Here is a 57,671-nt window from a genome sequence, read left to right on the forward strand (position 1 = left end):
TTGGGTGTTAAATTGATATCTAGCCAACAATTACCCTAACAAGAAAATCAACAAGGACTAAAAACAGCGGGCTGTTCGCTTCGCTCCATTTTAGCCCACTATTTGTAGCCTGTTATTTAGGCGTTAGCTATTCAATCAAGGAATCGATGTGACATCTAAAATTATTACTGTAATCTGTTTGTTTTTTTCATTATCTTCATTTGCAGAAGTAGCGTTTACTACAGCAAGTAATGATGCTGATGAAATTAAAATAAAAGACGGGCTAACTGATTTACATTCGAGTTATGATATCAAACGTTGGACATATACTAACGAAGTAGAAATAGATAAAAACGCTAGAACTCCTCATAGTCATCCAATTTTGACTATGAATACTAGCCCTAAATACCTAAAAGATAGCTCATTGTTGTTAGCCACTTATCTGCATGAGCAGTTTCATTGGCATATTGTTAAAAATAGAGTGGGTAGCTTTGACGATTTTACTGATGATATAAAAGTGAACTTTCCAAATGTAAGAGCTGAAAGGCCATACGGAAGTGGATCTGAATCAGGTACATTATCGCATATAATCACGTGTTATCTTGAATTTAAGGCTGTTTCTATTTTACTAGGTGCGGAGCAAGCTAAGAAGATATTAAGCAGTAAGGGCTATTATACATGGGTATATCAAACAGTATTAAACCCTAACAATAAAGCAAAGCTAGAAGCACTGCTAACCAAATATGCATTACAGATCGGTGTTCAAAATAGCTAACAAGCACTTCAAACGGAACAAAAACAGTTGGTTAGGTTCCGCTTCGCTTCACATTATAACCAACAATTTTTGTCCGCTTAAGTGGGCGTTAGTTGCCCGATTTCAATCTAAGGATGGAGTTTTTATGTTCATTGGTGAAGCCTCAAAATCATCAGGAGCCACGCAAAGAGCTATACGATTATATGAATCATTGGGCTTGTTGGAAATTTCAAGAAAAGGGATGTATCGAGTTTACACTAAGAAAAACATTGCGCTCATTAAGATAATTAAAGAAGCACAAACCTTGGGAATCAATCTTTCTGAAATGGTAATTCTAATGAGTGAACAAGAGGAATTTGATTGGAAGTTAGTAAGTGACTTTCTCAATCAAAAATATAGCATGATAGAGAATGAAATACGGGAATTAGAAATCAAAAAAATGAATATTAAAACTTATCAAGTTTCAATAGCTATGTGCTTGAAAGAGCTTGACTCTAACCCATAGGTGAGAGTTTAAACTACCGTTCTTGTTACTTAATACAGTATAAATTATGAAAAGAATTCTTGTTATCAATGCTAATCCAAAATCACATAGTATGTGTAAATCTATCGCGGAACATTATTCGCGTGTTGCTGGGCTTAAACATGATCTAAAAAGCATAGAGATTGCAGATATGAATTTTGAACTAAACTTAAATGAAGGATACGATAAAGTGCTTCCTTTAGAGCCTGATTTGTTGAAGTTTCAACAGATGCTCCAATGGTGTGATCATGTTGTCATTATTAGTCCTGTTTGGTGGGGTAACATACCTGCAAAATTTAAAGGGGTTATCGATAGAACTTTTCTACCTGGCTTTGCGTTTAAGTACAAAGACGAAAAAGGAGGGATAGAAAAGCTATTAATAGGGCGTACTTCGGAGTTAATTATTACTCTAGATACCCCTCCATTTTGGTATAAATATGTACAAGGAAACCTAATATATAAACAGTTAAAAAATGCCGTATTAGGTTTCTCAGGTATTAAGAATGTAACTTCAACATATTTTGGACCAGTAGTAAGTTCGACTGAACATATGAGAGAAAAATGGTTGCAAAAAGTACAAAAGTTGGCAAACAACATATAGTTGTTCGTTGCATTGGAATATAGCAACTAACAAGTTGCTTAAACGGAAAAATAACAGTTGGCCATCGCTTCGCGATTATAGCCAACCATTATTTTCCGCTTAGCAAGGCGTTGGTATGACTCCCCACGTCAAGTTAAATACACTGATCCTTGCCCATTAATTTAATAGCCCTTCGGTCACTTCTCTAATTAAGTTGAGTTAACGCATAGAATGAAGCAAGTAATTTCGTCGGTTATCATGCTGATATTCGTGGATTATTAACCTATTGGTTAACAGCGCCTACCTTACTTAGTTCGTCGTGGCACCTGTCTTCAGTCTATGTTCGTGGTTCAATAGCCTAAACTATTGCCATCCTAACGCCGTCGGTGGTTGTGCCACAGCCGATGCTTGATCCCATGCGCTAACTCAAAACCTATTTTTAATAAATGACTCATGCGGGCATCCTTGCTAAACGTAACTTCACGTCAACCACAGGCAATACTACTTCACGAGATATCGCCCAAATATACGCGATCATTTCTCTGGCAATGGCGGTGACGACAACATTACGATGTTTACCTTTTTGCATTAGCCTGTTGTATCGACGACATAACCTTAATTGCGCTTGCCATGCCATATCGACAATTTCTTTCGGTAATCCCTCCTGCCTGAGTTGCATTTCTTTTGATATTTTGGCGTTGTGTTTATACGCGTGTGCACCTTCGACCAGTAGTCTTCTTGCACGGCTATTGCCACATTTGGTAATAGCACCTAAGTGGCGTTTACCACCACTTGAATGTTCACTTGGCACCAGGCCTAAGTAACTCATTAATTTTCTTGGATGATCGAATCTGGTTAAATCACCCAGCTCTGCAATAACCCCCGTTGCGACTAATAACCTGACACCTCGCATCGCCTGTACGGCTTTTACTACGGGATAATAGCGCCATTTTTTGACTTGGTGGGCTAGTTCGTTATCGAGTCTTTTTAAACGTTTTAATCGCTCTGTGATGGTAGATACCGCTTCTTGCAAAACGATTTGCTGACAAGGATGAGGCAATATCAATTCAGCGAGCCAGCGCAGATGTTGTAGTGACCAATTGTCATTCACTTTACTGGTAATGTTGTTACGGAGGAACATGGCTTTGAGTTGATATTTAGCATCTTTGAGGTCTTTCATCGCAGTTTCACGGGCGCGTGATAAATCACGTACCGCTTCATCTTCAGGCTCAGGGACATAAATCGGGGTTAAGTCTTCAGACTTAAGTAGTTTGGCTAATTTGAGGGCATCACGTTTATCTGTTTTTATACGCTCGCCCGGTTTTTTAGGAATAAGGGAAGGGGCAATCACGTAACAGCAATGGTTAAGGCTGGTGAGTAAACGGTAAATCCAGTAGCCACAAGGGCCCGCTTCGTAGACAAAATGTAAGGTAGCATGCGGATATTTTGATTGTAGCTGCCGAGCAAGTTTTTTAAAGGCGGCTTTATTGCTGAGTATTTTACCGAGGTGAATCGCTTTTACTCCACGTTGGTCTTCAATGTAAGCGACTTCAGTAAATGTTTTGTGTGTATCTAAGCCAATGAAAAGTATGTTATGTTTAGTCATGCTAGCCTCTGCTTTATATTGTTGATAAATATAGTATGTCTCTGGTTTGTAAAACTAACCCACGTTAGAGGCTAGCACCTTGTGGGGAGTCATTATGTCTATATGCCTAAGAGATATTTGTGTTGAAATCTATTCCTGAGTTAAAAACTGAAAATATGATTATTTCTGTTTTAAATCCTATCGACTTTGAGTTGTTAGTAAAATATGAAAATGAAAATCGCATTTATTTATCTCAATGGGAGCCTACAAGATCACCAACGTATTTTAGTTTGGAATACACTCAAAAACGCGTAGAAAGCAACTTTAAAAAATTCAAATCTGGCTCTTCTATTTCTCTTGTCGGTTTTGACAAAGAACAATCAAAAATAATTTGTCTGTGTACCTTTTCAAACATTGTTCATGGCCCCTTTCAAGCGTGTAGTCTGGGATATTCAATCAGCGAAAAAGAACAAGGTAAAGGTCTAATGTTTGAAATGCTTCAAACATCAATTCAATACGTCTTTGATGAATATCAATTACACAGAATTATGGCTAACTTTATTCCATCAAATATACGGTCAAAGAAACTATTAAATAGATTGGGATTTCAAAAAGAAGGATTTGCTAAGTCTTATTTAAAAATAGCTGGCTCATGGCAAGATCATGTTTTAACATCCAAATTAAATCCGAGTTAAGTCGGCATATAACAAGCAAATTAATCAGGACAAAAAACAGTTGGTTAGGTTCCGCTTCACATTTTAACCAACAATTTTTGTCCGCTTAAGTGGGCGTTATATTTTTATGATTGCCTCAATGCTACAGTACTCAATTCTGTAAATATTAACTCATAATGTATATTTCTTACGTTTTCTTACATATAAAAGACATAATTTAGACATTTTTAAGTATCGGTCATCGCTACAATCAAATATATAACAATGACATATCAATTTAAAGGACTTAAAATGAAAAAAATATTACCCTTAACTTTTACTATTCTAGTATCAGCTTATGCATCTTCAGTGTGTGCTGAAGATAGTTGGTATTTCGGTGCCTTATATAATGCACAAGAGTCATCGCGAGACTTTAACACTGCAGGAGTGATTGTAGGTTTTCAATATAATAATTACCTTGCTCTAGAAACTAGATTTTCTACTGGCACATCAGGTTATTCAAGTTTTTATGGCACTCCAGAAGATCCATGGGGTAATTATAGTGAAGACATTGATACACAGGCGGCAATATTACTTAAGGCATCTTATCCAATATTTGACTCATTTAAACTTTATGGTTTAGCTGGTTACACGAAGACAAAGTTAGAAACAAATGGTTTAGGGCAAACAAATGATTCAAATGGTAATATCACCGGAAATTACCCGTTTAAACATACAGAATCGGAAAATGGATTTAGTTATGGCCTTGGTCTTAATTATGAAATCAATGCGCAATTTAGTATTTTTATAGACTATCAAGTTCTTCCCGATTTTGAACCTAACTCAAGTTTTTCTAAAAGTTGGAAAAGCACAACAATTGGTGCTAATTACTCTTTTTAATGTATTTTAATATAACAAGTTGCTTAAACGGAAAAATAACAGTTGGCCATCGCTTCGCGATTATAGCCAACTGTTATTTTTCCGTTTAGCAAGGCTTTAGGCAACCCGTCAATTTTATAGTTAGGAGTATATTAAATGGACTTTATAATACCGTACAATGTCACAGTTCTAGTATTGGGATTAACCGGTTTTTTGTTTTGGGTTCAACTTGCCATCGTTGATGTAGTTGCGATTAGAGTTAAACACGTTCCAGGTTTTTCTATTGAACAAAATCATAGTAACTTTCTGTTTCGTTCACATCGAGTGCTAGCCAATAGTAATGAGAGTGTGGGGATATTAATTTTATTTGCCTTATTTTCTATTTTATCAACAGCTAACCCTGCATGGTTAAATGGTTCAGCACTATTGTATTTTGCCGGTCGTATAGCGCATATGCTTTTTTATTACTTAGATTTAAAGGTGCTTCGTAGCATCGCATTTGCAATAAGCTTTATCGGTTTACTTGGCATGTTTGGGGCTGGATTATTTCGTTGGTTGTAATCGTTGCCTAACAAATAAGAAAACAAATAAGAATAGGTGTCGCGCAGCCGACACCTTATTCGGGTGTTGGACAAGCCCGATGTCTGCTTTATATAGTAAATAATGATTTTTTTGTTGAAGGGATTGCGCTCATTTACCTGAGCGCAAGACGCACAAAGTTAACGCGGAAAATAAAACACTTTTTCGTCGGTTTTTTCTTTACTGTTTCATGTGTTATTTTTTCTCCTCATGTTTAGTTCTTTTGCCATTATCCTTATTATATTCGCCTCTCGGCTAGGGCGTTCGTGTGACGCCTGTGCAATGCATTTCATGTTGGCAGCAAGGACAGATCCGACTTGCCCGTATTGTCGTTGTTTCTTTCGTGAATTTAAGCCAGTCGTGCACAGGTAATAAGAGCAATTGAATAATTACCCGAAGCTTTTTAGCACCCGAAGATAACAGCCCCATAATCACGCACCCGCTGTAATCCTTTGGGTAACACATGTTGCATACCCAAAGAGATTGCCGCTGTTGTACTGTTTTACACAGTAGCATGGCATAAATAGCTTTACGCATGTCATGTGATAATTTAGCGCTATACTGAATTTCAAGGGCTTGATGATGTTGTCGTAGTAAATCGATAAAGGTACTCATTTTACAGACCATGTGATGTCGAGTTTATCTGTTAATTTGTTTACGGCGCGTAACATATCACGTTGTTTAACTTGAGTGAGTTGTGTGTAGCGTGCAGTGGTGTTGAGACTGGCGTGTCCAAGTAATTGCTGTAAAGATCGCAAATCAAGCCCTTGCTCCAGTAAATGGGTAGCAAAACAATGACGAAGCGAATGCGGACTGATGAGTTTTTTAATACGACAATCTGTTAACACGCGTTTTAATGATTTTTGAACGCTACCTTTATCCATCGGTGTATTAGTTTTTGTATGAGTCCCAGGGAAAATCAAACGCTCATGACGATGGGTTTTCCAGTAATCTCTAAGCGCCAATAGCGAGTGGACAATTACATCAGTTTAGCCACCCAATTACATAAGAACTGCCAGTCATTATCATCCCAGGCTGCCATTAAATATCACTTACTGCGACCATTGAATTACATTAGGTTTTCCACGAGTAAACTAGGATCACTTTGTGCGCACAGCGGACATTACAGTTATAAATTTTGCGATATATTTTCTAATGAATTATTCCTGTCATATCACTAAGGAGTCTCAGTAATAATCCTAAAACCACCTACGTCAAATGTAATTCATTGATAACATTTCCAATTGTATTAAATCCTATATTGGATATTACTGAGAAGCATCAGTAATATCCAAGTATTTACAAAAACCAAACATTTTTAGTGTCTAATGCATTGAAATTGTGGGATATTAATTCGAATTAAATTAAGGTTATGGAGCTGACATTACTGAGAAGTATCCATAATAAGCTGTTGACCACGAAATCACTGCCATTTGGAGATGGGATGAAAAAATTTAGACTGATTGTATTGTGTTTACCGATTGTTCTATTAGCGTATTCTACGCTATCAGGAATGCTAATGAACTACTTATTTGTATTCCTGCTCTTATCTGCAATAACCATGATAGTGACGTTTATAGTTTCTCTTGTAAAAAAACAGGTCTATTGGGGTTTTTCATATAGAGGGCAAGGATCGGGCATTTACCTTCGTCAGGGTTTTCTAAGGAATGCGACTTGGATTATTATTGGCTATTGTATTTACACAGCAGTTATACCGATTCAATTTTCGTCTACTGATTTTACTGGCATCACAGTCATGATATGGGGTTCAGTGGTTACACTCTGTCTTTTGGATTGGGTGCCTCGGAAACAAATAGGTAAGTCGCTCAATGTTACCCTTTCCATATTTTTGATTTTTTTAACTTATCAGCTCGCCATAATATATTTTCCGGTAAAACCTACTAATAGTATTGTACTGATTCCTCCATTCGAAGGCGATTGGTATGTTTTTCATGGTGGAAATAGTGCGTTAATAAACCATCACCATTTTGCAGGGTCGCAAAAATACGCTATGGATATTTTGGCTCCTGAAGATGGAAAGCTACCATTTGAAAAAATAACTGACTTACAGAAATATAAGACTTTTGGTAAATCTCTTTTTTCTCCCGTCGATGGAGTGATCGTATCAATTGAAAATTCACTTCCAGATCAAAAGATAGGTGAGACCGATCGACAAAATATTGCGGGTAATCATGTGGTCATAAAAACAGAAACTGATATATTTATACTAATGGCGCATCTTCAATATAACAGCTTATTAGTAGCTGAAGGAGATAGCGTTAAAATCGGGCAAGAAATCGCAAAGATAGGCAATTCGGGGAACACCTCTCAGCCTCATTTACACATACAAGCAATGACAGCCATAAATTTTATGGACCCGAAAACCAAACCTATCCCCATATCTTTCAAAATAAGTAAACAAAAACCAGTGTTTTATAAAAGAAATGATATTTTTTAAGTCTATCGGGCTAACAAGTCGTGCAACGCAGACGATTTTGAACGTTGCTTGAAAAACAGCAACGCTCAAAATCGCAGGTTCACTCGGAGTTACCAATACAATATCTAATCCAAATCAACCTTAAACCCTCACTAGTTAAAGTCCGCAATGTGGTATAAGTGATCATTAGCGGTTTGCAACATAGTCCAAGTAAGGGCGAATTAATTACATGTTTTATGTGGCAGCGTTGAATGTAATTGGATGGTAAGGGTGAATGTTATTAGGTGGCTCCGTTGCTAGTTATTTTCCAGCGAGCGCCATCCGGTCTTTCCCTCCTTTGCCGTCTCGAATATGCACTAGCATGGTTGCGCTATCAATATCATGAACAGTTAAGTTAAGCCCTTCACTTAAGCGTAATCCCATAGAGTAGATCGTCATAAAAAACACTTGATAGCGTAATTGCTTGGTTTGATTGATGACATTTCTGATTTGGATGGCCGTTAAAATATCGGGTATACGTCTTACTCGCGGGGGTTTGACGATAGAGAGCCATTCCCACTGCTTATTGAGGGTGTAACGGTAAAAGAACTGCAATCCGTTACGGTCAATTTTAACGGTACTCCAGGAATGGGTTTGAATAAGGCTGTTAAAATACAACTTCAAGTTGGCGGTGGTTAAGGTATCAGGTGCTTGGTCGAAATACTCAGTAACACGACGTACAGCCCGCGAATAAGCATCGATAGTGGCTGGGCGTTTACCCTTGCAAGGATAGGTTGATAAGATGTTGTTCATAAAGATAATTATAGCGTTGTGCTTGTGACGTATTCATGGGTATACTCCAATAACGCATCATCGATGTGACGATGCTGTTATTGAGTATGGAGGGTGGTTTAAAACACCTCTGCCGCAGAGCGGCTTCGTTCAACAAGTTGCTCAAACGGAAAAAATACAGTTGGCTTTTTACGCTACCCTACAAATTTTAGTCAACTGCATTTTTCCGCTTAAGCGGGCGTTGAGGCTGTAGAATAACTAATTCAGCCAAAACAACTAGTTTTTTGTGCTTCTGTATCGCACAGTAGAAGATTAACTCGATATAGGTAATGCATTTAGTACCCCGATTTCAGGGGTGATTTACAATGAACGAGTTATTCTACAAGCTCGTTATGTGCTTAGTCACTGCCAACTCTAATATCATGAAAAGGAAGTCAAATGTTTATAGTTTCACTTAATTATACGTCTACTCTTGAAGAGATAGATAAGCATATAGCAGAGCATCTCATACATCTTGATAAGCAATACTCACTTGGTAATTTTATAGCATCTGGCAGGAAAGAGCCGAGAACAGGTGGTTTCATTCTGGCAACAGTTGCGTCTAAAGTAGAATTGGAAAGTATTTTAGCTAGCGACCCTTTTCATCGAGAAAAATTAGCTGAGTTTGTTGTAACCGAATTTATCCCTACTAAAACATCTCCAGAGTTGAGTTTTTTACTTCGTACTTAAAAGCACCTAGTATCAAGAACTTCAAACGGAAAAAATACAGTTGGCTGTTTTCGTTCCTCAAAATTTTAGCCAACTATTTTTGTCCGCTTAAGTGGGCGTTAGGTTTTAAAAAGTTTATCAACAACAAGGAGAGTCCAACGATGGATTATTTTATAGGCGCACTGAAAAAATATGCTGACTTTACTGGTCGAGCACGTAGGAAAGAGTACTGGATGTTCATGCTTATTTATCTGATTATCCAAGTCGTTTTATCAGTACTTGGTTTGGACCTGGTTCTTATGGTATTGGGTCTTGGACTTCTAGTTCCAAGTCTTAGTATTGGAGCTAGAAGGTTGCATGATACAGGGCGCTCTGGATGGTGGCAGTTAATTTATTTAGTTCCACTTATCGGTATAATAGTCATGATTGTCTTTTTAGCTCAAGATAGCCATGATGAAAATGACTATGGCGTTAACCCTAAAGCTGGTGTTCCTGCATAAAACTTAACAATGCACTCAAACGGAAAAATTACAGTTGGCTCGCGCTTCGCGCAGTTTAGCCTAACTGTATTTTTCCGCTTAGTTTAGCGTTATATTTTTATCAAATTAGGGAGTTTAAATTATGGAAGATTCGAATAATGAGAATATTTATTGGAGATTTATAAAGTTTTTAACTTCAACGGCTTTGACAATAGCATTACTTGACCTTTCTGGTGTCGATTTGACAAAAGTAAGTATTTTCTCATCCGATACTTTTTCATTTGCAATAGCCGGTCTATTTGTAGTTTGCTTCCTTACTTTTGATAATATGCTCATAAGTATTGCTAAATGGTTAAAAAGAAAAGAAAAATAGGCTTGGAGTAACTATAAGGTTTTCAAGCGGACAATTAACAGCGGGCTGTTGTTCGTATCACACACATTTTAGCCCACTATTAATTGCCGCTTAAAATGGCGATAGGTAAATACAAAGGGGTATTAGCAATGCAATGGTTGTGGACATGGAAAGGAAAGTTTTTTGGCTTTCGAAATAATGATGAATTAAGGTTGCAAGATGGTACTCATGTAGCCACTTTTCGTGGAGATGAAGTTTTTGATTTTCAAGGAAACTATCTTGGAGAAATTCGTAGCGAAAATCGCCTAATTACTAAAAAATCATCTAAACGCAAAAAACGATCTCGTAGCTCTAAAAAAATGAAAATGGTAGGTCGTGTTGGCAGAGTTAACTATGTGGGTAATGTAAATATTATTGGCCATGAAAATTTTCCAGACAAAGATAGCTTTGGTACATAAATTCACCTACAAGAACATCAAATGGAAAATTTACAGTGGGCTGTTTTTTGTTCCTCAAACATTATAGCCAACTATATTTTTCCGCTTAAGTAGGCGTTGGTATGCCCACTACGGTGAATAATTTACCGTAGTGGTATTTCAAATAGCATTAAAGGATTATTTAAGATGATTGTTAGTGATGTAGTCATAAAGGAAATTCATATAAGATGGCCATCTATTCCACAAATTTTTAAACTCATCATAATACTTGCCGTTATATTATTTGGTTATTTTAAATTTCATTCATACCAAAAAGACAAAATTCAAACGTTTAAAATAATTTCCCAACCAAAAGTGAATGATATATATTTTTTAGATTTTAGATTGTTAAGCGGTAAATTAAGGCCTCAAGAAAAATATAGAATAGCTAAGGTTGTCGATATTACAGGTGACATTATTACTTTAATTTATGGAGGGTTTTATTATTTAAGGCAACATGCCGTAGAAAACAGCATTCGCTATGGGCATTTAAGCTTTAAAGATTACTTTGAAGCTAAAAGATACGACTTGCCAATCAAAGTAATAAAAGAAATGCATCAATCTGGCGCTATTTACTTAGCTAAAAGACCAATAAGAAATAAGCTTTTTGGTCATTTAGTTGGTCCAGAAAAAGTAACTCATGGTCAAGGTCTTTTTCTCCCAGGGAAAAAAGAAAATTTCTATGGTGAAGCTTCCCTTATGCAACTATATAGTGAAACTAACTTAAATGAAGCTTTTGAGCTTTTTCAACGCTCAGCTAATTATGGATATTCACTTGGACAAGTAAACCTTGCAGAAATGTACATAAATGGGCAGCATGTCAAAAAAGATTTTAATCAAGCACTTTATTGGCTTAAAAAAGCATCGTTACAAAGTCATAAACCTGCAATTTTAAAATATGGAATAATTTGTAAGCAAATTAAATCATGCAATATCGTCGGTTTTTATCAAGAACTAACGGCTTTTGGTGTTAATATCAAAGTCAGAAATTTAGATTTTAAACTGAGTAAATAAAATATAATCGGGTAGCTGGAGGTCTATGACCACCAGCCACACACCACCCTGCATGCGGCTCCGCCCAGGGCGGTTCATCTAGAACCCCCATTTCTTAGTGAATAAAAATCCGCTTTAGCCAGGTAGCCATTGTTCAAGGCTTGTTGAGTGCCCGGTGTTTTCGAGCTTCACCAAGGCCCTTTGTGGGTGATACCAAAAGCAACTGCCGCTTGGAAACTGTTCACTGAGAAGAATGAATAAATCAATGGCGTTAACACTTGGGCTATTACTTGCTGAATAATACAGTCAAGCACGGTGGGTATGCCCAGTTGAATCTATTTTTGAATTACCGCAATTACCATTTATGTTTAATTTCGCGGGAGTGGTAGATGCATTTTATTGTATTCTAGCCTTAGGTTAAAAGCATACGGAAAAAACCTTCAAGGTAAAGCTGGCTCATATCAATTATCAATATAGCCTTTTAAATTGGTCAAACTTAAAACAAGCAATTAATCTTGCTAAAAGCTGGATAAACGCATAACAAATAAAAATAGGTGTCGCACAGCAGCCACCTTCAGCGTTAAGCCATGACGGTGGATCTATTTTATAAAGAGGAGAAAAAAATGTTCAGTCATATTATGATTGGTGCAAATGATGTACAAAAATCGAAAATATTTTATGATGCAATTTTAGCCGCTATGGGTTATGACGCAGGAGTAATTGATGAAAAAGGACGTTGCTTTTATTTTACTAAAAGTGGTGTTTTTGCCCTCAGTAAACCTATAAATGGCGAGCCTGCTTGTCATGGTAATGGCTCTACTATTGGTTTTTCAGCAAAGACCGCAGATATAGTTGATGCTTGGCATGCCGCTGGTATCGCGCATGGCGGCACTGCTTGTGAGGATCTTCCAGGGGTACGTGAGGGAACTATTGGAAAATTATATTTAGCGTATTTACGTGATCCGTCCAATAATAAAATTTGTGCACTTCATCGGTTAGGTTGATGTTGAATTAATCTAAAAATGGCGATAAGTTGTTACTCGGTGCAACATGTTAACCAACTATGAGCTACTTAAGCGGACGCTTGTTTCCCCCCGTTTTAACGGACAGCAGTATCATTATTTATTGCGAGCCAGATACCTTGGTAGGATATTGATATAAACGTTATTTACACGTTAAATAAATACTAATTTACCAAAGTGCTCAGGTCGATGATAATCCGGCTCTGGCACATCGATATTATGCCATACCGCGTATTGTGGCTCAGTCCTGCCGCCACATCGGTAGAAGTTGCCAAACCATTTATCTTTATTCACTTTTTCGCCAGTGAGTTGCTCGATAGCGGTAAAGGGCAGGGCAATATCAACCGTCCATTCATTATCGTGGTCAGTTTCGAATTTTACCGGACTAGTAATACTTGTGTTACGTTGTATTAAGCTGGCCGCTTCGAGGCTGATAAATTGACGTTTATCCCGGCCAGTGCCGTAAGCTAGGTGCAGCGTGCCACAACAATTAACTTCTAAATTGACATAACTGCTGCCCAATACACCCGAAGGGCTAAAGAAGAATTCCACACAAGAATCTTGACAAACTAACATATGATTGAGTTCAGTTTGCTTGGCATAGCTGTAGTTGTCTTGGGCGATAATTTGTATAAATAAGGTATCGTTATTGGCGCTTAGCTTTATTTGTGTATCTTGTTTAGCACCGGCTTGATACCAGGGGTAGGTGTCAATGGTTAGGGCATCTATTGCTTGCCAATCGGGGCTGAAACTAGTTGCGTTGTTACTTGTCGCTATTTTCTTAATAGTATATTGGCTCATGGCTGTCTCTTTAAAGTAAGTCTTTAAGTTAACTCTTTACCTTAGCTTACTTATTTTCTGGTTTTTAGTAATGTTTAACACTAATACGGTATGCAAAGCGGTTAATTGCCATTGGATGTTTAAATCATACAAACTCATGCCATAAACTTTATCATCAGTTTTACCTTGTTTATAGGCAGGTCGGGGATCTTGTGCCAGCACTTGTTCGATCAATAAGGCTAACTCACTATACTTTTCTTCAGGTCTTGCTTGGTATTGTGCAAGATCAGCTCGTGATTGCTCACTAAATACCACGCTTAAGCCGGCATCAGGGGGCTGCTGGGCAAAACCAGCGTTGGCATCAATAATCGCATCGGAATAAGGTAAATAAGGCTTTATATCAATAATAGGTGTGCCGTTAAGTAAATCTAAGCCTGAAATATGTAAAATGGTTTGTTTGTTGTCAACGGTGACTTTATCCAGTTTCACTACCGACATGCCGATAGGGTTTGGCCTAAAGGTAGAGCGAGTTGCTAAAACACCCGTTTTTTTGTTGCCGCCAAGGCGCGGTGGTCGAACCAATGGTTTCCAACCTTGTGCTTGCGTACCATGAAAAACAAATAGCAGCCATAAATGACTAAATTGCTCAATATCTCGGACTAATTCACTATTATTGGCAGCTCCAAGGAGTACAACCTTGCCTTTTGCCGCACTCACTAAGTTTGGCTGACGTGGTATGGCAAATTTTTCTTGATAAGGTGATTCTATTGTCGCTATGGCCTCAAATTTAAAGCTTTGTACTTGATGAGTGCTATCACACGTTTTTGACATTTTATTGCTCCATTTCCTTATAAGGAGCGCCTAGTCGATAGGATTTACCGTAACAAACCACTTGCGCGATACAGTGCTTAGTTTCTATATCGACACAGCTGGTGAAAATAACAGCGTTTGCTTGTTGTAAAAAAGCGGCTTGTCTTGCTTGTGTTCGAGCATTAATGGCATCAGGTGGCGCTAGATGCGACTTCTTTTGACAATCATCACCTTCAACTAGGCCAATATATTGAAAGGCGGAGTTAAACTCACTTTCATCCTTAAAAATTTTAACTTTACTGGCACTAAAGTATTGCTCGGCATTGTCAGGTGTAACATTACTTTCAAAAGTGTAGTTACCACTACAACTGGCCAGCAATGGTAGTGTGATTAAAAGAGAGAACATCTTTTTAGAGGGTATTTTAGGTATGTGTGTAGTTATTTTCTTAGTCATGGCTACTTTCCTTGCTATCGCTCCAATTGCCGATGAAAATTTTCAAGGCATGGTTTAAAGTCATTATGCTGTCTGACAAAAAAGAAAAGGTATCATTATTATTGATACCTTTGCTAATCGTTCACGCTGAGGGGTTAAATAACGGCTTGCGTTATTTAACCCGCATACCCGCTTTAGCACCATCATCTGGATTTAATATCCATAGGTCTTTACCGCCGGGACCTGCAGCGAGCACCATGCCTTCAGACATGCCAAAGCGCATTTTACGTGGCGCTAAGTTGGCGACCATGACCGTATGTTTACCAATAAGGTCTTCCGGTTGATAAGCTGATTTAATGCCGGCAAAAACTTGACGAGTTTCACAGCCCTCTTCATTTTCATCACCAAGCGCTAGGGTTAATTTAAGTAATTTATCGGCTTTATCAACATGCTCAGCATTGATGATTTTGACAATGCGTAAATCAATTTTGGCAAAGTCCTCAAACTGAATTTCTTCAGAGAGTGGGTCAGCAGCTAACGGATCAGCTAAAGCAGTACTATTATCAACAACTTTAGCTGGCTTGGCTTTCTTCGGTTTTTTCTTTTCATCTTTCGGCGCTAAGCTGTCTTTTGATGCTTCAGTCATGGCATTGACTTTATCCATATCAACACGTTGTAATAACGCTTTAAATTTATTAATTTTATGATCGGTTAATAAAGTTTTATGGCCTTCCCACGTTAGTTCATCATTTAAGAAAGCAGCGGTACTATCGGCAAGTACTGGCAATACCGGTTTTAAGTAAATCATGAGCGTGCGGAACATATTAATGCCCAGCGAGCAAATATCTTGTACTTCTTGTTGCTTACTGTCGTCTTTAATTAACTGCCATGGTTCTTTTATGGCGATATATTCATTCACTTTATCCGCTAGCGCCATGATTTCGCGCATACCACGACTAAATTCACGTGACTCATAATGGGCGGCAATACTATCACCCGCTGCCATTACTTCATCGGCCAGTGCTTGATCATCAATGTTAGTTGATAACATGCCATCAAAGCGTTTATAAATAAAGCTGGCACAGCGTGAGGCGATATTAACCACTTTACCGACCAAGTCTGAATTAACCCGTTGAGCAAAATCTTCAAGGTTAAGATCTAAATCATCAATGCGATTGGTTAATTTAGCCGCGTAGTAATAACGTAAATACTCTGGGTTTAAATGATCTAGGTAGGTACGACCTTTGATGAAAGTCCCTTTTGATTTAGACATTTTAGCGCCGTTAACGGTAACAAAACCATGAGCGAATACTGCCGTTGGTTTACGGTAACCAGCACCTTCAAGTACGGCCGGCCAAAATAAACTATGGAAATAAATGATATCTTTACCAATAAAGTGATAAAGCTCAGCATCAGAGTCTTCCTTCCAGAAGCTATCAAAATCTATGCTGCTATCTTTATTACATAAGTTTTTAAAACTGCCCATATAGCCAATCGGTGCGTCTAACCACACATAGAAGAACTTGCCTGGTGCATTTGGAATTTCAAAACCAAAATAAGGTGCATCGCGACTGATATCCCACTGTCTTAAACCTTGATCGAACCATTCGGATAATTTATTGGCCATTTCTTCTTGCAAAGCGCCAGAGCGAATCCACTCTTGTAACATGCCTTCAAAAGCGGGTAAGTCAAAGAAATAATGTTCAGAGTCTTTTAATATCGGTGTTGCGCCTGAAATAACCGAACGTGGGTTTAATACTTCGGTGGGTGAATAGGTAGCACCACAATTATCACAGCTATCACCGTTTTCATCTTCGCTTTTACATTTAGGGCAAGTGCCTTTAATAAAACGGTCTGGCAGGAACATGCCTTTTTCTGGATCATAAAGCTGAGAGATAGTACGGGTTTTAATATGGCCTTTAGCGTGTAATTTATTATAAATTTCATTGGCTAAGATTTTATTTTCTTCAGAATGGGTCGAGTGATAGTTATCAAAGCTGATATGAAAATCAGCAAAATCCGCCATATGCTCTTCACGTACGCCATTGATCATTTCTTCAGGGGTAATACCAAGCTCTTGTGCTTTAAGCATAATCGGTGTGCCGTGCGCATCATCCGCACAAACAAAATAGATTTCATGACCACGCATGCGTTGAAAGCGTACCCAAATATCCGTTTGAATATGTTCAAGTAAGTGGCCTAAATGAATAGAACCGTTGGCATAGGGTAGGGCACAAGTAACTAAAATTTTACGTTTTTGTAGTGAAGAGTTTGCTGTAGCTTCAGATAAAGTAGTGTCAGACATGAAAAATAGTTGTTTTTTGATGGTAATAATGTCGGCAATAGTACAGAATTTAGTAATGATTTTCATTAGTTGAATGCAACTAATTTCGTAATTTCTCTTATTAAGGTCTGCAAGTCACTATGTTTAGTAAAAAGTTTGGTAAATTTTTCTCGAAACTAACCGCAAAAACGGACGTAAAATCAAAAGACGAAACACTTAACGCGATTGAGATAGAACAACTGATTAAAGAGTCCTTAACGCATTATATTTCTGATAACTTTCCACAAGGTGTGCTCTCGGTTTGTCTACAGTTTAGCGTTACTCAAAGTCAAAAGCCGAAGCATAAAAATATTATCATCGAGCTCATCATGCCCTTTGTCTGCCAAGGTGAGTTAGATCTAATCGCACAATCGTTAAGTGATAATTTGGCTCGCGCAGTGACGGTTAAGGTAGAATTAGCGATAAAGCCTGTGCGCCAATTTTCTCTGGGTACCGATAAAAACAAAGCCGAGCAAGGCCACACGTCACAAGGTAACATTGCCAATATTATTGCCATCGCATCAGGCAAGGGTGGGGTAGGGAAATCGACCACTACGGTTAATCTTGCTTATGCCTTAATGGCCGAAGGCGCCAAGGTGGGCATTTTAGATGCTGATATATACGGCCCGTCAATACCCACTATGCTTGGCCTTAAAAATGAAAAACCTACCTCGAGTGATGGCAAACTTATGATGCCACTTAATGCCAATGGCATAAGTGCCATGTCGATTGGTTTTTTAGTCGATGAGGCTGATGCCACCGTTTGGCGTGGCCCAATGGCCAGCACTGCGTTTAATCAGCTATTGAATGAAACCGATTGGCCAGAGCTTGATTACTTATTAATTGATATGCCACCAGGTACTGGGGATATTCAATTAACGCTAGCGCAAAAAGTGCCGGTAGCCGCTGCGGTGATAGTGACAACACCACAAGATATAGCCTTAATTGATGCGGTAAAAGGCATTGCCATGTTTGATAAGGTTAAAGTACCGGTATTAGGCATTATTGAGAACATGAGCTACCACATCTGTGAACACTGCGGTCATCAAAGTTATATTTTTGGTGAAGCCGGTGCTGAGCAGATGGCAAAAGATCAGCAAAGCAAATTATTAGGGCAAATACCTTTAGATATTGCCATTCGACAGGACGCTGATTTTGGTGAATCAGACGTTTTTGAACATAGCACGGGTGAAATCGCCAGTTATTACCGTAAAATAGCGCGTAATATTTCGGCGCAGTTATTTTTACAGTGTGATAATGCCAGCCCATTAACCGCAACAGTAACCACAAAAGCAATATAAGCTTCAGTGTAATAAGGTAAATAAAAGCCATTATGAGATTAAGTGATAAAGATATAGAACAATGCCTTGATGAGGGAAAAATCATTATTGAGCCAAGACCTGACCCTTCGATGATCTCTGGCGTCAGTGTTGATATTCGCTTAGGCAATGAATTTAGAGTTTTTCAAGATCATACCGCGCCTTATATTGATTTGAGTGCACCAAAAGCCGAAGTGCAAAAAGCGCTGGACGCGGTTATGAGTGATGAAATTTATATTGCCGATGGCGATGCGTTCTTTTTACACCCTGGTGAGTTGGCCTTAGCCGTGACTTATGAATCAGTAACCCTACCGGATAATATTGTTGGTTGGCTGGACGGTCGTTCATCATTAGCACGTTTAGGGCTGATGGTGCACGTGACAGCGCATCGCATCGATCCCGGTTGGTCTGGTCAAATCGTGCTAGAGTTTTATAACAGTGGTAAATTACCGCTAGCGTTGCGCCCAAAAATGACGATAGCCGCATTAAACTTTGAGACCATGTCATCCAGTGCTGCCCGTCCCTATAACAAACGTACAGATGCAAAATATAAAAACCAAAAAGGAGCTGTGGCCAGCCGTATCAGTGAAGATGATGTCGTTTAGGGCGCTTAAAAGCACCTAAACGCCAGCATAAGAATAAGAAACAGCGAGTTATTAACTCTCTGTTTCTATTTTAGCCGCACTAGTAAATTGTTTTACGCATGTTTCTAGGGCGTGAATCAGCTTTTCATTGTCATGGTGATGGGCCACTTTATTGTGGGCTAAATCTTGGCAAATCACATTGACCTTGTCTGAATGTATACGCTCATCTTGACAAATGACACTGTCAATTGGCAAACAGCCAATATTATGTTCAATCCAGCTAAGTCTTTCATCTAAAGTTAATTTAGCGGCTGGGCTTTGCTCAGCGACTATATTATCAATAAAAACACAATGTCCTTTACGCTTATCTAATGCTTTGGCGATATCTCTGACTAACAGCGGTGGCACAATACTGGTCAAGAAGCTACCTGGGCCTAAAATGATCAGGTCGGCATTAGCAATGGCCTCAATACAGGGCGTAACTGACTTAACTAAGGGTGCTAGCATTAAGTCTGTTGGCATTATAGGCATTTCATCAACAGAAAGCTCACCGAGACGACAGCGCCCCTCAGGATAGAAAGCCATTAAATCTGTTGGCGTTTCAGACATAGGTAATACTTGTGTTTTTACCCGCAAAATACGGCGCACTAATTTGATAGAGTCCATCGGGCTTGATTGTACTTTACCTAGCCCGTACAGAATTAAGTTACCTAGGTTATGACCACCTAACTCATCATTACCGTCAAAGCGAAAATTGAATAGTTGACTACCAATAGAGTTATCATCGACTAGCTCGGTTAAACAGTTACGTAAGTCACCCCAAGCAATAGTGCTACTTCTTTTTCTTAATCGGCCAGTTGAGCCGCCATTATCTGTGGTGGTGACAATCCCAGTGAGTTTATGGCCCATAAAGGATAGGGTGGATAGTACACGACCTAAACCGTGTCCGCCGCCAATAGCGACTATGTTAAGTTTTTTGAGCTGCATACGGTTTTCGTTATGGTATGGCTAAGTTATATAAACCATACCGCTAAATAACAAAAAAATAAAGTAACTAAAGCTAGGTTATATAATCTCTCTATATCAGATGATGGCCTAGGGTGAACTAACTTGAAAAAGTAACGGCAGTAATGTTTAATACCGCTAAGGCTTTTTATGTGGTTAATAATTATACCGTCATTACAGAGAGTTAGTTGAAATAAGGCAATAAATAAGCAGCTTGCTCATTATGCGATCAGTTTAGGCCTTTCTTACTAAATAAATGCTATTTTTTACAAATAAGTGTTGACAGTTTCTTAGCTGCTGCTCATAATGCGCCTCGTTTTCAGCAAGTGTTAGGTCCACTGGTTGAGAACATAATTTAATGGCTATTAGGCCAGTTATTAAATTGCTCGAATATTTCGGGGCTATAGCTCAGCTGGGAGAGCGCTTCGCTGGCAGCGAAGAGGTCTGCGGTTCGATCCCGCATAGCTCCACCATATTAGGTTTTTTGTTAAGGTTAACTCTCGAGTTATCACTAGCAAAAAATAGATAGTTTAATTGGTTTGTTAATATTATTTATAATGTAAACACTAATTTATGTCCCTATCGTCTAGAGGCCTAGGACACTGCCCTTTCACGGCGGTAACAGGGGTTCGAATCCCCTTAGGGATACCACTATTTTCTTTATCTCTTGGTTTGTTATATAAATCAAGGGTAAAGGCAATTAAGTTTGCTTACACTTATAAAACATTAAGCGTTGTTCTGAAATAGCAGCACGAAGTATACTTCGCAAAGCTAGTTCTTTGTCCCTATCGTCTAGAGGCCTAGGACACTGCCCTTTCACGGCGGTAACAGGGGTTCGAATCCCCTTAGGGATACCACTTTTATTCATAGCTGTTAAAGGCATGATGAAAGAGAGCATAAATAAGTTGCTTACACTTATAAAACATTAAGCGTTGTTCTGAAATAGCAGCACGAAGTTTACTTCGGGAAGCTAGTTCTTTGTCCCTATCGTCTAGAGGCCTAGGACACTGCCCTTTCACGGCGGTAACAGGGGTTCGAATCCCCTTAGGGATACCACTTTTATTCATAGCTGTTAAAGGCATGATGAAAGAGAGCATAAATAAGTTGCTTACACTTATAAAACATTAAGCGTTGTTCTGAAATAGCAGCACGAAGTTTACTTCGGGAAGCTAGTTCTTTGTCCCTATCGTCTAGAGGCCTAGGACACTGCCCTTTCACGGCGGTAACAGGGGTTCGAATCCCCTTAGGGATACCACTTTTATTCATACCTGATAAAGGCGTGATGAAAGAGAGCATGCAGTTATCTTATTACTGTGAGTCTTGTTTATATAAGGCACTTTAAATAAGAATTTAGAGTTTTAGTTTTTCCAATTTTACTTCTATGATAAAAGTTCTATTATTGAAGTCTTGGTCTAATTAACTCAGCGGAGAAATCTGCTAGATAGTTTGAAATTATTTTTTATTACTCGTAAAAGTAATAGTTAAATAAATCATTGTCCCTATCGTCTAGAGGCCTAGGACACTGCCCTTTCACGGCGGTAACAGGGGTTCGAATCCCCTTAGGGATACCACTTCCTTTTAATGTACTAAAAGAACAGTGAACTATATGAGAAAACCCACGCAATATGTAAATATTGCGTGGGTTTTTTTTTGCTTAAAATTTAGTAATTGATCGCAGCTTGTCGTTGTCGTCAATGTCAAAAATTATCAACCAATGCTTTTAGCATTACCGGAGAGGTTAAAATTACAGATATTGAATTTACCGGTAAAAGGTAAGAGTGGCGCCGTTTAGCGGATAATAGTAATACTAACGGGGCAACGTTCTGCCCGTTGTGTTAATCGTATCTATCATTTTAACCTGTAGGAGCCTGATACCATCAAGCTAAAACCAGCCCTTTGGGAGCATTTTGAGGTATTCCTCATTTTTAGCTCATCTTCGCTCATAAAAGTTTACAGTTAAGTACAACTTAATAGTAAAATTGTCGACAATTATACTTTAGTCTACTTGAATGTTCCGCCATTTGAGATAGTATTGATTGATATTATGAAGTTTGTCGACAATGGTTACGTTTCGACAATATATCTTAGCTATTATACCTAGGCTTTAAAGACAGATTATGCTTTTACAAAATCCAACAAAACAAGCGGCGGTGACCACAGCGGATAAAGTTTTTGAACAGCTACAACATGCCATTGTTGAAGGTGATATTGCCGCCGGTAGCAAAATAAGTGAGCCTGAGCTTGCGAAGCACTATAAAATTAGTCGCTCAACTTTGCGTGAAGCATTAAATCGTCTGGAAAAATGTCACTTAATAGAGCGCAAGGCCAATATAGGCTCACGCGTAGTGGCTTGCACCATAGAGGGTTTACTTGAGTTATATATCACGCGAGAAGCGCTTGAAGGCATGGCGTGCCGACAAGCTGCGTTGAATATGACCGATGAAGAAATAGCGCATATGCAAAATATGCTCACTCAACATGCCACAGATAAAGCCCTGCAAGAGGGGGTGTCTTACTACCAAGAAGAAGGGGATGTTGATTTTCACTATAAAGTTATACTTGGCAGTCATAATCAGCAGCTAATCAATCTTATTTGTGGCCAGTTATATCATTTAGTTCGTATGTATCGTTGTCAATTTGGTATGCATAGCCCAAGAGCTACCCGTGCATTTACCGAGCACTCAAATATAATTCAAGCAATCAGTGATAGAGATGGTGAGCTTGCCGAGTTATTAATGCGCCGTCATATTGCGGCTTCACGTAAAAATATTGAAAATAAAATTGCCCTGCAAAAAGCCGAGCAAGAATCACAGGAGACCTAAGATGTCAGAAAGTCTATCAACAAAAACTGTTTCACCGGGTAAAAAATTTCGTCTTGCTCTAGAAAATAATAAACCATTACAAGTCGTTGGTACCATAAACGCCTATTGCGCCATGATGGCTGAGCAACTTGGTCACCAGGCTATTTATTTATCGGGTGGCGGCGTTGCCAATGCGTCTTACGGTTTACCTGATCTAGGTATGACATCATTGAATGATGTTATTGCGGATGTACAAAGAATTACTAGTGCCTCGAGCTTACCTCTATTGGTGGATATTGATACCGGCTGGGGTGGTGCATTTAATATTGCTAAAACGATTCGTGATATGGAAAAAGCCGGTGCTGCTGCGGTGCACATTGAAGATCAAGTTGCGCAAAAACGCTGTGGTCACCGACCAAATAAAGAAATTGTCTCAACCCAAGAAATGGTTGACCGTATTAAAGCTGCGGTAGATGCTCGTATAGACAGTGATTTTTTTATCATGGCGAGAACTGACTCATTTGCTAAGGAAGGCTTAGAAGCTGCCATTGAACGTGCGAAAGCATATGTTGCTGCCGGTGCAGATGGTATTTTTGCTGAAGCGATAAAAACCGAAGCGCATTACCGTGCTTTTACTGAAGCCCTTGATGTACCTGTACTGGCTAATATCACTGAATTTGGTCAAACCGAGTTATGGAATAAAGCACAACTAGGTGAGTGGGGCTGTGCCATGGTGCTTTATCCACTTTCAGCCTTTCGTGCGATGAACAAAGCGGCAGAGTCTGTTTATAAAACCTTACTAGCCGATGGCGATCAAAAAGCTGAAATTGATAACATGCAAACTCGCATGGATTTATATGACTACCTAGGTTATCACGACTACGAACAAAAGCTTGATGCGCTTTTTGCTCAAGAGAAAGCTCAGAAATAATTACTCGCACCTTACCAAGCTAAAAACTGACCCAAGAGTGCTTATAAGCACCAATAATGTCAGCAGTGCGTACCTAAAAAATTGCTAAAATATTATCAAATGAGGAAAGGATCATGACAGAGACAACTGAACAGAAAAGTGTTGCGAAAAAACCGAACAGTGGCGCTGGCCTTCGTGGACAAAGTGCCGGTGAAACCGCCCTTTGTACCGTAGGAAAATCAGGCTCAGGCTTAACCTATTGTGGTTATGATATTGCAGATTTAGCCGAAAATTCAACCTTTGAAGAAGTTGCCTATTTATTATTCAACGGTGAATTACCAAACCAAACACAATTAACAGCCTATCAAGCAGAGCTAAAATCGTTACGTGATTTACCCGAGGCATTAAAATCGGTATTAAAACTTATCCCTAAAGATACTCACCCAATGGATGTTATGCGCACGGGTTGTTCTTTTTTAGGTAACTTAGAGCCAGAAGGTGACTTTGCCCAGCAAAATAACGCAGCAAATCGCTTATTAGCCGCTTTTCCAGCGATCATGTGTTACTGGTATAAATACAGTCATGATGGCGTAGAAATTGATTGCCAATCATCCGAGACTTCCCTTGCCGGTCACTTTTTACGTTTATTAAAGGGTGAAAGTCCGTCCAAGCAACATCAACGGGTTATGGATGTATCATTGATTTTATATGCTGAGCATGAATTTAACGCCTCAACATTTACTGCCCGGGTCTGTGCTTCTACCTTATCTGATATGTATTCTTGTATCACTGCTGCGATAGGTACGTTACGTGGGCCACTTCATGGTGGTGCTAATGAAGCGGCTATGGATATGATTCTAAGCTTTACTTCACCGAGTGATGCTAAAGAGAAAATGGCTGGCATGTTAGCGCGAAAAGAGAAAATCATGGGCTTTGGTCATGCGATATACCGCACTAGTGATCCACGTAATGTCATTATTAAAGCCTGGTCTGAAAAGCTGGCTGAAGAAAACGGAGATACTTCACTTTATGATATTTCTGTCGCGTGTGAAAAATATATGTGGGATAGCAAGAAACTCTTCTGTAATGCTGATTTCTTCCATGCCTCAACCTATAATTATATGGGCATACCGACAAAACTATTTACCCCTATTTTTGTCTGTTCACGCTTAACTGGTTGGGCCGCACACGTAATGGAGCAGCGCTCAAACAACCGTATCATCAGACCCAGTGCTGATTACACTGGCAGTGAGCCACGTACGGTTGTCGCTATCGAAAAGAGGTAGGAGAGACTTGAACTTTGCTCTGATTTCGTCGTTGCTTATTGTTAAGTAAGGTCAACTCGGATAGTACACTATACGTCGTATTATCCGCCTTGAACTCAAAGCAACTTCCGTCGGCTTGATTCGGTTTATATAAAGGTATTTGTTCTGTTTGGAATTAATGCCTTTATTTTTAAATGATTTTTTATTAGAAATGTTTCCTGGATTAATTTATGAATTACCAATACCGCAAACCGTTGCCTGGCTATAAAAATAAGGGTGCGACTATAGATTTTTATGATACGCGTGCAGCTATTGAGGCCATTAAACCAGGCTCTTACGTTAAATTACCTTACACTTCACGTATACTTGCTGAGCAATTAGTGCGCAAATGTGATCCGGCGATACTTACCGATTCATTAAAGCAAATTATAGACGTTAAGCAAGACCTTGATTTCCCATGGTATCCGGCAAGAGTTGTTTGTCATGATATTTTAGGACAAACCGCCTTAGTTGATTTGGCGGGTCTTCGTGACGCTATTGCCGAGCAAGGTGGCGATCCCTCAAAAGTAAACCCAGTGGTACCGACACAATTAATAGTCGATCACTCTTTAGCCGTTGAGGCTTCTGGCTCTGATCCACAAGCGTTGGCTAAAAACCGTGCCATTGAAGATCGCCGTAATGAACAGCGTTTTCATTTCATTGAATGGACTAAAACCGCCTTTAAAAACGTTGATGTTATTCCCGCCGGGAACGGTATTATGCATCAAATCAACTTAGAAAAAATGTCGCCGGTTATTCAAGCGCGTGACGGTATTGCTTTCCCTGATACTTGTGTTGGCACCGATTCTCATACACCACATATAGATTGTCTCGGGGTTCTTGCCATTGGTGTTGGTGGCCTAGAAGCTGAAACAGTTATGCTTGGTCAACCCTCTATGATGCGTTTACCCGACATTATTGGTGTTAAGTTAACGGGCAAGTGTCAGTCCGGTATTACGGCGACCGATATGGTCTTAGCCATCACAGAATTTTTACGTAATGAGAAAGTTGTCTCTGCTTACTTAGAGTTTTTCGGTGAAGGTACTAAAAGCTTAACCATAGGTGACCGGGCAACTATTTCAAACATGACGCCAGAGTACGGTGCCTCAGCAGGTATGTTCTACATTGATGAACAAACCATTGATTACTTGAAAATTACTGGTCGTGATCCAGAGCAAATCAAACTGGTTGAAATTTATGCTAAACACACCGGTCTTTGGGCTGATGACCTAAAAGAAGTACAGTACCCTCGTGTTATCGAATTTGATTTATCAACTGTCTGTCGTAACTTAGCCGGACCTTCAAATCCGCATCGTCGTTTAGCGACCGCTGATCTAGTGTCGAAAAATATTGCGAAAAACCTAGATATTTGTAAAGCACAAGAAGCTAATGGTCAAATGCCGGATGGTGCGGTCATTATCGCTGCGATCACCTCCTGTACCAATACCTCAAACCCACGTAACGTTGTTGCCGCGGGTCTGGTGGCTAAACGGGCTAATGAATTAGGTTTAGTCAGTAAACCTTGGGTAAAAACATCCTTTGCGCCGGGCTCTAAAGTAGCAAAACTGTATTTAGAAGAAGCAGGCCTGCTCAGTGAAATGGAAAAATTAGGTTTTGGTATTGTAGGTTATGCATGTACTACGTGTAACGGTATGAGCGGCGCGTTAGAGCCTAAAATTCAGCAAGAAATTATCGATCGCGATTTATACACTACCGCGGTATTATCAGGTAACCGTAACTTTGATGGTCGTATTCATCCGCACGCAAAAGAAGCATTCTTAGCGTCACCGCCATTAGTTGTTGCTTATGCCATTGCCGGTACCATGCGTTTTGATATTGAAAAAGACATTCTAGGTCAAGATCAACAGGGTAACGATATTACCTTGAAAGATATCTGGCCAGCAGATGAAGAAATCGATGCCATTGTTGCTTCATGTGTCAAGCCTGAGCAATTCAAGAAGGTTTATGAACCCATGTTTGATTTAGGTGCCTTTGAACCAGCTGAAAGCCCATTATATGATTGGGATGAAACCAGTACTTATATTCGTCGTCCTCCTTACTGGAATACCGAGGGGCCGGGTGCATTGGCCGGTGTACGCACCATGAAAGGTATGGTGCCATTAGCGGTACTTGGCGATAACATCACTACAGATCATTTATCCCCGTCAAATGCTATTCAATTAGACAGTGCTGCGGGTGCCTACCTTGCTAAAATGGGTCTACCTGAAGCCGACTTTAACTCATACGCCACTCACAGGGGCGATCACTTAACAGCACAACGTGCCACCTTTGCCAACCCGAAACTTTTCAATGAAATGTGTAGGGACGAAAACGGTGTAGTCAAGCAAGGCTCTCTAGCTCGTATTGAGCCTGAAGGCACTGAATCACGCATGTGGGAAGCCATTGAAATCTACATGGAACGCAAGCAGCCATTAATCATTATTGCCGGCGCTGATTACGGTCAAGGCTCTTCACGTGACTGGGCGGCAAAAGGTGTGCGTTTAGCCGGAGTTGAAGTCATCATTTCGGAAGGTTTCGAGCGTATTCACCGCACTAACTTAGTTGGTATGGGTGTGCTACCACTTGAATTTACTGACGGTGAAACTCGACATAGCTATAATATTGACGGCAGCGAAACGTACGATGTTGAAGACACTAATGTTAAAGGCATTTCACCAGGTGGGGCAATGACTGTCATTATGACGCGTCGAAATGGTGAAATAATTAACATCCCAGTGAAATGTCGTTTAGATACCGCTGACGAAGTTTCGGTATACGCCGCCGGTGGGGTATTGCAAAAGTTTGCCAATGATTTCTTAGAGTCGAATTCATAATTGATTTTTAGCGTTTTAACTACGTTAGAAGTGCTCATTGACGTTCGTCAATTCCGCGCTTTAGCCTTGTTAAAACACTAAAACTCCTCTTATGAAAATCAACTCTGTATGATTTTCTTTAAGCAGTAATAAAAGTTGCAGCTTTTTATATTAAATTAATGGCTATGTTCTCTATAACTGAAGTCAAAAGCTCCGGTGGTAGATTTTTTTTAGTGTTGCGGATGCAAATAAGCAAGCTTCACAAGCATGACGGTATATGGATATACCTTATAGACAGTGCAGACGGTACAGGAAGTACCTTATATGGATAATGCACGAGCAATTATCTTGAGCACACTGTCCTGATGCTTGTGTCGAGCCTCATGGAAGAGTTCATGCGTCTTGCGTGTTTGCGCAGAAATACTAAAGCTAACAGAGCCAAAATTATTTCAGGAGTGAGCTATGTCATTAGTCACTAAAATACATGCGCCACAAATAAAAATCCCAGCAACCTACATGCGTGGTGGTACATCAAAAGGTGTTTTCTTTAATTTAACAGACTTGCCTGAAGATTGTCAGGTAGCTGGCAGTGCTCGTGATGCCTTGTTATTACGCGTTATTGGTAGTCCAGATCCCTACGGTAAGCAAACCGATGGTATGGGCGGGGCAACCTCAAGTACCAGTAAAACTGCTATTATTTCTACCAGTGAACAAGCAGACCACGATGTTGATTATTTATTTGGCCAAGTGGCCATTGATAAACCCTTTGTCGATTGGTCGGGTAATTGCGGTAACTTAACGGCAGCGGTTGGCTCTTTTGCCATCAGCTCAGGATTGGTGGCAGCAAGCCGAATTCCCGATAATGGTGTTTGTACTGTACGTATTTGGCAGAAGAACATTCAAAAAACCATTCTAGCCCATGTGCCTATTAGCAATGGACAAGTGCAAGAAACCGGTGACTTTGAGCTCGATGGCGTGACGTTTCCTGCGGCAGAGATACCCGTTGAATTCATTTCACCGGTTGACCCTTCTGAAGCGATGTTTCCCACTGGAAATGTTGTTGATGCGCTCGAAGTGCCTGGCATTGGTACTTTTCAAGCAACCATGATCACTGCCGGCATTCCGACCATATTCTTAAATGCCGAGGCGTTAGGTTATACCGGTACAGAGCTGCAAGACGCGATTAACTCCGATGAAGAAGCACTAGCGCGTTTTGAAACTATTCGTGCCTATGGCGCGGTTAAAATGGGTTTGATTAGTGATATTTCTGAGGCGAAAACACGGCAGCATACCCCTAAAATAGCCTTTGTTGCCCCCGCTCAAGATTATGTTACTTCAAGCGGTAAGAACATCGCAGCAGATGAGATTGATTTACAAGTGCGGGCATTGTCTATGGGGAAATTACATCATGCCATGATGGGCACGGCTGCTGTCGCCATTGCCTCGGCAGCATCTATTCCAGGCACTTTAGTTGCGCTTGCTACCGGTAAAGCTGATATAAGTTCGGTAACTTTTGCTCATCCATCAGGTACCTTGACAGTAGGCGCTGAAGCAAGCCTAGATAATGATAAATGGACGGTGAACAAGGTTGTTATGAGTCGTAGTGCCAGAGTATTAATGGAAGGTTGGGTAAGGGTACCGTCAAAATAGAATACAAATAAAAGCGCAGCTTTCGCTGCGCTTCTGCTATTTATAACAGCTAATAAATAACTCGATAAGGCTAGAACTTAAATTCAGCGCCAGCATAGTAGAAAGCACCATTAAAACCAAACGGTGCTGAGCGACGTGAATAAGTAAATACTCCAGGGCTACTAACAATAACGTTGCCATCAGCATCTACTATAGTGCCGGAACGTGAGTTACCTATGGTGTTTTTATCAGGGTAAACATCAAAGATGTTATTGCCACCAAGGTTAAATGATAGCTGTTCAGTTACTTGGTAATTAATACGAAAATCTGTTAATACTTCTGCGCCGTAGGTTTGTGTGCCACCATCAGTGATAGTATATTCACCATAGCGGTTAAAGGCTAAATTGATACTAATATCGCCGATAGTATAGAAGCCGTTTAAGCTGATCCTATCTTGTGGCTGCCATTCTTCGATAATAGAGACCGCTTGTTTTGAAAAAACGTCACTAGGCTCGATACTGCCCAAAGCACTGTCTGCGGGTGTATAAATATTTACCACATCGGTTTCAGTAAAGTTAGCCGCTGCGGTTAGGCTAAAATCACCGCCCATTAACTCAGTGTTCCAGGTGGCAATGATATCTATGCCTCTGGTTTCAGTATCGGCACCATTAAGGAAAAACTGACCTGCACCAGCGCCTGAGGCAATGAGCGCTGCATCTAAAGCCGGTGACAAACCTTGCCCTAATGAGTTACTCAACACGATACGATCATCTATATCGATTGAATACCAATCAATGGTTAAGTTTATTTCGTCAGTAATGTGGATTACCGTACCTAAACTGAAGTTGGTAGCTTCCTCTTCTTTTAATTCAGGAATACCAATGGCTTTGGCTAGGTTTGAGTCATTACGAAAAGTGCCCACTTGCACGGCAATTTGATCGCCGTTAGGGTTGTTCGGATCGGTTTGAAATTGGGTACTGATGTTATCGGTATACAATTGCTGCATTGACGGAGCACGGAAACCGGTACTTACAGCACCACGTAGAGCTATCCACTCAGTAACGGACCAATTAGCGGCAAGTTTGAAGTTAGTACTGTCACCAAAACCTTGGTAATCATCATAACGTACCGCGCCGCTAATAATTAAATCATCAATAATTTCAGTTTCTGCATCAAGATAAAAAGAGATAACATCACGGCTTTCATCTACTTCTTGCATAGGAGCAGTGCCGCCAAACCCTTGGGTACCGGCAGAGCGGTCATCGGGATATTTGCTACTGCCGTCCTCATTGGTATCATAGTCACGATAGGAGTATTCATCGCCAGCAGTGACTTTAAATTCATCGGTTCTAATTTCGGTGCCCATGGCAAATGAAAACAAATCAAAGTCTTGGGTATAATCAAGGTTTAAGGTTTGCAGTGATAACTCAAGGCCATAAGCCGATGCTTGGCGTGGAATAGCGGCGCGAATTTCATCTGCGGTTAAACTTGAGGTATAGCGTAGCGCATTAGCAAAAGAAGAGTTAATGGTATCGCTGGTCACATAATCAATATTATTTTTCCCATAGGTATAAGAAAAATCTAAAGTTGAGCCATCGGAGAATTCTGTTTGATAACCTAAGTTATAAGAAATATCTTTAATATCGGTATTAATTTTCGGTAAAAAACCCGCCAAAATGGTTGCATCACCATCTTGTAGCTGTGCATTACCACCGCTATTATTGTTGTGACGGAAAAATGCGGCTGATTCATTCTCGCGCTTTGAATAAGTCAAGAAACCGTACAGTTCACCATCACCTAGGTCGTAGCCGGTATTAATGATTAACGCAAATTGACTTGAATCGGCATCGCCAATTCTAAAGGTTGAACGGGTCGCTGTTGCCTCGCGTGGGTCGCCTAATAATAAGTCACCGTTAGCTAAGTCGGTACACCCTGAAAATTGACATGAGCCATGTAAGCCAGAGCGATCAGTAAAACCACGGTTTCTAAAGTTTAGGGTGGTATTTAAAAAGCCCTTATCACCTAAGCTAAACCCCTTGGAAATATCGACATTGGTGGTTTCACCATCACCTTCTGAATATTCGCCATAAGATAGTGCGACTTTACCGCCTTCACTGGCATCATTAAGGACGATGTTAATAACACCAGCAATAGCATCAGAGCCATATTGTGCCGCGGCGCCATCACGTAATACCTCAATGCGTTTGATTGAAGCCGCAGGAATAGCGTTCATATCCGTACCCGCAGTGCCTCGACCCACAGAGGTATTGAGGTGAATTAAACTGGCTTGATGGCGGCGACGACCATTGATGAGTACCAAGGTTTGATCTGGGCCTAGACCCCTTAATGTTGCGGGACGTAAGGCATCGGTACCATCACTGATCGATGAACTCGAGAAGTTAAATGATGGTGCTATGGCTTGTAACATACGACCGACTTCTGTTTGACCGGTATTGGCCAAGGCTTCTGCCGTTAAAATATCAACGGGTACGGGTAAGTCTTCGACCGAGCGACCGGCCACTCGGCTACCGACAATGGCTATTTTTTCTATTTCCTCTTCTTGTACTTGTACAGTTTGTTGAGCTAATACTGTTTGACTAGCGGCACCAAGTAAAATGGGGACTAGCGCGGCGTGTAAGCTTTTATTTTTCATTGCTATATATCTCTTATTATGTGAATCAACTTGAATGCTCAGTTGACCAGAGTTATTAACAACCGCGACTAGACCAGAGCCATGTAATAATTTTTTTAGGCCGGAGGTAATAGGATAATAACCTTTTAATGAATTTGCTTGATGTTGCTTGGTCAAATCAAAAGAAAATATAATGGTTTGATTGACCTTTTGGGCAAATGCAATTAAGGCTTTATCAGCTCGTTGTTTATCAATATCAAAGCGAATAAAATCCTCAGCATTGACATGGCTTGATGTTAATAACATTACCACTAGGGTGAAATTCACTAACAAGGCAGGTCTGAGCGAGGTTTGATTCAGACGAAATTGCTTTCGCCAACTGCGCAATAGTAATAAACAGCTAAGCAGGGGGAAATCCTCTAATTTATTTTATTATTTTTTAATATTAGTTTTATCTTGTTGCATGTTTGGCTAAATAGCCAGCAATATATAGCGGCTATTTAACTGATAAACAGAGAATAAATAGTAAGTTTTTAAGAAATAGCGATGGTTAGTTAGCCGCAGTGAGTAAAATTGTACCATCGGGTTTTTTACTAAAATTAATACCGAAATTACTCTGTAAGGATGATAGTAGACCGTCAATATCATCGGCTTTAAAATAGCCCGCGACTTTTATCTCAGCTAGCTCGCTATCAACAATTTCAAAACTACTGGTGGTATAACGGCTAATTTCAGCCAGTGCCATGGACAAAGGCTCCCCTTCAAAAATTAGCATGCCCTGTTGCCAGGCCAAATCACGGTGAATTTGATCTAAAGAGACTTTCTCTATGGGGGTTGTGCTAGTTGACGTTGCATGCTCGGCTATTAGCGCTTTTTCACCGGAAACAACTAACGTTGCCGCTAGTTGGTCGGGAGCAAAGCTAGTGTTAGCCTGTTTTAAGCTTTCTTTAAGGTCATTTACCGATGTTGTTGCTTGGGTGATTAATACTTTACCTTCGGTCACCACTAATTCCATCGCTTGGTTATGATGCCATTGGACATTAAAAACGGTACCCAGTGCGGTGAATGATTTTGCCCCGACAATCACCGTGAAAGGCCGATTATTATCTTTAGTAACATCAAAGCGAGCTTCGCCTTTTACTAAAGTAAGAAGGCGTTGTTCGGCATTGTAGGCAACTTCTATATGGCTGTTGGTATTGAGTTGGATCAGTGAGCCATCTTGTAAAGTAAAACTTTTTTGTTCACCTATTTTAGTTTTTAAGGTCTGAGTTTGGCTTAAATTTTGCTCATTCAATGAGGGCAAGAAGGGTAAGAAAGATTCATTAACTAGGGTATTGATACTTATTAGAGAGACCAGGGCAAAACTGGCTACTAGGGCAATAGTTGCTAACGTATGGCGTTTACCGGCTACTTTTGCCTGGGCTAACGGAAATAAAGCGCTTAACTCATGTAAAACACTTAAATCATCCCAAAAAGAAGCCATTTCAAGCAGAGTACTATGATGCTGAGAATTTTGATTACACCAAACAACAAGTTGTTGCTGTTCAACCGTAGTTAAACCACGGTCCATACGACTTATCCAAAGACAAGCAAGTTCTTGGATATTATTATCATTATTTTTATTTTTGCACTCTTGACTAAAGAGTTGGCTGACATTACCCATTCATTTTTCTCGATTTACCGACGGAGGTTTTTACTACAGCGCTTGGTGTTGGTTGTGCTACTTTTTTATCCTTAGCACTGAGACTATGACCATGAGGATGGTTCATTCGTTCCATAAACCGGGCACTTTTTAGTAGCCCCTGTGCTATGTGCTTTTCTACTGTGCTTTCACTTAACTTTAAGTAACTGGCAATTTCTTTTTGGCTTAAGCCATAAACCTTCTTTAGTATAAAACATTTACGCACTGAACCTGACAGTTGCTCGGTTGCTCGACAAAAAAATAAAAACTGCTCTTTACTTTCATAATCGTCTTCAACCTTAGTGCTAGTTAATTGAACAGGTGGCTCTGTAAAATCCTCTAACGAGTCTTTATATTTATTATCCCACTTGGCGACATGATTTAAGGCCAGATTTTTTGCGGTTTTTAGCATATAGCTGCGCACATATTTAATTTCTTGCTTTAAATCAGCTTCATAGGTTTTAACAAAGGTTTCTTGAACGATATCATCAATATCGTCAGGCTTGACGATATGACTAATTAAGAAGCTGATATGTTTTCTGGTACTAATAAATAGTTTTGCTAAGGTCGAGTTACTTGCCATCCATGTTTGCTCGTTACATATTAACTTAATTTGATAATAACCATGAGATTGAGTTAATGTCGAACTTAATCACATCTTTTTACTTTAATTTATTTGCTAGACAGTTTATAAAGAGTAATTACTTATTATCACCAACAAGGGAGCTAAGCTTGTTTCACATCACCCGCCGTACCCCTTTTTTCAACGACACACGGGTAAACTATCTTTGTGTCTGTGTCTTGTTCTCCAGTTTATTTACCTTTAACGTCAGTGCTACTAAGCTAACCATCGCTGATAATCTGCTAGTACGGGATATTGATGATAAAGCCGTTGAGCATGGTTTCTTTTCAAATAAACAAATCATGCAATTATCGCAAGGAAAACATGTATTAGTGGTTAAATATAAAGATGTTTTTGAAGATCTGGACTTTGCTGAAGAAAGGCTAGTGCAGTCGGATTCCTTCGTTGTTAAATTTACCGTTGATAAACAGCTAACACTAGTGTTATCGACTAACAATATTGCTGATTTAGCCGCAGCCGAACGTTTTGTTAAAACACCAGAACTCATCTTAGTAGATGAAGATAAAGAAGAAGTGGTGTTAGCGCTAGAAAAGTTAACTGACTATGAGTTGACTAAAAAGGTCAATCAAGTGATTACTACTTTGTCATTGCCCGTTGTTAGCACGCAGGGTGGTAACACCGCAATTAAGCTTGATACAATTGAGTACGATTTCAACAAAAAAGTGCTTAATCAAGTCGACGCTGTGCCCATGCTTAAATACTGGTGGCAAAAGGCAAGTCGTGTCGAAAAAGAACAGTTTATTAATTTTATCGATGCAGCTAAGCCATGAGAGCAGCGCGCTGCTCGGTAATAAGTGTCTACTTTAACCGCTTAATTTAAGGAACAAACATGCAGGTGTTATCTTTTATTCATTCTTGGATTCAAATAATAAGTGATTTTGTCGCACTTAAACGATTGCCGTCTTATTTTGCCTTCGTAGTGTGTATATTGCTGCCCAGTCAGTCTTATGCTTTTGAGCAGGCAGGCATAGAGGTGTCAGGTCAGGGCAGTGTTGTAGTTATCCCGGATCAATTTTCAATAACCTTAACCATTACCGAACGGGGTCGCCTGCCTAGTAAATTAAAGGCTTTAGTGGATAAAAAAAGTAATTTAGTGGTCAATGCCGCGAAAAACCTAGCAGTTAAAGAGACAAATATTTCTTCTGCCCGCGTTAATTTGCGTATTGTGGTAGAAAAGCCCTCAATTCAAGTACAAGGCATTGAATTGCATAGAGCGCGGCAAGCTAATGTTTATATCGATGGTCAAACTGTGAATCAGCAGACTAACAAGGGTAATCTTCATAAACAGCCATTATTTGAATTAAGCCGACAAATTACGGTGAAATTCAATGAACTAGCGGATTATGATAGCTTTTTAACACAAATTATTAAAATAAAGGTCAGTCATATATCATCACTGTCTATGACGGTAGCGGGACAAGATGAATTTTATCAACAGGCTTTATTAAAAGCCATTAGCCATGCACAACAAAAAGCACAGCGTATGGTCAAACAAGCAGGGCGGAGTTTAGGGCAAATATTACTGCTTAAAGAGCTGGCAAGTAACCATTATCGACCTATGTACGCTGAAGCAATGATGAGTGATGCAAGCCCTAGAGCACATACATCATTAATCGGTAGCCAAACAATTACGGCTCGTGTTTTGGTTAAATTTAGCCTTGAAGATTAGAAAAACAGTGATTAACTGATAATAGTTAGCTAATTATTCGATAAAAGCTTTAATTACCGCGTGTTTTTAGGTATGTTAGCGCTTTTTATTATAGCTTTCTTTAATGGTGCGTTTTAATGAGTAACCAAGCTGAGTTTTATCATGAGTTATTAGGGCAAACTAAAGCGCTAATAAGTAATGAATCTGATATTATTGCTAATATGGCCAATGTCAGTGCTTTACTCTTTGAACGTTTAGCGGAAGTGAATTGGGTTGGCTTTTATCGCCTTGTTGGTGATGAACTTGTGCTGGGTCCTTTTCAAGGTAAGGTTGCTTGTATTCGAATTCCACTAGGGCAAGGCGTTTGTGGTACATGTGCATTAACGGGTGAAGTGCAGCGTATTGCTGATGTACATCAATTTGATGGCCATATTGCCTGTGATGCAAGCAGTAATGCGGAACTGGTTGTGCCGGTGAAAGTAGCGGGTAAGGTGGTTGCTATTTTAGATATTGATAGCACTGCATTTGCACGCTTTGATCAGCAAGATGAACAAGGTATTATGTCAATAGTCAAAATGTTTGAGCAGAATATAACGGCTCAAAATGATACTAAAAGGTAATTATATTAAAAGTAACATCAAAAGTAACATTGAAAATCATACCGACAGTAAAAACATAAAAGTGAAGTTTTAATGAAAGAATTTGTGGTCATTCATGACTATCTAGTTACCCAAGAACTTGTTGGGGACTGGGATGGTCAAGCAGAAGAAGTTACTGAGAATATGAATGAGTTTTATCATACTATGTATGATTTAGCTGACGAAGATATCGAAACGGAACTTTTAGAACAGTTATTGTCGCTTATTTGGGATACTTGGATATGCCAAGACGTGATTGTTGATATCGAAACTGAAGATATATATGATTGGTGTAAGCATGTGATTGATAATCCAGAGCAACATCTTAAATCTGAAGAATAAAGAAAGATAAACATGGCGCTATTTTCTTGTTAGAGTGCTCTTATCAGAGTCATTCTAGTCGATAATTAAGTTAGCTTAATTTAATTTAAATTGTAAAAAAAGTGTATTTATGGAAACTGAAATTAAACGTACAAGTACAAAAGATATTATTGCTTATTTAGCTGAAAAATTCCCCGAGTGTTTTTCGATTAAAGGCCCGGTTAAGCCGCTTAAGATTGGTATATTCCAAGATTTAGCAGAAAAGCTTAACGATGATGAAACTGTCAGTAAAACACGTTTACGTCAAGCACTTAGACATTATACTAGCAGTTGGCGTTACCTTAAAACCATCAAACTTGGCACTTCTCGTGTTGATGTTGACGGTAATGAAGTCGCTGAAATAGATGCAGACCAAGCAGCATACGCCAGCAAAACGCTAAAAGAAAGCCAAGAAAAATTTGGTAACAAAAAAGCGACAGACAGCGAGGGCAAAAAAGCATATAAAGGTAAACAAGGCTCAACAGTTGCAGCAAGTGCTAAGCCAGTGGATAAAAAACGTGAGGCAGCTAAGTTTAAATCAGTGAAGTCTGCCAGCAAAACAGCGGTCAAAAAAGCCGTTGCGCCACTTAAACCGGTTGAATCAGCTACAATCAAAGTAGGTAGTAGCATAAAAGTACAGTTAGGTAATTCACCAATGAAAGCCACCATCACTGAAATTTCTGGTAAAGATATTAGTGTGCAACTTGACTCTGGTATGATTATTAAGACTCAACTAAAAAACATCTACATATAGCAGTAAAAATGTCGTCACTGCTAACGGGGGCGGCAGACTTAGCAAGAGAGTTAAGTCACATAGAAATTGAATAGGAAGTTAATGCATGCAAAAATTTTGTCGTATCGCACTCGCCGTATCTTTATCGTTAGGTTTGTCAGTCAGCGCCATTGCGTTTGAAAAACCACATACCCCGGAAGAGTTGCCTGTACTCATGCCAGAATCTCAGCATGCTACAGCAAGCAAGCGTATTACGGCACGATTTACCCGTGCACATTATAAGAAAGTTATCATTGACGATGTCCTATCAGCTGAAGTATTCGATCGCTATATAAAACAGCTTGATTATGCCCGTAATATTTTCTTAGCGACGGATATCGATGACTTTCAAAAATATCGGCTTGAATTTGACACCGTACTGACGCGTGGAAAGTTAGCTATAGCTTATGATATTTATAATTTAAATATGCAAAGGCGTCTAGAGCGATATCAGTATGCGCTTAGCTTATTAGCGGTTAAAGAGGATAAAAACCCGTTCGATTTCACCAAAGAAGAGCTTTACTCTTTTGATCGTGAAAAAGCTTCTTGGCCGACAAGTGAGGCCGAGCTGAATGAATTATGGCGCTTAAAGGTGAAGTCAGATGTGCTAAATCTGACACTAACCAAGAAAAAATGGCCAAAGATCAAAGAAGTGTTAACTAAACGTTATAATTACGCGATAAAGCGCTTAAAGCAGAGTGAAAGTGAAGATGTCTTTCAACTGGTGATGAATAGCTTTGCTCGGGTAGTTGAACCCCATACTTCTTATTTATCACCTCGTAATGCCGAACGTTTTCAAGTTGATATGAATTTATCCCTTGAGGGCATAGGTGCAGAGTTGCGTTCAATTGAAGATTATACTGTCATTCACCGTATTGTTACTGGTGGCCCAGCGGATAAATCAAAGCAGCTAAAAGCAAAAGATAAAATTGTTGGCGTTGCTCAAGGTGAAAAAGATTTTGAAGACGTCATTGGTTGGCGCTTAGATGATGTGGTTGAGTTAATCAAAGGCTCAAAGGGGACCACAGTACGCTTACAAATATTATCAGGCGACAGTGATGATGAAGCGAATATTAAGGTTGTCTCTATTGTTCGTGATATCATTAAACTCGAAGACAGAGCAGCAAAATCTGAGGTTTTCTTAGAAAATTCGGAGGATGCAAACAGCAAAAAATTGGGTGTTATCACCATTCCAAGTTTCTATAACAATTTGTCTAAAGACGTTAAAAAAGAAATCGCTAAACTCAAAGAACAGGGAGTAGAGGGGATTATCGTTGATTTACGTGGCAATGGTGGCGGTTCATTACCTGAAGCAACCTTACTTACCGGCTTATTCATCGATAAAGGTCCCGTTGTTCAAATTAGAGATGGTGCTAACCGTATTCAGGTACAAAGTGATAGAGATGGCATCAGTTATTTTGATGGCCCGTTAACGGTTATGGTCGATCGCTACAGTGCTTCTGCTTCTGAAATATTCTCTGCCGCCATTCAAGATTATGGTCGAGGTGTTATTATTGGTGAACATACCTTTGGTAAAGGTACGGTTCAGCAACACCGAGGTTTAGGCCGTGTTTATGACTTATATGAAAAGCCATTAGGCAGCATTCAATATACCATTGCAAAATTCTATCGCATTAATGGTGGTAGTACACAACATCGGGGTGTTTTACCCGATATTGCTTTTCCTACAGCGATAGATCCAGAAGACTGGGGTGAGAGTAAAGAAGAAAACGCCTTGCCTTGGGATCAAATTCAGCAAGCTAAATATACGCCGTTAAATGATTTAGGTAGCGATATCGACTATTTAACCTCACTGTATCAGCAGCGTATAAAGGATAACCCTGAATTTAATTATTTACTCGAAGATATTACTACATACCAAGCAGAAAAAGATAATAAAACAATTTCATTAAATTTTGCTACCCGTCAAGCTGAACGTCTACAACGAAAAAGTAAACGTTTAGTGCGTGTTAATGAGCAACTTGCGCTTTTAGGTAAAGATAAAATAACCGATTTAGATGATTTATCTGATGAACTTGATGATCTGGACCCATTTTTAGATGAAGCGGCTCGTATAACCTTTGATTTTATCTCTTTGGGTAAAATTGCCAAAAAATAACCTGTACAACAACAGCAAAGCCGCCCATTGAGGCGGCTTTGCTTTTTCACTTTCTATCGATAATCAAATTACTCTACCGTTAAATAACTACAATAAGAAAAGGTTTACATTTCATGTCCGAGTTAAATCAAAATAAAAAGCCCACTATGCTAGATGCTTTTATTCCTGTTATCACCTTGATTGCTTTACTTACTTTAGCGGTAACTTACTTTGGTGATAGCTCTTCATATGGACCTAATCAAATAGCACTGCTTATTTCCATGGGAGTAGCCGTAGTGATAGGGATAAAAAATGGTTATAACTGGCACGAGCTTGAAAAAGCCATTATTCATGGTATATCGCTGTCGTTAGGCGCAATTCTTATTTTGTTCGCCGTTGGTTCACTCATTGGTACCTGGTTGTTATCGGGTACAGTTCCTACCATGATTTATTATGGTTTGATGATATTAGACCCTGCCTGGTTTTATGCTGCGGCATGTGTCATGTGTGCGGTAGTTTCAATGAGTATTGGTAGCTCTTGGACAACAGCTGCAACTATTGGTGTTGCCTTGATTGGTATAGCGCAAGGTTTAGGTTTATCACCAGCCATCACCGCGGGTGCGGTTATTTCTGGCGCTTACTTTGGTGATAAAATTTCACCTTTATCAGAGACCACCAACTTAGCTCCTGCGATTGCCGGTAGTGAGTTGTTTGCCCACATACGTTATATGTTTTGGACCACGATGCCCTCTATTGCCACGGCATTGATAATTTTTCTATTTTTAGGCTTTAATGAAACTACCAGCAGTAACGATCAGTCCATCGACTTATTAAGCCAACAACTTAGTGAGCAGTTCAATTTGTCTTTGTTTAACTTAGTGCCCTTATTAGTTTTACTTGTTTTAGCCATTAAAAAAGTTCCGGCATTTCCTGCGGTGGCTATTGGTGCCTTGGTTGGTGGCTTATGGGCGGTAATTTTTCAACAAGACCTTATTTTACGTTTAGCCAATGGAGAAACTAACGTACTTACCGCTAATATCATGGTGGTATGGACCGCCTTTTTTGATGGTGTCAGTATTGAAACCGGTAATAGTGAATTGAATGACCTACTCAGTGGTGGTGGTATGTCTAGCATGTTAAATACGGTGTGGTTAATCATGTGTGCATTAAGTTTTGGTGCGGTGTTAGAGCATTTAGGCATGCTGAAAAAATTTGTTGATGTGATTTTAGCGTCTGCTAAATCAACGGGTAGTCTTATAGCCAGTACCGTTGCCACCTGTATCGGTACTAACTTATTAACGGCTGATCAATACATGGCTATTGTTATGCCCGGTCGCATGTATAAAGATGAATATCAAAAAAGAGGTTTAGATCCCTTAGTACTGAGTCGTACCCTTGAAGATGCGGGTACCATTACTTCACCGCTTATTCCGTGGAATACCTGTGCGGTTTATATGTCGGGTGTCTTGATGGTCAATCCACTGGATTATATGTTTTATTGTTTCTTTAACTGGATTAATCCTATTCTTGCGGTTGTTTATGGCTTTATTGGTTTTAATATCAAGACGCTATCTAAAAAAGTAAGCCAAACAGTAACTAGCACGTCATAGCTATAACGCGACGGCTTAATTTTAATTTATCTTTCCAAAGCAGGGCTCTATTATGTCATCTTCTTTATCAGACACCGCACCACGATTTTTAGCTGACTATCGACCAGCTGACTTTATTATTAAGACAGTAAACCTAATCATTACCTTAGATGATACTTGTAGCCAAGTTATTAGTGAGCTGACCATAGAGCGACAAAGCAATAGTAAACAAGCGTTGCAACTCAATGGTGAACATTTAACTCTCGTGTCCTTAGTGCTTGATAAGCAAGCCTTGAGTAAAGAACAATATCAGCTCAGTGATACGTTACTGACCATACCGGCAACTAGCTTACCGGACGGTAATAAATTTACTCTCACTATTACTACCGAGATTAATCCACAGGAAAATACCGCATTAGAAGGGCTGTTTAAATCTGGCGAGGCATTTTGTACTCAATGTGAAGCCGAAGGCTTCCGTCGGATCACCTATTATCTGGATAGACCCGATGTCATGGCGACGTTCACTACTAAAGTTATCGCCGATAAAACTTTATATCCCTATTTATTATCAAACGGTAATAAAGTGGCCGCGGGTGACTTAGCGAATAATAAACACTTTGTTACTTGGCACGACCCCTTTCCCAAACCTTGCTATTTGTTTGCTTTGGTTGCCGGAGATTTTGACTTACTTGCCGATAGTTTTATCACGGCATCAGGGCGTGAAGTTGCTCTAGAGATCTTTGTTGATAAAGGTAATTTAGCCAAAGCTAAACATGCCATGGTGTCATTACAAAAATCGATGGCTTGGGACGAAGAAACTTTTGGTCTTGAATACGACTTAGATATCTACATGATTGTCGCGGTAGATTTTTTCAATATGGGCGCGATGGAAAATAAAGGTTTAAATGTTTTTAACTCCAAGTATGTACTGGCAGATAGTCAATGTGCAACAGACACCGACTATTTTAATATTGAAGCTGTGATCGCCCATGAATATTTCCATAACTGGACCGGCAATCGTGTCACCTGTCGTGATTGGTTTCAACTGAGTTTAAAAGAAGGCTTAACGGTTTTTAGGGATCAACAATTCAGTGCACAAATGCATTCAAGTGCAGTGACCCGTATTCAAAATGTGCGGGTATTACGTTCGCAACAATTTGCTGAAGATGCTGGGCCCATGGCGCACCCGATACGACCTGAAAAAGTCGTGGAAATGAATAACTTTTATACCTTAACTGTTTATGAGAAGGGTGCAGAAGTTATTCGCATGCTGCATACGTTAATTGGTGTAGATAACTTTAGAAAAGGCATGGATTTATATTTTTCTCGTTTTGATGGCATGGCGGTCACTTGTGATGATTTCATCAACGCTATGAGCGATGCCAGTGCTAAGGATCTCTCTCAATTTAAATTATGGTATAGCCAGTCGGGTACTCCGGTAATTAAAGTACAAGAAAGCTATGATGCACAAACAAAGGTTTATAGCTTAACTTTATCACAGCAATCACCCGTAACTAAGAGCCAACAAGACCCGCAAGCGTTACATATCCCTATTAAAATTGAATTGATCAGTGAAAATAATGATAAAGCCGGGCAAAGTGCATTACTAGAGTTGACGCAAACAGAGCAAAGTTGGCAATTTAACGGCTTTAGCAGTAAACCGACTTTAGCCATGCTTAGCGACTTTAGTGCTCCAGTTAAATTGGTTTTTCAGCAAGACGATACCAGTTTACTCACCATTATCAAGCAAGCTAATAATAGTTTTTGTCGCTGGGACGCAGGGCAAAAACTGTTAATGTCCTATATCCAACAATTAACCTTTGACGCTGATTATGTCATCCCTAATGAGTTACTTATTGCCATTAACGAGATATTAACAGGCGATGGAGATCGTGCTTTTATTGCGGAACAACTATTATTACCTAGTTTTGATGAAGCCGCTAGCTTGATGATGGAGGTTGATCCCATTGCGCTTACTAGGGCAATAACGGCATTATCATTATTTATAGCCCAAGGCAGCCAAGACGAATTACTGGCTAGCTATCAAGCATGTCAACAGCTAGACCAGTCATCACCGAACCTAGTTGCTAATCGAGCATTAAAAAATGTTTGTTTAGCCTTATTAAGTTATTTACCTGAATACCAGTATTTAGTCACTCAGCAATATCAGCAAGCGACGAATAATGATGACATTCTCCAAGAGAATATGACGGATAGTTTGGCCGCGTTAACGTGCTCAGCAAAACACAACTTAGTGGACTTAAAGCTGCAACTGCAACATTTTGAGCAGAAGTGGCTACAAACGACATTAGTGATGGACAAATGGTTTGCCTTAAGTGCTAGTGTGGTGAGTGAGGATATTTTTACTCAACTTGATGATTTATTGATGCATGCACAATTTAGTTTGAAAAATCCAAACCGGTCTCGCTCTTTAATTGGTGCTTTTGCTATGAATAATCCTAAGTATTTTCATTGTCCAACAGGACGAGGTTATCAATTTTTAGCCGAGCAAATTGCGAAATTAAATGACATTAATCCACAAGTGGCTTCAAGACTTATCACTCCACTCATTCAATACAAAAGTTTTGCCCCAAGACATCAAAAATTAATGAGGTCAGAGTTAGTTAAATTGCAGTCATTGCCGAAGTTATCAAGTGACTTAAAAGAAAAATTGGATGCTGCGCTACAAGACTAAACAAATTTAACTGCCCGTATATCACGGTTTAGTAACGTACTTATCACTGCAGATGAGTGCGTTACTGCTATATAGTATAAAGATATGAAATATTACTTCTCACTCAATATAACCACAAGTGAATTCCTGCCTTATTATCAGGGCACTGTGCAAAATGTCGTGGTGACTACGACCCAAGGTATTAAAGTCCAATTCCCTGCTATGCACCTACGAAAGTATCTTACTGCCACGGGTATCAAAGGTGACTTTTGTCTACAAACGCAACAAAATAAGTTTTTAACCTTAACTAAAGTTAAATAAAGCACTTAAACATCTTTTAATAGAGTAAACACTTGAAACAGTGGTCAGACCATTCCTTGTTTGATTTCAATGCATGAAGATAAACAAAATATCGTTATTTCATGAACTTATAAAACAAACAGGGATTTGTATTATTTTGTTTTTAAACGCTAGTTTTAAACGCGGTATTAAACCACTAGGGGCTATCAATGCAAGTCATTAAATTATAGCGCTTTAACTCTAGCCTTTACGCTTGCTACCTAAGTCAAATGATGTAATTATTGATGCCGTTAGATAAACAATAAAACAAAAGCTAACTTTTGATTACATTTATAAAGATGAACTTTCGCTGATATTTTATCTTTTAGTATCATGTTTTGAACAGGGGAGAGAATAGATGAAACACAAGCTTCAACATGGCTTTGCCAAAAAACCTTTAGCTGTAGGTGTTGCTGCTGCGCTTTCGATATCATTGTTAACCTCAGTGGTTAATAATGCTGAAGCAGCAAGATTTGAGTTGGGTGATGTAGAAATCAGTTTTGATTCCACCTTTAGTATTGGCTCAAGCTGGCGTACCGAAAATAGAAATTGGAATGACAATGTAGGTAAGTCTAACAATGTCAATAATGGCCTTGATTTCAGTAATTACAATATATTCTCTCCAGCTATACCGAAAGAAGATATTTGGGCACAAGGTGCGGGTGGCTACTCTACCAATGGTGATGCGGGCAACTTGAACTACAATGCAGGCGAAAGTTTCTCTCAAATATTTAAAGGTGTGCATGAATTAGACATTCACTATCAAAATATTGGTATTTTTGTTCGTGGTATGTATTTTTATGATTTTGCCATGATGAAGGACGATAGAGCATCGTCTAATTCGCTTACCGGTAAGGTATTTGACCCCTGTCGTGACACAAAGGCGAATGAGCAAGTCTGTCATGATGTTCGTTTACTTGATGCTTATGTTTACGGAGATTTTGAAATAGGTGAAATGCCTTTTTCAGTACGCCTTGGTGATCAAGTGATTAGTTGGGGTGAAAGTACCTTAATTTCTCATGGTATTAGTGAGATAAATGCTGTTGATATTGCCCGTTTACGTGCACCAGGTGCCGAATTAAAAGAAGCCTTTATTCCGGTTGGTACCTTATGGGGCTCATTGGGGGTTACCGATAACTTCAACATTGAAGCCTATTACCAGTATTCTTGGGAAAAGACCATACTGCCACCACCAGGTAGTTATTTTTCTACCAATGATTTTGCCGGTGATGGTGGACAATATAATAATGTCCAGTTAGGTTTTGGCGGCAATCCTGATATGAATTTAGATTACCTTATGTCAGGTCTAAATGAAATTGGCGCTGCGGTTAGAGCAAAACAGATTTCACCCGAGCAAGCGGGGGCAATGTATGCGGCTTATGCTGGTAACATAACTTTAAGAGCACCTGGCTCAAAAGCTGAAAATGAACCTGATGGCGGTGGCCAATATGGTTTACGCTTATCTTGGTTTGTCCCTGAGCTAAATGACACCGAATTTAGTTTGTACCATGTCAATTATCATAGTCGCCGGCCAATATTTTCAGGCGTTACCGCAGATTTTGGTGCTGTCGCTGGTGATATTGGTATGCTAGCAACCACGATAATCACAGAAGATAACTACACCGATTTAAAGACATTCTCTCGTGTTGAACTGGATTATCCAGAAGACATTAAAATGTATGCGTTAAGTTTTAATACTACTATAGGCACTACTGCGGTTGCTGGTGAGGTGAGCTATCGTCAGAACGAGCCGTTGCAAATAGATGATGTAGAATTGCTATTTGCCGCTGTGCCACAGCAGCTTTACAATTCAGGTAATCCAGCATATGACTCTTTAGACAATGTCTCGCAAATGAAGAGAGTTGATGGCTCAAACTATGGTCCAGGTGAAACGGCGCAAGGCTACATTTTATCCGATACGGTGCAAGCACAAGTGACCTTAACCCATTTGTTTGGCCCTACTATTGGTGCCAGCCAGTTAGTTGGTCTAATTGAAGTGGGCGGCATTAATATTAATGATATGCCTGATCAAAGTACATTGCGCTTAAATGGCCCTGGTACCGCGCGTAGTGGCGGTATTACGGATAGTTCAGGTAATCTGTCTGGTCTTAATATGGTCTTACAAGGCGGTATTGAGAGTAATCCTTTCCCAACTGAGTTTGCTTGGGGTTATCGTGCCGTTGCCAAACTTGACTACACCAATGTTATTGCCGGTATCAATATTTCACCACGAGTAGTATTTGCTCACGATGTCAAAGGTATCACACCTGATCCATTGTTTATGTTTATTGAAGATAGAAAGTCAATGTCTTTAGGTTTGAAATTTGATTACCAAAGTAAATGGTCAGCGGATTTAAACTACAACAGTTTCTTCGGTGGTGTCGGCACTACCAACCAGATGGAAGATCGTGACTATGTATCTTTCAGCGTAAGTTATTCAATCTAATTTAAGGCAGTAATCATGAGCAATAACATGAATAAAGTCACATTATTATCATTGTCCATCTCCATGGTCTTATCAACAGCTGCTTTAGCAAAAATACCTAGCGAGCAAGCGGCAAAGTTGTCAGCGGAATTAACGCCAATGGGCGCAATACGCGCAGCGAATAAAGACGGTTCAATTCCTGAATGGACCGGAGGCATTACTAAAGCTCCCGCGGGATATACTGTTGGTGATCATCATCTTGACCCATATGCTAATGATAAAATCGAGTTTACCATTACCGCCGGTAATCTTGATAAATACAAAACATTGTTAACACCAGGCCAAATTAAATTATTTGAGACCTATCCTGATACTTATAAGATGAATATTTATCAAACTCATCGTAGTGCCTCTTATCCTGAACATGTTTATCAAGCGGTTAGAAAAAATGCCACACGTTCTGAATTAGTTGAAAACGGTAATGGCATCAAACAAGCGGCCGTGGGTATTCCATTTCCTGTGCCGGCAAACGGTCTAGAAGCTATTTGGAACCATACCCTACGCTACCGTGGTGAAAGTGTTATTCGTCAAGCGGGCCAAGCATCACCAACCGCATCAGGTAGTTATACGTATGTGGGTTTAAAAGAAACTTTATTATTGCCATACAATGTTAAAGGAGCTTCTCCTGAGGAGCTCGAAAAAACGAATATACTGTTTAAATTTAAGCAAAAAGTAACAGAGCCTGCTCGCTTAGCTGGTACGGCACTATTAGTGCATGAAACCATGGACCAAGTGAAAACACCTCGACAAGCATGGACTTATAATACCGGTCAACGTCGTGTTCGTCGCGCGCCAAATGTTGCTTATGATGCGCCAGGTACAGCGTCAGATGGTTTAAGAACCACCGATGATTTTGACATGTATAATGGGGCACCAAATCGTTATAACTGGACATTAAAAGGCAAGCAAGAATTATATATTCCTTATAATGACTATCGACTTCATAGTGATAAAGTAAAATATGATGATATTTTGCAGGCCGGTCATATCAACCCGGACCTTGTTCGATATGAAAAACATCGTGTTTGGGTAGTTGAGGCTAACCTTAAAGAAAATACTCGTCATATCTACAAGAAACGTGTCTTTTATATCGATGAAGATAGCTGGCAAGTGGTGGTAACGGATATTTATGATAACCGTGATGAGCTGTATCGTGTAGGTGTTTCTCATACCATCAATTATTATGAAGTACCAACACTTTGGTCGACGCTTGATGTCTTTCACGATATTCAATCACGCCGTTATATAGCCTTAGGTTTAGACAACGAAGAGAAAATGTATGACTTCTCGACCAAGCTTAAAGAGCGAGACTTTACTCCCGCCGCGCTAAGACGCGAAGGTCGGAGATAATCAGTAACAAGGAAACGGCTGACAAATGTTAGCCTTTTTTTTTAGCGCTTGATTTAATATTTAGTTAAGTTTTACATTCTTGTAATTTTAAGAAAAATCAAAAAGAAAGAGTTTTTTATGCGTTTACTAGTTGCTTTTGCAGTTATTTTTATTAGTTCCATTTTCCCCGTTTGTGCTGATGACAAATCGGCAACGTTTGCTACCTTAGCACCAGCACCAGCACCAGCAACTGAATCTGCTTTAGCAAGTAAATCACTATTATTAGACATCGCACCTATTGGAGCAAATAAACTGGTTGCAGTAGGGCAGCATGGACATATCTTACTGTCTATTGATGGGATGAATTGGCAGCAAGCCAATGTTCCGGTACAGGCAACCTTAACCAGTGTCTATTTTTTAAATGAGCAGTTAGGCTGGGCTGTTGGTCATGATGCCACGATACTACATAGTCAAGATGGTGGCCTTAACTGGAAGATTCAACAATACTTACCGGCCCTTGAAAAACCCTTGCTAGATATTTATTTTAAGAATGCGCAGCAGGGGTTAGCTGTTGGTGCTTATGGACAAGTCTTTCGCAGTAATGATGGTGGCACGACTTGGCAGAGTGAGTTTCATCAGGAATTTTTATTAGCAGATGATGTCGATTACCTTAAGGAACTTAAAGCCGAAGATGAAGAGGCATATCTCGATGAAATATCCTTTATTTTACCGCATTTCAATGGCTTAGTGCACGATGGCCGGACTTTATTCCTATTAGGGGAGGCAGGTTTACTGGCTAAAAGTAATGATTTTGGCCTGACTTGGCAACAATTTGATAGCTTTTATCAGGGCTCATTTTTTTCTATGGGCAGAACTAAGCAGGGTAATATTTTAGTCGCTGGTCTACGAGGACATGTTTTTCGTAGTTTAAATAATGGTCTGCAATGGCAAGAAATTGCTACTAATACCACGGCATTACTCAATGATATTGTCTTTGCGGATGATGAACGTATTTTTGTGCTTGGCAATAATGGTATGTTACTTATTAGTAACGATGATGGTGAAAGTTTTCATCAACGACCGCAACCAGATGGTAAAACCTTAATTTCAGGTGTCTGGTTTAAAGGGAAATTGTTGGCTGTATCCGATGTTGGCATTAAGGTACTGGATTTACCTAAACAGTAACAAGCACTCGCATAAAAACAAATTTAATCATTAAAAATATAATAAAGTTCGGAATGATATCACTATGAAAATTTCTCTGGCTAGTCGTCTTGAAGTAGGCCTATTTCGTCATAAAGTATTGGTGTTAATGCTATTTGTAATCACCAGTGCATTTTTTATTTTTCAAGCAACTCAAATTAGGCTCGATGCTTCGTTTACCAAAAATATACCGTTAAATCATAGCTACATGAAAACCTATTTAAAACATAGGGCGAATTTTGGTGGTGCTAATAATATTCTTATTTCAGTCTGTGATAGTGGTGGAGATATTTTTAATGGCGACTTTTTTAAGTCCTTAAAAGGCGTGCATGACAAGTTATTCTTTATTCCTGGTGTTGATAGGATTCAAGTGAAGTCACTATTTTCACCCAATACCCGTTTTGTTGAAGTTGTTGAAGATGGTTTTGCTGGTGGCCCTGTTATTCCCGCGGATTTTCAAGCAACGCCCCAAGGGCTAGCTATCGTAAAGGGCAATATTGAAAAAGCAGGTATAGTCGGTAGTATTGTTGCTGATGACTACAGTTGTGCCATGGTTAAGGCCGCTTTATTAGATATTAATCCTGATACTGGAGAAAAATTAGATATTCTAGAAATCGCCGAAAAGCTTGAACAGGAAATTCGTCAAGAGTTTGAGCACGGCAATATAACGGTACACATTATTGGCTTTGCTAAAATGGTGGGCGATGTTGCTCAAGGCGCGAAAGGGGTGGTGTTATTCTTTGCCCTTGCCATCGCCATTACTGCGGTCATGGTCTACCTTTTTTGTCATTCAATTCGTTTAACCATTCTACCTATCATGTGTTCATTAGTAGCTGTTGTTTGGCAACTGGGCATGTTATCGACCCTGGGCTTTGGCCTCGATCCTATGTCTATATTGATCCCCTTCTTGGTGTTTGCTATTGGCGTTAGCCATGGAGTACAGATGATAAACTCTGTGGTTAAAAAGGTCGCCATAGGGCTAACACCCGCATCAGCGGCGCAAGCAAGTTTTCGAGCCTTATTGATCCCAGGGGGGGTTGCCTTACTTTCAGATACCGTCGGTTTTTTAACCTTACTATCCATTGATATTGGCATTATTAAAGAGTTGGCTATCACCGCTTCGATTGGTGTGGCGATGATCATTTTGACTAACCTTATCTTACTGCCACTATTACTTTCTTATACTAAAATTAAAACACCGGCGAAAGTCGGGCAGTCAACTGAAGAAAGTGTCGTTTGGACATTTATAGCCAGCTTTGCTACTAAAGGTCCTGCCACCGTGATATTGGTCCTTACCAGCATTTTATTTGTGGTAGGCTTTTATCAAGGGCAAGATTTGAAAATTGGTGAGTTACATGCAGGAGCCCCTGCGTTACACGAATCTTCACGATATAATCAAGATACTTTCTTAATCACTGACAGGTATGCCATCAGTGTCGATTATATGTCGGTTATTATCGAAACAACTGAAAATGCATGTACCGACTACGATATCATGGCGACAATAGATAGATTCCAATGGCAAATGGAAAACGTTGCCGGTGTGCAATCTGCGGTTAGTTTATCGTCTATCTCTAAATTGGTGAATGCCGGCTATAACGAGGGTAATCCCAAGTGGCGAGTTATTCCTCGTAATCAACACACCCTAGTACAGTCAATTGCCCGTGTCCCTTCATCTAGTGGCTTGTTAAATAATGATTGTAGTGTTATGCCAGTTATCTTGTTTTTAGAAGATCACAAAGCAGATACCATCAATACTGTCATTACTGCGGTGAACGCGGCGGCAAAAGAATTGGGCAGCGAACAGGTACAATTTAAGTTAGCTTCTGGCCCCGTTGGCGTGATGGCAGCAACCAATGAAGCCGTTGCCGAAGCACAATTACCTATGATGCTTTATGTTTATGGTGCGGTTATTTCGTTATGTTTACTGAGTTTTAGAAGTATTAGAGCAACATTAGTGGTGGTGTTGCCTTTATTCGTGGTCTCTACCTTAGCCCAGTGGTTAATGACCGTACTTGATATCGGTTTAACGGTATCCACTTTGCCGGTTATTGCCTTGGGGGTTGGTATTGGTGTTGACTATGGTATTTATATACTCTCCACTATGAGCACTAAGCTTAACGAAGGGTTTAATGTCCATGATGCTTACCTTGCGGCTTTAAAAGAACGAGGCAGTGCGGTACTTATCACTGGTTTAACGTTAGCGATAGGTGTTTCAACATGGTTTTTCTCGGATTTGAAATTTCAAGTTGATATGGGCATATTATTAACCTTTATGTTCTTGGTTAATATGTTAGCCGCTATTATTATTTTACCGGCACTGTCAGCCTTCTTATGGTCAAATAAAAACAGGGATGAAAATTAGGTATTTGTACAACCATGGCTTGCCCTAGGTAATTTAGCGCAATGATAGTAGCTGACTGAGAGGTAAAATAATGGCGTTTTTATTTTAATACTCAGTTCAGCTCTCCCTAAGCAGTTAATTAAATACAGACTTGTATAATTAACTGCTTTTTTTTAGGATAAATTTAAACAATTTTCACTTAAAGATATTGCATAAATAAACAATAAAAAAGCCATTTACTCAGTATCTATTTATCATAACTGCATAAACATAGCTAACGGTAAACTAAAGTACTCATTTACTCATTCACCTCTTTAAAATTAAGCCAATAAATACAAAATAACACTCGCAATAGCCTAAGTTTATTCATAAAATCGACAGCATAGTCTATTCTGATAGACAAAATATAAATAAAAAAATTTAAGGCTTATGCTTCTAACGTCTTTAGTTAAAAGTAGAAACTGTGTCAAAACAAAAATCAATTATTTCAAGCTTTCTTTTTAAAAGGAAAAGGAAACATCCATGGCGTTAGTAAACGGTTCACCCTCGGTTATTCTTAGCAATGTAGCAAAACTTATTCAGCAAAAAGTAGATGAAAAAACTGCCCCCTTAGTTGAGAAATTTGCCCATTTACTTTATGGCAATATGTCATCATTAGATCTTGATCACCGTAATGAAAGTGATATGTATGGTGCGGCGCTTAGCTTGTGGAATTCACTTAATGAGCACAAAGATGATGCACCTGTTATCCATGTGTTTAATCCTTCGGTAAGTAAAAATGGCTGGAAATCTAGTCATACGATAATAGAAGTTATTATCCAGGATATGCCGTTTTTAGTGGACTCTATTCGTATAGCATTAAACCGTTTAGGCTTATCGCCACACCTGATGCTAAATGCGCCATTAAAAATAATTCGCGATAAACAATTAGAAGTGACTGCATTAGCACCTATTGTCGATAGCCAATTAGCAGCAACCTCAGAAGAAACCATATTTTTAATTGAAATTGATCGTCAAACGACCGATGAAGAGTTAAGTAGTATTAAAAATACGCTGCTTTCTGTCGTTGAAGATATCCGCTTAACTGTCAGTGATTGGCAGCCAATGTTATCTTGTTTAAAAAAGGTCATTGATGATGTTAGCAAAGCCAAGTTACCGGGCACTAAAGCGGATAAAGAAGACACCTTAAGTTTTCTAAACTGGCTCGCGGCGAATAATTTCACCTTAATGGGCTATCGATCATATGATGTAAAAGCCGTCAAGGGCGATATTTCCTTAGAGGCCAATGTTAAATCAAGCCTTGGTTTAATGAAAAACTCGCCAGGAAATAAATCACGTTTAGTGTCGAGTTTAAGTGCCACAGGCCGAGAAGTAGCACTTGGACCAAACCACTTGATTTTAACTAAAACCAATTCAAACTCACGAGTTCATCGTCCGGCGCAACTTGATTACATCGGTATTAAACGGTTTGATGATAAGGGTAATGTTGTTGGTGAAGAACGTTTTATTGGGCTTTTTGGCTCTGCGTATTACACCAACAGTGCGCTAGACCTACCGCTTATTAGCTCTAAAGTCATGGCTGTATGTAAATCGTCGCCTTTTGCCAAGGGTACTCATAACTACAAAACGCTCATCAATATTTTAGAAACCTATCCAAGAGATGAAATATTACAGTCGTCGGTAGCCGAGCTACTACACAATGTCACCGGTATTTTGCAAATGCAGGAACGTGATTACACTGGCTTGTTTGTTCGTCGTGATGCCTTTGATCGTTTCTACTCCTGTATGGTTTATGTACCAAGAGAGCGTTACAACACCAAATTACGTATCGAAACACAAAACTTACTTAAAGAAGTATTTAATAGTGATGAAGATGTTGAATTTACCACTTTCTTCTCAGAATCAGTTCATGCTAGAACCCATTATATTGTTCGAGTCAACTCCACTAAAGCAGATATAGACGTGAAAGAAATTGAAAAGAATTTAAACGAAGCCGCTCGTAATTGGGACGACAAATTAATGAGTGCTTTAGGTGCTAACCGCGGTGAATCAGCGGCGAAAGCACTTAGCCGTAAATATATTAAATTCCCACAAGCTTATAAAGATGAAGTATTACCCGGCTCTGCCATTGTAGATATTGAAAAGCTAGAAAATATTACTAACGAAAAAGATTTAGAAATGCTTTTTTATCAACCACTGGAAGAGAAGACGGGTAGCCGTTTTGTTAAATTAAAATTATTCCATAAAGGCGAGCCTATTCACTTAAGTGATGTGTTGCCAATGCTGGAAAATTTTGGTCTTCGTGTTATTGGTGAAAGACCTTATGCAATCAAAGCCTCTGATGGCGAAACCTACTGGATATTAGATTTTTCCATGTACCTAACCGGTGAAGGTAAGTTTGATCTATCTAAAGTTAGGACCCTTTTCCAAGATGCTTTTGTCAAAGTATGGCATGGTGATTTAGAAGATGATGGTTTTAACCGCCTTATTTTAGGTGCGGGTATTGAAGGTCGTGCCGTTTCAATTTTACGGGCCTTTGCTAAGTATGAACGGCAAATTGGTGGTCGTTTTAGCCAGAGTTATATTGAAAATACCTTTTCTCGCTACCCTGAAATTGCGCAATTACTGATTGATTTATTCTGCTTACGTTTCGATCCTAAAAGCAAGGCAACTGAGAGCGCGAAAGAAAAAGCAAACAATAAGCTATTAGCCGAAATTGAGAGTTCACTCGATAACGTTGCCAACTTAGACGATGACCGTATTATTCGCCGTTTTGTCGAAATGATTACGGCGACTATTCGTACTAACTACTTCCAAGCAGACCCGATTAAAGGTGATAAATCCTACATTTCATTTAAAATCCTTCCCGGTAAAATCAGTGAAATGCCTCAGCCGGTACCAAAATTTGAAATTTTTGTCTATTCACCACAAATTGAAGGTGTACATTTACGTGGTGGTAAAGTTGCTCGTGGAGGCTTACGTTGGTCGGATAGAAGTGAAGACTTCCGTACCGAAGTTCTTGGCTTAGTTAAAGCGCAGCAAGTTAAAAATACCATTATTGTCCCGGTAGGTGCTAAAGGTGGCTTTGTTTGTAAACAGTTACCTGATGGCACACGTGAAGAAATTTTTGAAGCGGGTAAAGAATGTTACCGTACTTTTATTCGCGCCTTGCTAGACATTACGGATAACATTGTTGCCGGTGAAGTTGTGCCGCCAAAAGATGTGGTACGTTTAGATGGTGATGACGCATACTTGGTGGTAGCGGCTGATAAAGGTACGGCGACTTTCTCGGATATTGCCAACGCCATCGCTGAGGAATACAATTTCTGGTTAGGTGATGCTTTTGCTTCAGGTGGTAGTGTTGGCTACGATCATAAAGCCATGGGTATTACCGCTAAAGGTGCTTGGGAGTCAGTTAAACGTCATTTCAGAGAAATGGATATTGATTGTCAAACTACTGATTTTACCTGTATTGCCATTGGTGATATGGCGGGTGATGTGTTTGGTAATGGTATGTTATTGTCAAAACATATTCGCTTACAAGCTGCGTTTAACCACATGCATATCTTTATTGACCCAAATCCTGAAACCGCGAGTTCCTTTGTCGAGCGTGAACGTTTATTTAATTTACCTGGTTGTACTTGGGACGATTACAATAAAGAACTTATTTCCAAAGGTGGTGGTATTTTCAGTCGCCATGTGAAATCAATCAAGCTAACGCCTGAAATTAAGAAAATGATCGGCACGCAAAAACAAAGCATGGCACCCACTGACTTGATGCAAGCCATTTTATCTATGAAGGTAGACCTACTTTGGAATGGTGGTATAGGAACCTATGTTAAAGCGACTAAAGAAACACATTTAGAAGTAGGTGACCGAGCTAACGATACCTTACGTATTAACGGTGTCGATCTTCAGGCCAAGGTGGTCGGTGAGGGCGGTAATTTAGGTTTCACCCAATTAGGCCGTATTGAATATGCTGCTAATGGTGGCCGTATTAATACCGATGCGGTTGATAATGCCGGTGGTGTTGATTGCTCGGATAATGAAGTAAACATTAAGATATTACTCAATACCTTAGTTCAAAATGGTGATTTAACCATTAAGCAACGTAATAAGCTACTTCATGATATGACTGAAGAAGTAGGTAAAATTGTTATTGAGGATTGTTATCGCCAAACTCATTCATTGTCTATCACGGCAATGCGTGGTGCTAGCCAACTAAAAGAGCAAGTTCGCTTTATTCATGAGCTGGAAAGAGCGGGCAAACTAAATCGCGCGCTAGAGTTTATTCCTGATGATGAAGAAATTGCTGATAGATTAGCACAAGGTAAAGGCTTAACCCGTCCTGAACTTTCAGTCTTGCTTGCCTACAGTAAAATGGTTCTTAAAGATGATTTAGTTCATGTGGAAATTACTGAGAACCCTTACCACAACAGTTTATTGATTGAAGCTTTCCCTAAGCAGTTACGTGAACTCTATCAAGATGAAATGCAACAGCATCCATTGCGTGCACAAATTATAGCAACCAAACTTGCCAACAAAATTGGTAATGATATGGGCTTTAACTTTGTCAATCGTATGCAAGAAGAAACCGGTGCTAGTATTGCCGAGATTGCTAATTGTTATACCATAGCCAGTGCAGTCTTTGAGTTAGATGACTTTTGGCAGAAAATTGAAGTTTTAAATAATCAAATATCTACGGCTATTCAAACTGAAATGTTGTTTCAATACCGCAGAACGGTACGTCGAGTAACTCGTTGGTTCTTGCGCCATCGTAACAAGTCGCTTTCAATTGCAGAATCAATAGCCTTATATCAACCAACGTTTGCAATTATGTCAGAAAAACTCTTTAGCTTTATGATCAGTGATGAAGTTGAATCCTTAGCAAGGGTTGCTAGTGATCTAGTTGATGCGGGTGTTCCTAAAGTGGTTGCTACTCGTATTTCTCAGTTAAGTACTCTATTCTCGACCATGGATATTGCAGAAATTGCTCAGGAAAACAACTGTACGGTTGAGCATGCCGCAAGTTTATACTTCTCACTAGGTGTACGTTTAGAGTTACATTGGTTCTTAGATCAAATTACTCGCCAACCGGTGGCAAATCACTGGCAAGCACTTGCTCGTTCTTCCTTTAGAGAAGAATTAGATTGGCAGCAACGTTCACTAACTTCCGTGGTATTACGTTGTCAATGTGATGCCCAGTTTGCTGATTTAGATCAGTTACTTACTGAGTGGATTGACGTTAATGGGCAACCTCTGGAACGCTGGAAACATATTTTAACTGAGTTTAAAGTAGGCCAGTCGCACGATTTCGCTAAATTCTCAGTAGCATTGCGTGAACTAATGTTATTGAGTCTTAATTGCCAACCGGTTTCAGCGAAAGAAAATCTAAAATAACCGTTAACTAAGTTTATTTTGCTCAAACAGAGCTAACATATTGTAATGCTAGCTTTAACTGATAAAATCCTCGCCCAGCGGGGATTTTTTATTTTTATCATTCACAAAGCCGAGGCAATATGTTTTATCCAGCCATTCGTAAAGTACTTTTTCAGTTTGATGCTGAAACCATCCATGAGTTGACTATAAAGGGCTTAAAAAGCACGGGGAAATCACCTCTTAATGTTTTTTATAAGCAACAAGTAGCAGATAAACCGGTAACCGTTATGGGAATAAAATTTCCTAATCCCCTTGGTTTAGCGGCCGGTCTTGATAAAAATGGTGAGTGTATTAATGCCTTTGCGGCTATGGGCTT

46 protein-coding genes, 6 tRNA genes and 1 pseudogene (1 of these 53 running past the window's edge) are annotated in these 57,671 nt (G+C 39.5%); 41 read left to right on the forward strand and 12 right to left on the reverse strand.

Annotation, left to right across the window (positions count from 1 at the left end; genetic code table 11):
- Positions 1–148 precede the first annotated feature (148 nt).
- The 3 genes from ASU03_RS07040 to ASU03_RS07050 all read left to right on the forward strand — a co-directional run bounded on the left by ASU03_RS07040 (position 149) and on the right by ASU03_RS07050 (position 1,857).
- Positions 149–754, forward strand: coding sequence for a hypothetical protein (locus tag ASU03_RS07040; protein WP_057831177.1), 606 nt, complete (start codon positions 149–151; stop codon positions 752–754).
- Positions 755–878: 124 nt separating this feature from the next.
- The gene (locus tag ASU03_RS07045) at positions 879–1,238 is read left to right on the forward strand and encodes a MerR family transcriptional regulator (RefSeq protein ID WP_057831253.1); all 360 of its coding nucleotides are present in this window, start codon (positions 879–881) and stop codon (positions 1,236–1,238) included.
- Positions 1,239–1,284: 46 nt separating this feature from the next.
- A complete protein-coding gene (locus ASU03_RS07050) occupies positions 1,285–1,857 on the forward strand; it encodes an NAD(P)H-dependent oxidoreductase (protein WP_057831178.1) in 573 nt (190 codons plus the stop codon).
- A gap of 430 nt (positions 1,858–2,287) precedes the next feature.
- On the opposite strand, the gene ASU03_RS07055 is transcribed toward ASU03_RS07050, so the two are convergent.
- Positions 2,288–3,442, reverse strand: a complete 1,155-nt coding sequence (locus tag ASU03_RS07055; RefSeq protein WP_057831179.1) for an IS110 family transposase — start codon at positions 3,440–3,442, stop codon at positions 2,288–2,290.
- A gap of 119 nt (positions 3,443–3,561) precedes the next feature.
- Here ASU03_RS07055 and ASU03_RS07060 point away from each other — a divergent pair, with 119 nt between their 5' ends.
- From ASU03_RS07060 to ASU03_RS07070, 3 genes are all read left to right on the forward strand, one after another.
- Entirely contained in the window at positions 3,562–4,116 is a 555-nt protein-coding gene (locus ASU03_RS07060) for a GNAT family N-acetyltransferase (RefSeq protein ID WP_157465845.1), read from the forward strand.
- A 270-nt stretch (positions 4,117–4,386) separates the two neighbouring features.
- Positions 4,387–4,974, forward strand: a complete 588-nt coding sequence (locus ASU03_RS07065) for an outer membrane beta-barrel protein (protein ID WP_057831180.1) — start codon at positions 4,387–4,389, stop codon at positions 4,972–4,974.
- A 135-nt stretch (positions 4,975–5,109) separates the two neighbouring features.
- Positions 5,110–5,514: an MAPEG family protein gene (locus ASU03_RS07070; RefSeq protein WP_057831181.1), complete on the forward strand. Its 405-nt coding sequence runs from the start codon at positions 5,110–5,112 to the stop codon at positions 5,512–5,514.
- Positions 5,515–5,787: 273 nt separating this feature from the next.
- On the opposite strand, the pseudogene ASU03_RS22070 reads toward ASU03_RS07070, so the two are convergent.
- Together ASU03_RS22070 and ASU03_RS07075 are read right to left on the reverse strand one after the other, a co-directional pair.
- Positions 5,788–6,004, reverse strand: a pseudogene (locus ASU03_RS22070) (IS91 family transposase); the annotation flags it as partial.
- Positions 6,005–6,143: 139 nt separating this feature from the next.
- A complete protein-coding gene (locus tag ASU03_RS07075; RefSeq protein ID WP_269432998.1) occupies positions 6,144–6,497 on the reverse strand; it encodes a tyrosine-type recombinase/integrase in 354 nt (117 codons plus the stop codon).
- Between the two features lie 479 nt (positions 6,498–6,976).
- On the opposite strand from ASU03_RS07075, the gene ASU03_RS07080 reads away from it, so the two are divergent.
- The gene (locus ASU03_RS07080; RefSeq protein WP_057831182.1) at positions 6,977–7,990 is read left to right on the forward strand and encodes a M23 family metallopeptidase; all 1,014 of its coding nucleotides are present in this window, start codon (positions 6,977–6,979) and stop codon (positions 7,988–7,990) included.
- A 279-nt stretch (positions 7,991–8,269) separates the two neighbouring features.
- On the opposite strand, the gene ASU03_RS07085 is transcribed toward ASU03_RS07080, so the two are convergent.
- Positions 8,270–8,761 carry a tyrosine-type recombinase/integrase gene (locus tag ASU03_RS07085; protein ID WP_231731516.1) on the reverse strand — a complete coding sequence of 164 codons (492 nt, stop codon included), beginning with the start codon at positions 8,759–8,761 and terminating at the stop codon, positions 8,270–8,272.
- Between the two features lie 417 nt (positions 8,762–9,178).
- On the opposite strand from ASU03_RS07085, the gene ASU03_RS07090 reads away from it, so the two are divergent.
- The 6 genes from ASU03_RS07090 (at position 9,179) to ASU03_RS07115 (ending at position 12,752) form a co-directional block, all read left to right on the forward strand.
- Positions 9,179–9,469, forward strand: coding sequence for a YciI family protein (locus tag ASU03_RS07090; protein WP_057831183.1), 291 nt, complete (start codon positions 9,179–9,181; stop codon positions 9,467–9,469).
- Between the two features lie 140 nt (positions 9,470–9,609).
- Positions 9,610–9,948, forward strand: coding sequence for a DUF805 domain-containing protein (locus ASU03_RS07095; RefSeq protein ID WP_057831184.1), 339 nt, complete (start codon positions 9,610–9,612; stop codon positions 9,946–9,948).
- Positions 9,949–10,069: 121 nt separating this feature from the next.
- Positions 10,070–10,300 (forward strand): hypothetical protein, encoded by a 231-nt coding sequence (locus ASU03_RS07100; RefSeq protein WP_057831185.1) that lies wholly within the window; start codon positions 10,070–10,072, stop codon positions 10,298–10,300.
- Positions 10,301–10,395: 95 nt separating this feature from the next.
- Positions 10,396–10,737 (forward strand): hypothetical protein, encoded by a 342-nt coding sequence (locus ASU03_RS07105; RefSeq protein WP_057831186.1) that lies wholly within the window; start codon positions 10,396–10,398, stop codon positions 10,735–10,737.
- A 165-nt stretch (positions 10,738–10,902) separates the two neighbouring features.
- Positions 10,903–11,769, forward strand: coding sequence for a tetratricopeptide repeat protein (locus tag ASU03_RS07110; protein ID WP_057831187.1), 867 nt, complete (start codon positions 10,903–10,905; stop codon positions 11,767–11,769).
- A 602-nt stretch (positions 11,770–12,371) separates the two neighbouring features.
- The gene (locus tag ASU03_RS07115) at positions 12,372–12,752 is read left to right on the forward strand and encodes a VOC family protein (protein WP_057831188.1); all 381 of its coding nucleotides are present in this window, start codon (positions 12,372–12,374) and stop codon (positions 12,750–12,752) included.
- A 171-nt stretch (positions 12,753–12,923) separates the two neighbouring features.
- On the opposite strand, the gene ASU03_RS07120 is transcribed toward ASU03_RS07115, so the two are convergent.
- From ASU03_RS07120 to metG, 4 genes are all read right to left on the reverse strand, one after another.
- Entirely contained in the window at positions 12,924–13,571 is a 648-nt protein-coding gene (locus ASU03_RS07120) for a carbohydrate-binding family 9-like protein (RefSeq protein ID WP_057831189.1), read from the reverse strand.
- 36 nt (positions 13,572–13,607) lie between these two features.
- The gene (gene tsaA, locus ASU03_RS07125) at positions 13,608–14,381 is read right to left on the reverse strand and encodes a tRNA (N6-threonylcarbamoyladenosine(37)-N6)-methyltransferase TrmO (RefSeq protein ID WP_082627191.1); all 774 of its coding nucleotides are present in this window, start codon (positions 14,379–14,381) and stop codon (positions 13,608–13,610) included.
- A gap of 1 nt (position 14,382) precedes the next feature.
- Positions 14,383–14,814, reverse strand: a complete 432-nt coding sequence (rcsF, locus tag ASU03_RS07130; RefSeq protein WP_057831190.1) for an Rcs stress response system protein RcsF — start codon at positions 14,812–14,814, stop codon at positions 14,383–14,385.
- Positions 14,815–14,965: 151 nt separating this feature from the next.
- A complete protein-coding gene (gene metG / locus ASU03_RS07135) occupies positions 14,966–17,098 on the reverse strand; it encodes a methionine--tRNA ligase (RefSeq protein WP_057831256.1) in 2,133 nt (710 codons plus the stop codon).
- Between the two features lie 119 nt (positions 17,099–17,217).
- On the opposite strand from metG, the gene apbC reads away from it, so the two are divergent.
- Both apbC and dcd read left to right on the forward strand, forming a co-directional pair.
- A complete protein-coding gene (apbC, locus tag ASU03_RS07140) occupies positions 17,218–18,417 on the forward strand; it encodes an iron-sulfur cluster carrier protein ApbC (RefSeq protein ID WP_082627192.1) in 1,200 nt (399 codons plus the stop codon).
- 32 nt (positions 18,418–18,449) lie between these two features.
- Positions 18,450–19,040 (forward strand): dCTP deaminase, encoded by a 591-nt coding sequence (gene dcd, locus ASU03_RS07145; protein ID WP_057831191.1) that lies wholly within the window; start codon positions 18,450–18,452, stop codon positions 19,038–19,040.
- A gap of 51 nt (positions 19,041–19,091) precedes the next feature.
- Here dcd and ASU03_RS07150 read toward each other — a convergent pair whose 3' ends face one another.
- Positions 19,092–20,006, reverse strand: a complete 915-nt coding sequence (locus ASU03_RS07150; RefSeq protein WP_057831192.1) for a gluconeogenesis factor YvcK family protein — start codon at positions 20,004–20,006, stop codon at positions 19,092–19,094.
- Positions 20,007–20,421: 415 nt separating this feature from the next.
- On the opposite strand from ASU03_RS07150, the gene ASU03_RS07155 reads away from it, so the two are divergent.
- The 11 genes from ASU03_RS07155 (at position 20,422) to prpF (ending at position 29,502) form a co-directional block, all read left to right on the forward strand.
- Positions 20,422–20,497, forward strand: a tRNA-Ala gene (locus ASU03_RS07155).
- 102 nt (positions 20,498–20,599) lie between these two features.
- Positions 20,600–20,675 (forward strand) — tRNA-Glu (locus ASU03_RS07160).
- Positions 20,676–20,805: 130 nt separating this feature from the next.
- Positions 20,806–20,881 (forward strand) — tRNA-Glu (locus tag ASU03_RS07165).
- A 123-nt stretch (positions 20,882–21,004) separates the two neighbouring features.
- Positions 21,005–21,080 (forward strand) — tRNA-Glu (locus tag ASU03_RS07170).
- A gap of 123 nt (positions 21,081–21,203) precedes the next feature.
- Positions 21,204–21,279, forward strand: a tRNA-Glu gene (locus ASU03_RS07175).
- 240 nt (positions 21,280–21,519) lie between these two features.
- Positions 21,520–21,595, forward strand: a tRNA-Glu gene (locus tag ASU03_RS07180).
- A gap of 546 nt (positions 21,596–22,141) precedes the next feature.
- The gene (locus ASU03_RS07185) at positions 22,142–22,846 is read left to right on the forward strand and encodes a GntR family transcriptional regulator (protein WP_057831193.1); all 705 of its coding nucleotides are present in this window, start codon (positions 22,142–22,144) and stop codon (positions 22,844–22,846) included.
- A 1-nt stretch (position 22,847) separates the two neighbouring features.
- Entirely contained in the window at positions 22,848–23,756 is a 909-nt protein-coding gene (prpB, locus tag ASU03_RS07190; RefSeq protein ID WP_057831194.1) for a methylisocitrate lyase, read from the forward strand.
- A 113-nt stretch (positions 23,757–23,869) separates the two neighbouring features.
- Positions 23,870–25,021 carry a bifunctional 2-methylcitrate synthase/citrate synthase gene (gene prpC, locus ASU03_RS07195; protein ID WP_057831195.1) on the forward strand — a complete coding sequence of 384 codons (1,152 nt, stop codon included), beginning with the start codon at positions 23,870–23,872 and terminating at the stop codon, positions 25,019–25,021.
- Between the two features lie 209 nt (positions 25,022–25,230).
- Entirely contained in the window at positions 25,231–27,873 is a 2,643-nt protein-coding gene (gene acnD, locus ASU03_RS07200) for a Fe/S-dependent 2-methylisocitrate dehydratase AcnD (RefSeq protein ID WP_057831196.1), read from the forward strand.
- Between the two features lie 441 nt (positions 27,874–28,314).
- Complete coding sequence (prpF, locus tag ASU03_RS07205) at positions 28,315–29,502, forward strand: 2-methylaconitate cis-trans isomerase PrpF (RefSeq protein ID WP_057831197.1); 1,188 nt, start codon at positions 28,315–28,317, stop codon at positions 29,500–29,502.
- A gap of 70 nt (positions 29,503–29,572) precedes the next feature.
- Here prpF and ASU03_RS07210 read toward each other — a convergent pair whose 3' ends face one another.
- The 3 genes from ASU03_RS07210 to ASU03_RS07220 form a co-directional block, all read right to left on the reverse strand.
- Complete coding sequence (locus ASU03_RS07210; protein ID WP_082627201.1) at positions 29,573–32,419, reverse strand: TonB-dependent receptor; 2,847 nt, start codon at positions 32,417–32,419, stop codon at positions 29,573–29,575.
- Positions 32,420–32,663: 244 nt separating this feature from the next.
- Positions 32,664–33,776, reverse strand: a complete 1,113-nt coding sequence (locus ASU03_RS07215) for a FecR family protein (protein WP_057831198.1) — start codon at positions 33,774–33,776, stop codon at positions 32,664–32,666.
- On the reverse strand, positions 33,769–34,377 hold the full coding sequence (locus tag ASU03_RS07220) for an RNA polymerase sigma factor (protein WP_057831199.1): 609 nt from the start codon (positions 34,375–34,377) through the stop codon (positions 33,769–33,771). Before ASU03_RS07220 ends, ASU03_RS07215 begins: the two co-directional genes overlap by 8 nt.
- Before the next feature lie 149 nt (positions 34,378–34,526).
- Here ASU03_RS07220 and ASU03_RS07225 point away from each other — a divergent pair, with 149 nt between their 5' ends.
- The 15 genes from ASU03_RS07225 to pyrD form a co-directional block, all read left to right on the forward strand.
- Positions 34,527–35,207: a DUF2057 family protein gene (locus tag ASU03_RS07225; RefSeq protein ID WP_231731517.1), complete on the forward strand. Its 681-nt coding sequence runs from the start codon at positions 34,527–34,529 to the stop codon at positions 35,205–35,207.
- A 59-nt stretch (positions 35,208–35,266) separates the two neighbouring features.
- Positions 35,267–36,106: an SIMPL domain-containing protein gene (locus ASU03_RS07230; protein WP_057831200.1), complete on the forward strand. Its 840-nt coding sequence runs from the start codon at positions 35,267–35,269 to the stop codon at positions 36,104–36,106.
- A gap of 116 nt (positions 36,107–36,222) precedes the next feature.
- The gene (locus tag ASU03_RS07235; protein WP_057831201.1) at positions 36,223–36,705 is read left to right on the forward strand and encodes a GAF domain-containing protein; all 483 of its coding nucleotides are present in this window, start codon (positions 36,223–36,225) and stop codon (positions 36,703–36,705) included.
- Between the two features lie 72 nt (positions 36,706–36,777).
- The gene (locus tag ASU03_RS07240) at positions 36,778–37,065 is read left to right on the forward strand and encodes a hypothetical protein (protein ID WP_057831202.1); all 288 of its coding nucleotides are present in this window, start codon (positions 36,778–36,780) and stop codon (positions 37,063–37,065) included.
- 109 nt (positions 37,066–37,174) lie between these two features.
- Positions 37,175–37,837, forward strand: coding sequence for an RNA chaperone ProQ (proQ, locus tag ASU03_RS07245; RefSeq protein WP_057831203.1), 663 nt, complete (start codon positions 37,175–37,177; stop codon positions 37,835–37,837).
- 85 nt (positions 37,838–37,922) lie between these two features.
- Complete coding sequence (gene prc / locus ASU03_RS07250) at positions 37,923–39,974, forward strand: carboxy terminal-processing peptidase (protein WP_057831204.1); 2,052 nt, start codon at positions 37,923–37,925, stop codon at positions 39,972–39,974.
- 113 nt (positions 39,975–40,087) lie between these two features.
- Positions 40,088–41,563 (forward strand): Na+/H+ antiporter NhaC, encoded by a 1,476-nt coding sequence (gene nhaC, locus ASU03_RS07255; protein WP_057831205.1) that lies wholly within the window; start codon positions 40,088–40,090, stop codon positions 41,561–41,563.
- 52 nt (positions 41,564–41,615) lie between these two features.
- Entirely contained in the window at positions 41,616–44,237 is a 2,622-nt protein-coding gene (gene pepN / locus ASU03_RS07260; RefSeq protein ID WP_057831206.1) for an aminopeptidase N, read from the forward strand.
- A gap of 84 nt (positions 44,238–44,321) precedes the next feature.
- On the forward strand, positions 44,322–44,537 hold the full coding sequence (locus ASU03_RS07265; RefSeq protein ID WP_057831207.1) for a DUF2835 family protein: 216 nt from the start codon (positions 44,322–44,324) through the stop codon (positions 44,535–44,537).
- 376 nt (positions 44,538–44,913) lie between these two features.
- Positions 44,914–47,001, forward strand: coding sequence for a DUF1302 domain-containing protein (locus ASU03_RS07270; RefSeq protein ID WP_057831208.1), 2,088 nt, complete (start codon positions 44,914–44,916; stop codon positions 46,999–47,001).
- A 15-nt stretch (positions 47,002–47,016) separates the two neighbouring features.
- The gene (locus tag ASU03_RS07275) at positions 47,017–48,390 is read left to right on the forward strand and encodes a DUF1329 domain-containing protein (protein WP_231731518.1); all 1,374 of its coding nucleotides are present in this window, start codon (positions 47,017–47,019) and stop codon (positions 48,388–48,390) included.
- A gap of 117 nt (positions 48,391–48,507) precedes the next feature.
- Positions 48,508–49,554: a WD40/YVTN/BNR-like repeat-containing protein gene (locus ASU03_RS07280; RefSeq protein ID WP_057831209.1), complete on the forward strand. Its 1,047-nt coding sequence runs from the start codon at positions 48,508–48,510 to the stop codon at positions 49,552–49,554.
- A gap of 64 nt (positions 49,555–49,618) precedes the next feature.
- The gene (locus tag ASU03_RS07285; protein ID WP_057831210.1) at positions 49,619–51,937 is read left to right on the forward strand and encodes an efflux RND transporter permease subunit; all 2,319 of its coding nucleotides are present in this window, start codon (positions 49,619–49,621) and stop codon (positions 51,935–51,937) included.
- A gap of 501 nt (positions 51,938–52,438) precedes the next feature.
- Positions 52,439–57,316, forward strand: a complete 4,878-nt coding sequence (locus ASU03_RS07290) for an NAD-glutamate dehydrogenase (RefSeq protein ID WP_057831211.1) — start codon at positions 52,439–52,441, stop codon at positions 57,314–57,316.
- 119 nt (positions 57,317–57,435) lie between these two features.
- Positions 57,436–57,671, forward strand: the 5' end (the start) of a protein-coding gene (gene pyrD / locus ASU03_RS07295; RefSeq protein WP_057831212.1) for a quinone-dependent dihydroorotate dehydrogenase. It continues 775 nt past the right edge of the window; only the first 236 of its 1,011 coding nucleotides appear in the window; it begins with the start codon at positions 57,436–57,438; its stop codon lies beyond the right edge, outside the window.

It is taken from the genome of Colwellia sp. TT2012, from assembly GCF_001440345.1.
Taxonomy (GTDB): Bacteria; Pseudomonadota; Gammaproteobacteria; order Enterobacterales; family Alteromonadaceae; genus Colwellia.

Bases quoted from the DNA above. Each gene is read 5' to 3' on its own strand.
- ASU03_RS07045 (WP_057831253.1), top strand. From the start codon at position 879: ATGTTCATTGGTGAAGCCTCAAAATCATCAGGAGCCACGCAAAGAGCT.
- ASU03_RS07050 (WP_057831178.1), top strand. From the start codon at position 1,285: ATGAAAAGAATTCTTGTTATCAATGCTAATCCAAAATCACATAGTATG.
- ASU03_RS07055 (WP_057831179.1), bottom strand. From the start codon at position 3,442: ATGACTAAACATAACATACTTTTCATTGGCTTAGATACACACAAAACA.
- ASU03_RS07065 (WP_057831180.1), top strand. From the start codon at position 4,387: ATGAAAAAAATATTACCCTTAACTTTTACTATTCTAGTATCAGCTTAT.
- ASU03_RS07070 (WP_057831181.1), top strand. From the start codon at position 5,110: ATGGACTTTATAATACCGTACAATGTCACAGTTCTAGTATTGGGATTA.
- ASU03_RS07080 (WP_057831182.1), top strand. From the start codon at position 6,977: ATGAAAAAATTTAGACTGATTGTATTGTGTTTACCGATTGTTCTATTA.
- ASU03_RS07085 (WP_231731516.1), bottom strand. From the start codon at position 8,761: ATGAACAACATCTTATCAACCTATCCTTGCAAGGGTAAACGCCCAGCC.
- ASU03_RS07090 (WP_057831183.1), top strand. From the start codon at position 9,179: ATGTTTATAGTTTCACTTAATTATACGTCTACTCTTGAAGAGATAGAT.
- ASU03_RS07095 (WP_057831184.1), top strand. From the start codon at position 9,610: ATGGATTATTTTATAGGCGCACTGAAAAAATATGCTGACTTTACTGGT.
- ASU03_RS07100 (WP_057831185.1), top strand. From the start codon at position 10,070: ATGGAAGATTCGAATAATGAGAATATTTATTGGAGATTTATAAAGTTT.
- ASU03_RS07105 (WP_057831186.1), top strand. From the start codon at position 10,396: ATGGCGATAGGTAAATACAAAGGGGTATTAGCAATGCAATGGTTGTGG.
- ASU03_RS07110 (WP_057831187.1), top strand. From the start codon at position 10,903: ATGATTGTTAGTGATGTAGTCATAAAGGAAATTCATATAAGATGGCCA.
- ASU03_RS07115 (WP_057831188.1), top strand. From the start codon at position 12,372: ATGTTCAGTCATATTATGATTGGTGCAAATGATGTACAAAAATCGAAA.
- ASU03_RS07120 (WP_057831189.1), bottom strand. From the start codon at position 13,571: ATGAGCCAATATACTATTAAGAAAATAGCGACAAGTAACAACGCAACT.
- tsaA (WP_082627191.1), bottom strand. From the start codon at position 14,381: ATGTCAAAAACGTGTGATAGCACTCATCAAGTACAAAGCTTTAAATTT.
- rcsF (WP_057831190.1), bottom strand. From the start codon at position 14,814: ATGACTAAGAAAATAACTACACACATACCTAAAATACCCTCTAAAAAG.
- metG (WP_057831256.1), bottom strand. From the start codon at position 17,098: ATGTCTGACACTACTTTATCTGAAGCTACAGCAAACTCTTCACTACAA.
- apbC (WP_082627192.1), top strand. From the start codon at position 17,218: ATGTTTAGTAAAAAGTTTGGTAAATTTTTCTCGAAACTAACCGCAAAA.
- dcd (WP_057831191.1), top strand. From the start codon at position 18,450: ATGAGATTAAGTGATAAAGATATAGAACAATGCCTTGATGAGGGAAAA.
- ASU03_RS07150 (WP_057831192.1), bottom strand. From the start codon at position 20,006: ATGCAGCTCAAAAAACTTAACATAGTCGCTATTGGCGGCGGACACGGT.
- ASU03_RS07185 (WP_057831193.1), top strand. From the start codon at position 22,142: ATGCTTTTACAAAATCCAACAAAACAAGCGGCGGTGACCACAGCGGAT.
- prpB (WP_057831194.1), top strand. From the start codon at position 22,848: ATGTCAGAAAGTCTATCAACAAAAACTGTTTCACCGGGTAAAAAATTT.
- prpC (WP_057831195.1), top strand. From the start codon at position 23,870: ATGACAGAGACAACTGAACAGAAAAGTGTTGCGAAAAAACCGAACAGT.
- acnD (WP_057831196.1), top strand. From the start codon at position 25,231: ATGAATTACCAATACCGCAAACCGTTGCCTGGCTATAAAAATAAGGGT.
- prpF (WP_057831197.1), top strand. From the start codon at position 28,315: ATGTCATTAGTCACTAAAATACATGCGCCACAAATAAAAATCCCAGCA.
- ASU03_RS07210 (WP_082627201.1), bottom strand. From the start codon at position 32,419: ATGTTATTAACATCAAGCCATGTCAATGCTGAGGATTTTATTCGCTTT.
- ASU03_RS07215 (WP_057831198.1), bottom strand. From the start codon at position 33,776: ATGGGTAATGTCAGCCAACTCTTTAGTCAAGAGTGCAAAAATAAAAAT.
- ASU03_RS07220 (WP_057831199.1), bottom strand. From the start codon at position 34,377: ATGGCAAGTAACTCGACCTTAGCAAAACTATTTATTAGTACCAGAAAA.
- ASU03_RS07230 (WP_057831200.1), top strand. From the start codon at position 35,267: ATGCAGGTGTTATCTTTTATTCATTCTTGGATTCAAATAATAAGTGAT.
- ASU03_RS07235 (WP_057831201.1), top strand. From the start codon at position 36,223: ATGAGTAACCAAGCTGAGTTTTATCATGAGTTATTAGGGCAAACTAAA.
- ASU03_RS07240 (WP_057831202.1), top strand. From the start codon at position 36,778: ATGAAAGAATTTGTGGTCATTCATGACTATCTAGTTACCCAAGAACTT.
- proQ (WP_057831203.1), top strand. From the start codon at position 37,175: ATGGAAACTGAAATTAAACGTACAAGTACAAAAGATATTATTGCTTAT.
- prc (WP_057831204.1), top strand. From the start codon at position 37,923: ATGCAAAAATTTTGTCGTATCGCACTCGCCGTATCTTTATCGTTAGGT.
- nhaC (WP_057831205.1), top strand. From the start codon at position 40,088: ATGTCCGAGTTAAATCAAAATAAAAAGCCCACTATGCTAGATGCTTTT.
- pepN (WP_057831206.1), top strand. From the start codon at position 41,616: ATGTCATCTTCTTTATCAGACACCGCACCACGATTTTTAGCTGACTAT.
- ASU03_RS07265 (WP_057831207.1), top strand. From the start codon at position 44,322: ATGAAATATTACTTCTCACTCAATATAACCACAAGTGAATTCCTGCCT.
- ASU03_RS07270 (WP_057831208.1), top strand. From the start codon at position 44,914: ATGAAACACAAGCTTCAACATGGCTTTGCCAAAAAACCTTTAGCTGTA.
- ASU03_RS07275 (WP_231731518.1), top strand. From the start codon at position 47,017: ATGAGCAATAACATGAATAAAGTCACATTATTATCATTGTCCATCTCC.
- ASU03_RS07280 (WP_057831209.1), top strand. From the start codon at position 48,508: ATGCGTTTACTAGTTGCTTTTGCAGTTATTTTTATTAGTTCCATTTTC.
- ASU03_RS07285 (WP_057831210.1), top strand. From the start codon at position 49,619: ATGAAAATTTCTCTGGCTAGTCGTCTTGAAGTAGGCCTATTTCGTCAT.
- ASU03_RS07290 (WP_057831211.1), top strand. From the start codon at position 52,439: ATGGCGTTAGTAAACGGTTCACCCTCGGTTATTCTTAGCAATGTAGCA.